Below are 57,671 nucleotides of genomic sequence, written 5' to 3' on the forward strand. Positions count from 1 at the left end.
AGTAGAGCTGGGAGCCGACAGGTTCCAGCTAGCATTCAGACCAGCGTACTCGTACGCCTGCTTTTGCTCTTTCAGGTCAACGTTGGTCTGCCACCACTGACGGAAGTTGGTCATCAGGTTTTCACCGAACGTACCGCTGTAGCCGGTGCCATAACGGCCTTTGCCGTCTACTTCCGAGAAGTTTACCGAAGCACTAGCCGTCAGGCGGCTCGTGAGGTTCAACGTACCAGCGAAGTTGACAGTGTTTTTGTTAACCTGGCTGTTTGGCAGTACACCTTTATCGCGTACGCTGTTGTAGCCGAGTTTGAAGGTACCTTTTTCGTTACCGCCGTCGATGGTGATGCTGTTGTTCAGCGTGCGAGCGGTTTCGAAGAAAGTCGACGGGTCGTTAGCAGCAGCTACCCAAGGCGTAGCCTTGCCGAAGCTCGAAGTACCCGGTAGGAAAGCATTCCACTGGTATACGTTCAGGTTCGGGTCGAAACGCGGGCCAGCTGATGCGTCAGCGTCCAGTTGGTTGTAAGTATCAGGGATACCATCGCCGTTCACGTCATCCGAGTTGAAAGTAGGGCCGTAACCAGCGCCGTACTCCTTCTGGTAAGTAACGAAAGTGCTTTTGTCGATGCGACCACCGGTGATACCAGCGTTGATGGTAACGCCCAGGCCCTGACGGCCTTTCTTAGTGGTGATGAGGATAACGCCGTTACTAGCACGCTCACCGTAGAGAGCGGTAGCAGCTGCACCTTTCAGAATCGTCATGGTGGCGATGTCATCCGGGTTGATGTCGGCGGCAGCGTTGCCGTAGTCATAACCACCACCACCGGTCTGCTGACCCGAGGTGTTGGTGTTGGCGTTGCTGATTGGCACACCATCTACTACGAACAACGGCTGGTTGTTACCAGTGATTGACTTGGTACCGCGAATCAGGATGTTGGTCGAGCCACCCAAGGTGTTGCTCTGACGGATTTGCACACCTGCTACTTTACCCGACAAGCCGTTGATGGCGTTGGGGTTACGAGCGGCCGTTACTTGGCTGCCTTCCACTTGCGTGGCAGCGAAGGGCAACGAGTTACGGGTACGCTCCTGACCGAGGGCGGTCACGACTACTTCACCAAGCTGTTTGGTATCGGCGGCCAGCGAAATGTTGAAAGTAGAATTGGAGCCGATAGGCTGCTCAATGCTGGCGAAACCAACGGAGCTGATGCTAAGGGCCGTGGCGCTTGCCGGCACACTCAGCGAGAAGGAACCATCTGCATTGGTTGATGCACCGATGGTGGTACCTTTTACCAGAACCGTTGCACCGGGCAAGCCTTGCCCGTTAGAACGGTCCGTCACGCGACCCGAGACAGTTCGGTCTTGTGCATTTACCTGCTGCAACAGGCAGGTCATCAGTAAGACGACCATGAAAAAGAAGTGTTTCATGTAGTAATGAAAATGGTGAGTGAATTGAAAAAAAGTGGTAGAAATGAAGAAAAAAGAACTTAATGAGACCAATCTAATGGCAAGGTATTACAAGTTTTTTTGTTACGCCAATATTTCGCGCCCCCCGGTATTCAATATCAATATTAAGTTGATTGAATACATAAACCAACTTTACTAAGATAAGCAAATCTCGCTAAACACTAGGTTTCGGATGCAAGTATTTTGTATTCTGATAGGTTAGGTCCTCAAAAGTTGTGGGCTCATTCCCGGACAGGCGCCCGAAAAGTACGCCCCAACATGAAGTTTAATTTCATCATCGATGCTTCGATATGTCGGACAACATCATAGCGGCATAGCTTGTCCAAGCGCTGTGGATGAAATTAACGAGCAAAATCAGGAGGATTTGATAGTAGTAGATGACATACTGCTTATATATTCAATGCATTAGCTATTAAAGTTAATGTCAATTTATTAACAAAATCATATACAAAACAACTATAACACAATTAAGAAACGGTGTTATCATTCAAATTATTGATTATCAACGATGTCTGATATAAGCAGACCTATAACAATACGCTTATACACTAAAAGTACAACTAAATAACATTATTATAATCACAACAGCCGTCCGCTTACGGATGAAGTGCGCTGGTATAGCCTAGAATGGCCCCTATCAAAAACGCCAACTTAGCCGCTAAAGGGCTGTCAAAGGCAAATATCACAACTCTACTGTGGGGACATTTTCGGTAAATGCCGTACTTTCATCTTTTAAACTGCCACACCCATACTGTTTTCCTCTTTTTTTCACACACCCACTTTTACAACTCAATGAAGAGAATCTTACTATTAAGCCTGCTCTTGCTGCTGACCCTTGCCGGGCGGAGCTGGGCGCAAACGCGGCAGATATCAGGCCGTGTGCTTGACAAAAGCAATAACGAGGGCTTGCCCGGGGTTAGCGTTATCGTGAAAGGCACTACCACGGGCACTGCCACCGACGCAGATGGCCGCTTTGAAATGAATGTGCCCGCCTCGGCTGCTACCCTGCAGTTTAAGTACTTGGGCTACATTACTACCGACCAAGCCATCGGCGCAAGCGGCCCGGTGAATGTCTCCATGGCAGTAGACAACAAGCAGCTGGATGAAGTAACCGTAACAGCTCTTGGCATTTCGCGTGAAAAGCGGGCGCTTGGCTTTGCCGTTTCGGAAGTAAAGGCTGAGCAGATTGTGCAAAAATCTGAGCCCGACCTGCTGCGCACCCTCACGGGCAAGGTTCCCGGGGTGAATATTCTGAGCTCGAGTGGCGTACCGGGTGCTTCTTCCCGCATTACCATTCGGGGCAACACGTCGTTTTTTGGTGACAACCAGCCACTATTTGTAGTGGATGGTGTGCCTTACGATAACACCCAGACGGAATCGGATAGCCCACTGGTAAACGGGGCTTCGTACTCGAGCCGGACCTCCGACGTGGACCCAAACAACATTGCTACCATCAACGTGCTGAAGGGTGCGGCGGCGGCGGCGCTGTATGGCTCACGTGCCGCAGGCGGCGTTATCGTGATTACGACCAAAACCGGCGGTGGCGGCCGTGGTGCCAAAGGCATTCAGATTGGCTACACCACCGGTTACGCCATTGAAAAGGTGGCGGCGCTGCCAAACTATCAGAACAAGTATGGCGCGGGTTCCAACTTCGTGAACTCCGATGCCAACGGCTCCTGGGGTCCCGAGTTTGGGAACACTATTCAGGGCGCTCCGGCTACAATTGCCCACCCGCAGGCCGGCAACCCGGACTTTCCGAACATTCCGGCAGGCACGCGCATTCCGTACCAGGCTTACCCCAACAACGTCAAAGACTTTTTCAACACGGGTCACCTGTACGAAAACTCGGTGTCGCTGAGCTCTACTTCGGATAATTCGACCTTTACGACCATTGTTTCGCGGGCCGACCAGCAGGGCACCATTCCCAACTCGTCGTTTGTGCGCAACAACATCAGCGCGGGCGGCTCTGGCCGGTTTAATAAACTGACTGTTAGCGGCAACGTTGCTTACACCAACACCAACCAGCAGGGTCCTATTGTGGGGGCTAACAACTCGGCTTCCGGCAGCGCTTCGGCTTTTTCCCGCACCCTGTTTCTGACCCGCAGCCTCAACCTGCAGGGCCTCCCCTACCAGGACCCCGTGACCAAAGGCCCCGTATTTGCCTGGTTGACCACCCAAGCCGATAACCCGCTGTGGTCGGTGGAGAATGCCATTTACAAATCGCGCGTAGACCGTGTGGTGGGCAGCCTGGGCCTGTCCTATGCTATCAAGGACTGGCTGACGCTGACTTACACCGGTGGTGTAAACACGTACACCGATATTCGGTCCAGCACCATCCGGCCCGGCTCCCTGGCCAACCGTGGCGTCAGCCAGATTATCGAAGACAACATTCAGAACACCGAATTCGAGCAAACCGCTCTGTTAAACTTCAACAAGAATATCACCGAAGACATCAGCCTGACCGCCAGCATTGGCCAAAACATCAATGCTCGCAAATACGAAGGCAAGTCTTACCTCGGTACCGGCATTATCACGTTTGGCATCGACAACATCGAGAACACCACGGAGAAAAGCACCTACGGCTATGCTTATGCCGAGCGGCACTTGATGGGCCTGCTGGGTAACGCCACGGTGGGCTACAAGAACTTCGCCTTCGTGACCGTAACGGGTCGCAACGACTTCTCGTCGACGCTCAACCGTGACGGTATTGTTGGCAATACGGGCCGCTCGTTTTTTTATCCGAGTGCCGCCGGTTCGCTGGTTCTGAACGAAGCGTTGAACCTGGACTACCGCTGGCTGGATTTGCTGAAAGTTCGGGCCGCCTATGGTAAGGTGGGCCGCGATGCGCCGGCCTACGCCTCGGGCCCCACGGGCTACGTCACCAACCCCAGCGGTTCGCTGCCCTTCAAGGGCGTGCCGGGCATTGGCATCAGCGGGGTGGTAAACAACGCCAAGCTGACCCCAGAATTCACGTCTGAACTGGAGCTGGGCACCGAACTCGCGCTGTTCCGCAACCGCATCTCGTTCAACGGTACTTACTACGACAAACGCTCGACCAACCTGATTGGGGTAATATCCTATCCATCGGCCACCGGCTACGGTGCAGCCCAGACGAACTTTGGCGAAATCACCAACAAGGGCTTCGAAGTAGCCTTTACGGCGGTGCCGGTTGAAGCCGCTGGCTTCCGCTGGAGCAGCACGTTCAACTTCAGCCGCAACCGCAATATCATTGCCAGCACCAACGCCAACGGCGACACACTTATCCTGGGCAATACGTTTGCCGGTCAGGTTCGCTCAGTGCACATTCCCGGCCAGCCTTACGGCGTGCTGCTGGGCACTGCCCCCCTGCGCGATGCCAACGGGGAGTTGTACATCAATCCCTTGGATGGTCGCTTGGTGCTGTCGCCGAAACTCAAGGTTATCGGCAACCCCAACCCCGACTTCCTGATGGGCTTTATCAACCAGTTTACCTACAAAGGCATTACGATGAACGTAGTGGTGGACTACCGCAAGGGCGGCTCGCTGTATTCGACCACGCTGCAAGAGGAACTGGGCCGCGGGGTAACGAAAGACACCGAAGACCGCAACCGGCTGGTGGTGCTCAACGGGGTTCGTTGGGACCCGGTTACCAAGAAAGCCGCTGTTGACGCAAGCGGCGCCGTTATTCGCAACACCACGGCCATTACGGTCAACGACCTGTACTTCTCCAGCGGTGGCGTGGGGGGTGGCGCGGCGTCGAACGGCTACAACGAGCAGTCCGTGTACGACGCCACCACGGTGCGTCTGCGGGAAGTTTCGCTGGGCTACGACCTGCCCAAAGGCTTCCTTGGCAAAACGCCCTTCAGCCTCTTCAACATTTCTGTTTCGGCCCGCAACATCTGGTGGTATTCGCCTAACCTGCCCAAGAACAGCAATTTCGACCCCGAAACCAGCACTTATGGTGCCAGCAACCAGCAGGGCTACGAGTTCACCAACGCACCAACCACCAAGCGCTTCGGCGTGAACGTGCGGGCGAACTTCTAAACATTTGAATTCGGCTTTTTGTCCTATGAAATTTTTGAAATTTTGCCTGGTACTGGCTTCGGCTGGTACGTTGGCCGTAGCCCCGGGCTGCAAAGACTTTTATAACGTCAACGTGAACCCCCTGACGCCAACGGCAGTGGGCTTGTATTCCCTGTTGCCTGTGACGCAGGTAAACATGGCAGAAGCCCTGGGTGATAACATCGGCGGCCTGAGCCAGTACACCATGGCCCTGATGCAGCAGCTGTACAATACCCGCAGCATCGGCAACTTCCAGCAAACCGGTGATTCCTTCAGCGGCGAATGGGCAGTGCTCTACCGCGGCGTACTCATCAACAATGAGCGCATTATCACGCAGGGCACTACCGAGCAGCGCTGGAACTATGTGGGCATTGCCCAGCTCCAGAAGGCCTACGTGTTCAGCCAGATGGTGGACGTGTGGGGCGACATCCCTTATTCGGAAGCCCTGAAGGGCGAAGTAAACCCTGCCCCGCGCTTTGATAAGGACGAGGACATTTACAACGGCACCGCCAGTATTCAGGGCCTGTTTTCGCTGATTGACGAAGGACTTGCCAACCTGGCCAAGACCGGTGCAGTACCAACTAAACCTACTTTGGGCGAAGTTGACCTGATTTATAAAGGCGACCTAGACAAGTGGGCGCGCTTTGGCCGCACTCTCAAGCTGAAGCTGTACAACCAGCTGCGCAAAACCACTGCCGCAGCTACGGTACGGAACCAGGTTGAGCCCCTGCTGAATGGCACCGCCGGACCGCTCATGGCCGAGGAAGTCGGCGACTTTCAGCTTGGCTACCTCAATACGGCCAACCCTGATAACCGCAACCCGGGCTACGTGACCGACTACAATGCAAACCCAGAAAACCGCATCGGTCGGTATTTCTACGAAGGCATGCTGACGCTGAATGACCCGCGCAAACCATATTACTTCTACAACCAGCTGGCCGTTGGTGCCTCGACGACTAACCAGGACTACATCAGCCCCCTGGACCCGCGTTTCGTAACAGTGCGCCCCGGTACATCGAGCCAGTATGCCAGCGTGGCCAGCACGGCGAGTGTTCAAACCGTACAGGGCCTGTACCCCGTAGGCGGCCGCTACGACGATGGCAAGGGTGGCAAAACCGGCACCACTTCGGGCAAGGCGGAAGCGCCCCAGCGCCTGCTCACGTACTACAGCCTCAAATACACCGAAGCTGAGCTGCGCCTGACCGTATATAATGATGTAGCCGCTGCGCGTGCCGCATTCAGCGATGCCCTGCAGGCCTCATTCAACAAAGTGAACGTCATTGCTACGGCTGATGGTAGCCCTGTTATTCCGGCCGCCAGCATCACGACCTACAAAAACAGTGCTTTGGCGCGGTTTGATAACGCGGCCACGGCCGAAGACAAGCTCGAGGTTATCATGTACGAGAAGTACGTGGCAAGTTTTGGCTACGGAGTAGATGTTTACACCGACTTCCGCCGCACGGGCCATCCCACCATTCGAGTATCGCAGGAAGCAGTATCGCTGAGCGCGCCCAACAGCGGCCTGTTGGTTGACGACGGCGCTACTCGGGCCAACGGACCGTTCCCCTTGCGCCTGTACTACCCTACCAACGACCTGACGCTGAACCCCAACTCACCCCGCTCCCAGCGCGACGTGACCGCGCCCATTTTCTGGGACAAATAGGAAGGTGTTCTCCTCTTTTTAACGTCTGACTTCATCTTTGTTGATTCATGAAAAATTATTTTGCCAGTTGCCTGCTGTTGCTCTCGGCAGTTGCTGGGCTGTCGTCTTGCCGCGAAAGCAGCAAGCTTCCCGAGCCTAAAAACGAAAGTGTTCCGCTGATTATCCCGGAAGTAAACGCCGACAAATCATTCTTCCCTTACAGAAGAAGCCAACTGTCCGAACAGATACGAATTGATAGCCTTTCTACGCGGCCAGCCTACTACACCCGGCCCGAGTTTCAGTTTGTCGTGAACCCTTCGCAAGGGTACGCCGAGCTGCAAACCGTTGAGGTGTATAAGAGCTTCCGGCGCGGCGGAGCGTTCGGCCCGCGGGTAAAAGTTGGGGATATCACCAGCTTTCCGGCGACTGTTACCCTCACCAGCCAGGAGGCTCTCAAAGACCTGTATCCTAGTGCTGTGCCCGGCACCCTCGCCGTTCTGGCAAACCCTGCGGTGCTCACATTGAACAACCGGATTATCCGGAACGACGCCATTGTATTCACATTTGAGTACGTGCTGAAAGACGGGCGACGCATCGTCCTCACCCCGGTTTCGGCCGACAATACTCTACTTGCCAGTTCGCTGATTAACGCTCCGTTGGCTGCAATTGCCATCTTCAAGTAGAAACCATCGGCCGGTCATCGCGCAGTGACTGCCCGATGAATCGTATGAGTACCGCAACGGTCATTGCCATTGTAAAAGGCATTGAATGATGCCCTTTACAACGGCAATGAAATTTTAATGAAAAAAGAGTGCCCGGAATCAACCGATTCCGGGCACTCTTTTTTCATTAAAAGCTGCTGTGTAAATGCCTGGATAACGGTGAAATACAGTTTACTACCTTATTGTCACCACACAATCAATTATAGACAATATAGAGACAAGTAATTATTAATCAACACATTTAGCAAATTCAGCAGTCTTTAGCAATATGCTTGCGAATGCAGCAATTTTTATCGCCTGCTGTTGGTCATATGCTAATGGTATGGGAACAATGGCCTATTTTTGATAATCTCAACAGTTCCCCCAATTTTTACCTTTTTTCAATTTTAACCCTTAGTCCATGAAAAAAATCTTACTCATGAGTCTGATGCTCATGTTTACCCTTCTTCACGGAGCGATGGCGCAAACGCGCACCGTTTCGGGGAAGGTAACAGACCAGGTATCAGGTAACGGCTTGCCGGGTGTTACGGTGCTTCTGAAAGGCACCACCAACGGCGTTTCCACCAATGCTGACGGGGCGTATAGCCTGTCGGTACCAGAAAATGGTGGCACTCTGGTATTCAGCTCTGTGGGCATGGTATCGCAGGAGCGTGCCATTGGCAGCAACTCTCAGATATCGCTGGCGCTGGCAACGGATACCAAGCAGCTCAACGAAATTGTGGTGACCGGCTACGGCACCCAGGAGCGCCGCGACCTGACCGGCTCCATCGCGACGGTGCAGGGCGAAGCCATTGCAGATTTGGCCACGCCTAGCTTCGCTCAGCAATTGGCGGGCCGGGCCGCAGGCGTGAACGTGCAGACGCCAACCGGCCTGCTCGGACAACAGCCCCGCATCCAGATTCGGGGCACCAACTCCATCTCGTCAGGCACTTACCCGCTGGTAGTGGTAGACGGACAGCCCATTTTCACGGGCAATACCAGCGCATTCGCCAATGGTTCGAGCGCGCTGGCGGACATCAACCCCAACGACATCGAGTCGTACGAAGTGCTGAAAGATGGCTCTGCAACCGCTATTTACGGCTCGCGGGCTGCCAACGGCGTTATCCTTATTACCACCAAGCGTGGGCGCAAAGGCAAAGCCAACGTTACCTACGACACCTACCTCGGCGTAGCCAAAACCCTGAAGCGCTACGAAGTGCTGGGCGCGGCTGACTTTATCACTATCAGCAACGAAAAGGAGCGCAATGCAGGCGGTCCGGGCACCATCGCGGCTCCTTACAACGACAGCAACGGCAACCCGGTAAGCACCAACTGGCAGGACGAAATCTTCCGCACGGGCTTCCAGCAGAACCATGTGGTATCCGTGTCGGGTGCAACCGACAAAACCAACTACTACTTCTCGGGCGGCTTCACCGACCAGACCGGCGTTATTAAAGCCAACTCGCTGCAGCGTTTCAGCTTCCGTTCCAACCTTGATTCGGAAGTGAAAAGCTGGCTGAAGGTGGGCATGACGCTCGGCCTGAGCCGCACGCAAACCCTGGGCCTGAACACGGCGGTAAATACCTTGTCGGGCAACGTGGCCAACGCGCTGGTGCTGCTGCCCAACGTGCCTGCCCGCAACCCCGATGGCACGCCGTACTCCAATGCCGCCGGGGCCCTGGGCCAGGGCAGCAACAAAGCAGGCATTTCCTTCGCTTATCCCAACATCATTTTCCCGCTCGAAAACAACATTTATCGTTCTTTGAGCTACCGCATTCTGGGCAGCGGCTACCTCGAAGTAGAGCCGGTGAAGCACCTGCGCCTGCGCTCGCAAATGGGTACCGACACCCAGCTGCAAGATGACTTCCAGTACCTGGACCCTCGCCAAGGCGACGGCAAAGGCCCGAATGGGTCGGTGTTCCAGTCGTTCAGCCCCAGCATTCGCTGGAACTTCATCAACACGGCTACCTATAACAACGTCATCGGCGAAAACCACAAAATCAACGTGGTAGTAGGTGCCGAATACCAGAAAACCACTACCTCCTACTACCAGGCGCAGGGTACCGGCCTTTCTGACCGCACCCTGGGCCAGAATGGCATCATCAGCTCCACGATTTCTACCCCTACTGTTTTCGGTGACTTCCTGGAAAACGGCCTGCAATCGTACTTCGGCCGCTTGAACTACTCGTTCAAAGACCGTTACCTGGTTAGCTTCACGCTGCGTTCGGATGAACTCTCGTCGCTGCCGGTGGCCACCCGCCGCCATGCCTATCCCGGTGGGTCGCTGGGCTGGCGCGTATCGGAAGAAGGTTTCTTCAAGAATTCGTCACTGGTTAACGTCTGGAATGACTTCAAAATCCGCGGTTCGTATGCTTCAGTTGGCAACACCAACATTGGCTACTTCCCCTACGTGGGCTACTATCAGCCCGCGCAATACGCTTCGCAGCCGGGCATCAGCTACGGTCAGTTCGGCAACGACCAGCTGAAGTGGGAAACCTCGAAAAAACAGGATTACGGCATTGACCTGGGCTTCTTCAAAGGCCGCCTCAACGTATCAGCCGACTACTACCGCAACGACGTGGATGGCCTGATTCTGGCAGTGCGCACGCCCCTCTCGGTCGGCATCCCCAACAACTCGTCGTACAACGCCAACGTGGGCGCCATGTACAACCAGGGCTTCGAGTTAACGATTGGTACGCAAAACGTTCGCAACGAGAACTTCACCTGGTCGTCCAGCTTCAACTTCTCGACGAACAAGAACCGCGTTACCGCGCTTAGCAACAACGAAGACCTGCTCTTCACTTACAACATCACGCGCGTAGGCGAGTCGGTGGGTTCGCTTTACGGCTACGACTACCGCGGGGTAAACCAGGCCAACGGCAGCCCCATCTACCGTCGTCTTGATGGCGTGCTGGTACAGGGCAGCACCGCGCCATCCGGCACCACGGCCAGCCGCTACTACGTCTACGACCCCGCCAACCCCGGCGCGGCCTTCGTCAACAGCGGCACGGGCGCTAACCTGAGCTCGCTGACGGCTGCCGATAAAATCGTATTGGGCCAGACCAACCCGAGCATCTTCGGTGGCCTCGGCAACAATTTCACCTACAAAGGCTTCGACCTGGATGTGTTTTTCCGCTATAGCCTCGGCAACAAGCTGATGAACATCACGCGCCAGCAAATGCTGCGCACCGACTTCCTCAACAACAGCACCGAAATCCTGACCCGCTGGCAGAACCCCGGCGACCAGACCGATGTGCCCCGCATCGCATCGGGCAACAGCGGCTTTGTGAACCAGGACGGTAGTGGCTCGTCGCGGTTTGTGGAAAGCGGCAATTTCCTGCGCATGCAGAACATCACCCTCGGCTACAATCTGCCCGCACGCATCCTCGGCCCCACTACGCTGAGCCGGGTACGGGTATTCGTACAGGCCCAGAACGTGTTCACCGTAACCAAATACAAGGGTGTTGACCCCGAAGTAAACAACTCCCCCACCTCGAACAACACGACGGGAGTTGACTACAACAGCAACCCGCAGCAGCGGGTGTTCACCGGCGGCGTCAACGTAGCCTTCTAATTTCTAAATCTTGCTATTTTCATGAAGAACATATTCAGCATAATTGCCGGCAGCCGCCAACGGGTCCTGGCAGCGGCATTTACCGCTACTCTAGGCCTGGGAGCTTGCCAGGTGACGGACCTGCAACCGAAAGACGTGCTTTCGGAGTCAGCCGTTTACAACGACCCGGCGCGCATTGCGCTGGCCGTAGCCGGTGTTTATAACTCGGCTCAATCGGGTTTTTACGACCCTTTGAACGGCACAGCCCTAGGGGTTCGCGGCTATCCTTTTGGCGCTGCTTCCATTGACCTGGGCGATGCCCGGGGCGAAGACGTGACCGATATGCTCGGCTTCTTCGGCATTGTGTTTTCGAACACCGTGACGACGGCCAGCCCGAACATCGTCAATATGTGGTCGAACTGCTACGCCCTAGCAAACCAGGCCAACGTTACCATCGAAGGCGTTCGGAAAGCGGCCGCGGCCGGGGTTATCACCGCTGCCGATGCCGCTGTTTACGAAGGCGAGTTGCGTTTTCTGCGGGCGCTGGCCCACCACGAACTGGTGCTGAACTATTCGCGGCCCTTTGCCGAAAATGGCGGCACCAGCCCTGGCGTGCCTTACCGCGATACGCCGGTGAATACCATCGCCGGTCTGGAGCTGTCTAAAACGCAAGGCCGCGGCACCGTGGCCGATGATTACACCAAAATCCTGGCCGACCTTGACTACGCCGAAGCCAACCTGCCGGTAACCCGTACCCTAGCCATTACGCCCGCTCCACCGGCTCCTTCGGTAACGCGGGCCACCAAAGGCGCGGCCATTGCGATGAAGCAAATCATCCGGCTGCATCAGGCCAACTGGACCGAGCTGATTAAGGAAGGCAACAAGCTCATCACGGGCACCACTACCTTCACCAGCCCGGCTCCATTTGGCGGCTCAACGGCACAGTACCAACTGATGGCCACGCAGCGCGCGGCTTTCCCCGGCGGACCAGTTGCCACGGCAGAGAGCATCTTTTCAATTGAAAACAGCACTGCTGACAACACGGGTGTAAACGGCGGCCTGTCGAGCGTGTTTGCCACCACTACCATCAACGGTCGCTCTTTGCTCGGGGTAAGCCCCATTCTCTACAATGCGCCCTTCTTCACCTGTGCGGACCTGCGCCGCACCGCGATGATGGTGGCTAACCCGGCCGCTCCGGCGTGCTACGTTATCAGAAAGTACACCGACCCGGCTAACAACTCTGATTTTGCCCCCATTATCCGGTACGCCGAGGTGATACTGAACCAAGCCGAAGCCCTGGCCCGCACCGGCAACAGCACCCTGGCCCTCAGCATGCTGAATGCCGTACGCAACCGCTCGGTAACCACCGCTGCTGACCAGTTTGCCGCCGGCTCGCTTACCGGCAACGCCTTGGTTCAGGCCATTCTGAACGAGCGCCGCATCGAGTTTGTGGGCGAAGGCAAACGCTGGGGCGACATTTCACGCCTTTCGTCGGAGCCTGCTTTTGCTCCCATTCCAGGGGGCGGCATCCCGGCCAAGTTCTATGGCAACCTGGGCAGCAGCCAAGTGTCGCTGGCACGCTATGCCTGCGGCAACACCGGCTTGCTCACCGGCCAGCTGGTTTCGGCTACGCCGGCCACGGCTACGCAGTTCCTGTGGCCTATCCCGGCCCTGGAGGTTGGCAGCAATCCCACGCTGGCCGCTCAGCAGAATCCTGGATACTAACCCACTGCCTTCGCTTGCTACACACAAAAAATCCCGGCCAATTGGCCGGGATTTTTTATTTATCTAAACAAGTGAGGCTACAAAATGTACTGGCTCAGGTCGCGGTTTTTCACCATATTGCTCAGCCGCTCATCAACCAGACCGGCGGTGATGAGGATGCGGGCATTGGCCCCAATCTTATCCGGCACGTCGTAGAGAATGTCGTTGAGCAGACGGCTCATGACGGTGTGCAAGCGGCGCGCCCCAATATTCTCCACCTCGGCGTTCACCTCGAAGGCAATTTCGGCCACCCGCTCCAGGGCAGCATCTTCGAAGGTCAGCTCCACTTCTTCGGCTTTCAGCAAGGCCTCGTACTGCTTGGTGAGCGCATTTTTGGGGTCTTTGAGAATGCGGACGAAATCTTGCTTGGAGAGGCTTTGCAGCTCGACGCGGATGGGGAAGCGGCCCTGTAGCTCGGGAATGAGGTCTGAGGGCTTGGAGACGTGGAAGGCGCCGGCAGCGATAAACAAGATGTGGTCGGTGTTGACAATGCCGTACTTGGTGTTCACGGCTGAGCCTTCCACGATGGGCAGCAGGTCGCGCTGCACACCCTGGCGGCTCACGTCGGGACCACCGCCGCCGCTTTTGCCGCCGCTGCTGGCCACCTTGTCAATCTCATCGATAAAGATGATGCCGGCGTTTTCGCACTGGCGCACGGCTTCGTCCTTCACTTCGTCCAGGTCGATGAGCTTGGCGGCTTCCTCGTCGAGTAGGAGCTTGCGGGCTTCGGCCACGGTCACCTTGCGCTTGCGGGTTTTCTTGGGCATCATGTTGCCCAGCATGTCCTGCAGGCCTGAGAGGGTGCCTTCATCCATGCCGGGAGGCGCGCCCATCACGCCGATGCTGGGGCCGGCCTGCGCTACCTGGATTTCAATTTTGCGGTCTTCGAGCTCACCGTTTTTGATTTTCTGGCGGAACCGCTCGCGGGTGCGCTCGTTGAGTTCGGCATCGGAATGGGGCATTTCGTCGCCTCCCCCACTGCCGAAACCGAGCCCGGTTTTGGTGCCCGCAGGCTGGGAGATGGCCGGAATCAGGGCATCGAGAATAAGTTCTTCCACGGCATCAGCGGCCTGCGCTTTTACGGCTTCCTGGCGGCGGGCCTTCACGCGGTTGAAGGATTGCTCGGCGAGGTCGCGTACCATGCTTTCCACGTCGCGGCCCACGTAGCCTACTTCGGTGAACTTGCTGGCCTCCACTTTCACAAAGGGCGCGTCGGCGAGGTGGGCCAGGCGGCGGGCAATTTCGGTTTTGCCCACGCCGGTGGCCCCAATCATGAGGATGTTGTTGGGCACTATTTCGGCCTGCATATCGGCCGGAGCGTGTAGGCGGCGCCAGCGGTTGCGCAGGGCAATGGCCACGTGACGCTTGGCCTCGTGCTGGCCGATGATGTACTTATCGAGTTCGGCCACAATCTGGGCCGGGGTCAGGAAATCTTGGTTGAGCATGGGCAGTGTACGGAGGCAGGGAGGGAGAGGATAAAAGAACTGTCATCCCGAGCGAAGCGAAGGGCCCTCTCACGTTTGCGCCGGTTTGATGGTGCAAATGTGAGAGGGCCCTTCGCTTCGCTCGGGATGACAGGCGTTGTTCGTTTCAATTAGACTGTTTACTCCTTCTTTTTAAACAGGGAATTCAAATTGCGCGAAATAGTGAAATACTCGCTGGAGCCAGCCGCCTGCAAGGTAGCGTGGGTGTAGTCAATCTGGAAGGTGCTAATCTTCAGCATCACGCCAAACGATAAGCCGGCGCTGCCGCTGGTGTTCTCAAGGCGCAACTCGCGGCGCTGCAGGTGGTTGTAAGCAGCCCGGAGCTGGAAGCCCTTGCCGAGGATGAGGGCGGCGCTGGCGGTGAAGTGACGAGCCAGGTTGTCGCCGAAGCTTTTGGTCGCCTTTTTCTCGTTGCCGCTAGCATCAAGCTGGCCACGGGCGTTGGGGTCAAGGTACTGAATGTCCCACTGCTGCAGGTGGTGGGCCGTGAGCGAGAAGCGCAGCGGCATGTGCTCGGGCTTCACGGTGGCCCCGATTTGTACGTCGAGCGGCAGCGGGCCGCGCTCGGTGCCGGGGTAGGGCGAGAACTGATAGCCGGCATTTTTCACGGCCAGGCCCGCCGTGAAATCGGCCGTGGGGTGCTTGTACACCACGCCGGCATCGGCCACACCGGCCAGCGAGCGGCTGCCCGCAATGCTGGACACGGCCAGCTTGGTGGTAGCCCCAAACGTGAATTTGCCCTTGGTATAAGAATCCGTCACGCCCACCGTGTACTCATTCACGCTAAATGTACCCAGGCTGTTGCCGGCCGGGTCATAGCTCTCGAAGCTGCCGTAGTTGAGGTAGGTGACACCCACGCCGAAGCGACCGGCTTTCTCGGTATTGAAGACGTAGGCGGCGGTGCTCTGCTTGATATCGGCCAGGTAGGCCACGTAGCTCAGGGCCAGGCGGCCGTCCATGTCGGCGTTGAGCAGGGCCGGGTTGCCGTAGAGCATGGTGGGGTCGTCGGTGCGGGCCGAGACGCTCATCCCTCCCAAGGCCGCCAAATGGGCGCTGGGCGGCAGGTCCAGAAACGGAAATACCGTGCGGCCGCCCAACTGCTGCGCCGCCGCTGGCCGCAGCCCCATCAACCCAATCAGAAGTAAAAAACCGGTAGCCCGGCGCGCGGAAAGCTGCTTCATATAGCTAAGGTACGGAGGAAGGAAAGCCTCCCTGGGGCGATAACGCAACGGCTGGCCTGGAAATTACTTTCGGGCTACTTTTTAGGACACCAAAACGTCATGCTGAGCGGAGCCGAAGCATCTCTACCGCGAGAGTAAATAATTACTTTGGCGGTAGAGATGCTTCGGCTCCGCTCAGCATGACGTTCGGAGAAATTTATTTAGCCCTATTACTGCACCTCCACGCTGGGGCCGGGGGCGGGCACGGGCTCGTCGCGCACGGGCAGCTTCTGGGGGTGCGGCACCAGCTCATCGAGCAGGGCCACGCGCAGCACGTCGTCCACGCGGTCGGCGTAGTGGATAGTGAGGCCTTTGAGGTAGTCCTCCTGAATTTCCTCGATGTCCTTGCGGTTTTTGGGGCAGAGGATAATGTCCTTCATGCCGGCGCGGCGGGCGGCCAGCAGCTTTTCCTTAATGCCGCCCACAGGCAGCACCTTGCCGCGCAGGGTTATTTCGCCGGTCATGGCCAGGTGCGCGCGCACCCGGCGCTGGGTGAATGCCGAGGCCATGCTGGTGAAAATGGCAATGCCTGCGCTGGGGCCGTCCTTCGGCACCGCGCCTTCGGGGAAGTGAATGTGCAGGTCGTACTGCTCAAACAAACGGTAGTCGATGCCAATCTCATCGGCCCGCGAACGCAGGTAGCTGAGGGCTGTAATGGCCGATTCCTTCATCACATCGCCCAACTGGCCGCTCAGCGTGAGCTTACCGCGCCCCCGGCTCAGCAGGCTTTCCACGAACAGGATGTCGCCGCCAACGCTGGTCCAGGCCAGGCCGGTTACCACGCCGGCAGTTTCGTTGTCCTGGTACTGGTCGCGGTCGAAAATGGCCGCGCCGAGGATTTTGCGGATTTCGGCGGGCTCCATGGTGGCGGGCAGGGGCTCCTTGCCGGCCTTGCGGCGGGCCAGGTTGCGCGTCACGGCGGCCAGCTTGCGCTCCAGGCCGCGCACCCCCGATTCCCGGGTGTAGTCGTCGGCCACGCGGTGCAGGGCGGCGTCGGTGATTTTCACTTCGGCCTCACCCAGGCCGTGCTCTTTGAGCTGCTTGGGCCAGAGGTGCTTGCGGGCAATCTGCACCTTCTCCTCCTGCGTGTAGCCGGTCAGGTCGATGATTTCCATGCGGTCGCGCAGGGCCGGCTGGATGGTATCGAGCGAGTTGGCGGTGGCGATGAACAGGACCTTGCTCAGGTCATACTCCACTTCCAGATAATTGTCGGTGAAGGTAGCGTTTTGCTCAGGGTCCAGCACTTCGAGCAGGGCCGAGCTGGGGTCTCCGCGGAAGTCGCTGCTCACTTTGTCAATCTCATCGAGAATAATAACCGGGTTCGAGGCCCCGGCCTTCTTAATCTGGGCGATGATGCGGCCGGGCATGGCGCCCACGTAGGTTTTGCGGTGGCCGCGGATTTCGGCTTCGTCGCGCACGCCGCCGAGGCTCATGCGCACGTATTTGCGGCCCAGGGCCGTGGCAATGCTGCGGCCCAAGCTGGTTTTACCCACGCCGGGAGGCCCGTAGAGGCACAGAATCGGCGCTTTCAAATCCTGCTTCAGCTTGAGCACGGCCAAGTATTCGAGGATGCGCTCCTTCACCTTTTCGAGGCCGAAGTGGTCGGCATCGAGGATTTTCTTGGTTTGCTTGAGGTTGAATTTGTCCTTGGTGTACTCGCCCCACGGCAGGTCGAGCAGAAACTCCACATAGTTCATGTTCACCGAGTAATCGGGAGCCATGGGGTTGGTGCGGGTCAGCTTCTCCATCTCCTTGCGGAAGTGAAGCGCCACAGCTTCGGGCCATTTCTTGGTTTCGGCGCGGGCCTTGAGGCGGTGTACGTCTTCTTCGGAGCCGTCCTGGCCCAGCTCATCCTGCAGGGTTTTGAGCTGCTGGCGCAGGAAGTACTCGCGCTGCTGGGCATCAATGCCAGTGTGCGTTTTGGAACGGATATCCTGCTTGATTTCGAGCAGTTCGGCCTGGCTGAGTAGGGCTTCGAGGAGCAGGCGGGCCTGCTCCTCAGGGTCGGCCAGCTCCAGCAGGCGCTGCTTGGCGGGCAGGTCGAGCTGCACGTTGCTCGACAGGAAGTGCGTGAGGAAAGCCGGCGACTGAATGCCGTCGAGCATGGCCCGGGCTTCCATCGGAATCTCGGGCGTGAGCTCCAGCACCTTGGTCGCGGCCTCGCGCATAGCCTGGAGCAGGCCAAATTCGCCGGGGATTTCGGGGTTCAGCGCCACTTCGGGGAAGTAGCTGACGCGGGCCACGAGCGGCGTGAAGCTCAGCTGCTCTTCTACCGTGAAGCGCACCTGCCCTTGCAGGATGATGGTAATCTGGCCGTCGGGCTGTTCCAGCAGCTTCAGAATGCGGGCCAGAGTGCCCACGGTATGCAGCTCCTCGGCGGTGGGCTCGTCGGCATCGGGGTTGAGCTGGGCCACCACGCCGAGAAGTTTATCGTCGGCGTAGGCTTTGCGCACCAGCTTCACGCTTTTTTTGCGCGTCACGGTCACGGGGAGCACCACGCCGGGAAACAGCACGGTGTTGCGCACCGGCAGGATGGGCAAGGTGGGCGGGGCGTCGTCGCCTTGTAGCAGGTGTTCGGGGTCGGCGGCCATAATGGCAATGGCTTCGGGTTGGGAATTAGCGTCGCTAAGCGTGCGAACCGGAGCCGCAGCGAAAGGATAAAGAGAGGCCAGATGCATGAAAGGAGATAAAGCAGAAGCAACGGCCGCAGGTGCCAGAATGGCAGTTTGGGGCCTTTTGATAGGGAAGATACAAGGTACGGGTTCCCGGCGCGTTTGGGCTTCAAGGGCCGTGCCAGCGGGCCGAAGCCGCCAAAGCGGCGCACCAGCAACGGCGGCGGGCACCAAATATGGCTAATTCCCTAAATTGTTGGCAACTTGCGCAATATTTTATGGTCAAAACTCTACCCATGTCGGCTTTATTACGTCGAAGCTGGTTGCTTTTGCTGCTGAGCGCAGCAGCGTGGCTGCTGGCTGCGCCCGCTGCGCAGGCCCAGCGCCGGCCCACCAAACGTATTCCCGCCGCCGCCTCTCCTTCTGCCGATACCACCAGCGGCGGGGCATCGGCCGCGCCCAAAAAAGCAGCTGCCCCCAAGCCGGCCGCTACGGCACCCAAGCCGTCCATCGCGCCTGGCACCTACCGCGTGCGCGGCCTCAACAGCCGTGTGAGCCGCAAGCTGCACCTGCGGCCGGATGGTACGCCCGACTTTATTTTCATTAACAAATACTCGTTTTTCGAGGACAAGAAGGCGCTGAAAGCCATTGCCAAGGCCGAAAAACGGCGGCAGTACCACCAGACGCGCCTGCTGCTGGAGGACTATGTGGCCAAGTTCGGGCCGGTCAATTTTGAGAAGAACACCAACATGCTCTGGCGACTGGGCCAGCTGCTGGAGCGCGACAGCCAGACCGTGAAGGCCAAGGCCTATTACCGCTTGGCCCTGAAGCACAGCCGCGCCGATACCAAGCGCGTACAGCTCTACTACGACTCGCTGGAACAGAAGAACACCGACCTGTACGTACCCCTGAAAACGTACTACGACCTGGTGGAGTACCGCAAGAACCTCAACACCTTCCACCCGCCCAAAGGCGTGTACACGACCATGGGCGACGCCATCAACAGCAAGGCGGCAGACTATGGCCCGGCGCTGGCGGGCAACGACTCGCTCCTGATTTTCAGCAGCAAGCGCAAGCGGCGCGGGCTGACCGGCGTGGTGGACGAGGACCTGTACCTCTCGCGCCGCGAGGGGGTGAGTTGGAGTGATGCCGAGCCGCTGCCCAAGCCCATCAACTCGCCCAACAACGAGGGCTCGGCCTGCCTGAGCAAGGATGGAAAGACCATTTACTTTGCCCGGTGCGAGTGCGCCACCTGCCACGGCAACTGCGACCTCTACACCGCCACGCGGGGAAAGGACGGCAAATGGAGCGCCCCCAAAAGCCTGGGGCCAATGGTGAACTCGCTGGGCTGGGACTCGCAGCCTACGCTGTCGCAAGGCGAGGACACGCTGTACTTTGCGTCGGACCGGCTGGGTGGGTTTGGATTGTCAGACATTTATTATACCCGCAAGCTGAAAAACGGGCAGTGGAGCCCGGCCGAGAACGTGGGGCCGGTGGTGAACACGCGGGAAAACGAGGTGAGCCCGTTTTACCACCCGCTCTACCACGTGCTGTATTTCAGCTCGCGGGGGCAATTGCTGAATTTTGGCGACTTCGACATCTACAAAACCTACCGCGTGGGCGGGCGCTGGCAGGAGCCCAAAAACATTGGCCCGCTGGTGAACGGCAAGGGCTCGGAGTATTATTTCACAATCGATAGGGAGAGCAAGAACCTGTACTACGCCCGCTCGGAGGCCACGGAAATTAATAATCTGGACCTCTACTCTTTCCCGCTGCCGATGGAGGCGCAGCCGCTGGCCACCACCCGGGTGGAAGGCACGCTGCTGGATTCGGTGAACAGCAAGCCGCTGAAGGGCATCGTGAGCATTATTGATACCGATAATGGCGTGGAGGTGGCCAGCAAGTTTATCCGGCCCGATGGCACGTTTGACTTTGAGCTGATTGAGGGCTCGCACTACGCGATGCTGATTCAGAGCAACGACTTTTTCTCGGTGGAAAAGCAGTTTGCGCTGAAAGGCGACACGGTGATGACGCTGCTCACCAACAGCATCGACTACAAGCTGCCGCTCATTTTCAAGAACCTGGAGTTTGAGGCGGGCAAGGCCAACGTGCTGCCCAGCATGCACACCACGCTGGACCGCATTGCGCTGTTTCTGGTAGACCATCCCACGTTCCGGCTCAGCATTTCGGGCCACACCGACACCAGCGGCGACCCCGACGTGAACGAGAAGCTCTCGCAGGACCGGGCCGAGGAAATCCGCAAGTACATCGAACGCAAGGGCAAGCTGGCCCCCAACCGCATCGAAAGTTTCGGCTACGGTTCCAGCCACCCGCTCAAGGACGAGGTGACCGAGGCCGACGCCAAGGTGAACCGCCGCGTGGAGTTCAAGCTCATCAAGCCCGAAAGCGGCGACAAACCCGCCGACGGCGGCGGGGCCTGGAAGTAGTATTTCCCCTACTCTACCGCTTCAATCCGAACCGTTTTGCCGTTGAAAACGGCCTCCTCCCCAGCTCGCAGACCCTTGAGGGCCACGGCCATGGGCGCGGCCACCGATACTGCGAATACATCCGTCCCCTCCAGCTTGCCAGCACTGATGCTAATGTAGAACCGGCCCAAGCTGGTGCTTACCAAGGCCCCAGGGCGCACGGTGTCGCAGGGGGCATCGGGGCTGATGCGGGCGAGCTCGGCTTGCAGCTGCTGGGCCTGCTGCATGTGGGCGGCGTTGCGGTCGCGCTCGGCGTTGGCCATTTCGCGGCCGGTTTCATACTTATCGCCGGCGCTGCTCTTGGTTTCGGAGGAGGAGGATTCCTGGGCGGCCTGCATGGCGGTGCGGGCGGCGCTGATGCGCTGCTCGATGAAGGCGTGGCAGGCGGCGTGGAGGGCGGGTTTGGTCATTTGGCGTGGATTACAATCCAGGAAATCTTGCCGGTTTTGATTGTAATCGGCACGTCTTCTCCATAATGATTGGGGCGTTGTGGGCCTAAATCTGGTTGGTTGAGAAACCCATATTCGATGGCAGCACCCTTTTTGGTGGCTATTTGAATATTATCGGAAGACATAGCATCGGGAGCGGTCCGGATGGTTGGAACTGCCTTTAGCAGTGCTTCGGAGGTGCTCCCTACATGGATGCCATTCTTCATAACGTAAGCCGGATGGAGCGCAATAAGCACTGCAACGTCTTTTCTGTAAACCATGCGGTTCGGGAATGTATCGTAGCTGGTATAGTAGAGGAAGAGCTTTGACTTGCCTTTACTCACAATTATTGCATCTGGCTTATCAGGAAACTCATCGTAGCCATACGAGCCGAAATAGGCGGGCGTGAATGTGTAGCCGCTATACAGCTTCCGCAATTCCGTGACCGGCATTCCAATCCGGGCTTTGCCCACCGAGGTTTCGGTAATGGTTGGCACATCAGGAAAAGCAGCAGGCGGCGCTTGGCTGATGCTGCCGGAGAGCAGCAGCCAGCAGCTGAAGAGGCTGAGAAACTTGCGCATGGGGCTAAGTTAAAACGAATCCAGCGCGGCCCGCACCTTCTCGGTCCACTGTCCATCATCCGGCGCTACTACCAGCACCCGAAAGCCGTGCCGCTCCCCTTCCAGCCGCACGCCTTCGGAGTCGTCAAGCAGCAGGTCGATGCCGAAGCTGGGCGGGTGCTTGGTGCAGCGGGCGCGGGCTTCGCGGTCGTGCCGCTGCTGGTTCACCACGCCATCGAGCCGGATGCCGTGCATCCAGAAGAGGCGGCGAATACGCCAAGCGCTGCGGTAAGATGTAGTGTATACCCATATTTCCCAGCCGCATTGGCGGCAATGGTCGGCGAGTTCTTTGATGCCGTGGCGCAAGCCCTCATTGCCCAGCACCCGGGCCAGCAGGCGGCGTTGAGGCTTTTCGAGCGGAAAATCGTGGCCGCAGCGGATGAGGGTATTGTCGAGGTCGAAGGCGAGGCGCATGACGGGTAATTATCTTACGTTCAACAATCCCTCAGCCACCTTCCTATCGTTCCCCAGGCGTGGCACCTTGTTCTGCCCGCCCAGCCGGCCCAGGCTTTTCATGTAGCGCTGGAAGGCCCCGGCGGGCAGCGGCGTGAGCTGTAGCGGCACGAGGATGTTGCCCCGGCGCAGGTCGTCGTAGTAGGTATTGCGGCGGCGCAGGGCGGTATCGAGGGCGGCGGCGAAGGCGGCGGGGTCGTGCGGGGCGCGGGCAAACTCCACCAGCCACTCGTGGCGCGAGGGCGTGGCGGGGTCGTCGCTCACGAGCGGGGCCACGGTAAATTCGGTGACTTCGACCTCGGGCGTCCGGGCCATGACTTCGCGCAGGGCCTGCTCCACCTCCTCCCCTATCACGTGCTCGCCGAAGGCCGACAGGAAGTGCTTGATGCGGCCCGTGACCACCACGCGGTGCGGCCGCAGGCTCACGAAGCGCACCGTGTCACCGATACTGTAGCCCCACAGGCCGGCGTTGGAGGTGAGGACGACGGCGTAGTTGCGGTCCAGTTCCACATCGGCAATGGTGAGGCGGGGGGCGTCGGGCTCGAAAAAACGCTCGGCGGGAATGAATTCGTAGAAGATGCCGCTGTTCAGCAACAGTAGCAACCCCGGGTTGCCGGGCTCGTCCTGGAAGGCCAGGAAGCCTTCGGAAGCCGGGAATAATTCGATGCTGTCCACCGGCCGGCCAATGCTTTCGAAGAGCTTGGCGCGGTAGGGCTCGAAGTTGACCCCGCCGTAGACGAACAGGTTGAAATCGGGGAAAATGTCCTTGATGGGCCGGCCGGTGCGGGCCGTGAGGCGGTCGAAATACATCTGCACCCAAGGCGGAATGCCGGAAATGAGCGTCATTTTCTCGCCCAGCGTCTCGTCCACGATGCGCTCCAGCTTGGTTTCCCAGTCTTCGATGATGTTGGTGGCGTAGCTGGGCAACTGATTGCGACGCAGGTAGGCGGGCACGTGGTGGTTGGCAATGCCCGAGAGCCGGCCGGTGCGGATGCCATGGTGCATTTCCAGCTCCGGCGAGCCGGACAGGAATATCAACTTGCCATCGAGAAACCGGCTGCGGCCGGTGCGGTAGATGTAGTACAGCAGCGCATCCCGCGCCCCGTCGATGTGGTTGGGAATGCTATCCTTCGTAATGGGGATGTACTTGGTACCGGAGGTGGTGCCGCTGGTTTTGGCCAGATACAGCGGCCGGCCGGGCCAGAGCACGTCGGCCTCGCCGGCCTGGGTGCGGTCGAAGTACGGCTTTAGCGCCTCATAGTCGCGCACGGGCACCTGCCGGGCTAGGTCGGCGGGCGTGCGGACGCCGCCCAGCTCGTGCGCCCGGCCGAAGGCGGTGCCGGCCGCCGTGGTCGTGAGTTTCGTCAGCAGTTCCCGCTGAGTGGTTTCGGGGCGGTGCTGCCAGCGGGCGTAGCGGCGGGCAATGTAGCGGGCCAGGGGTTGGCTCAGGGTGGCTTTCAATCCCATTTATTCCGAAAGTAAAAGGCCGTTGGAAGGGCTGCGAAGGTACGTTGGCCGAGGTCGGCCGGCGCGGCCGGGGCAACCTGCGTAGCTTGCCAGCGTTAAGCTTTGGGACCGGCCGTTCCGACGGTCAAGGCTCATCCACCAATTCACCAACCCATCAATCCACCTCATCATGGCAGACCATGCAGGCAAAGCCGTCTGGAACGGCGACATCAAAGGCAGCGGCACCCTCAGCACCGACAGCGGCCTTCTCAACGCGCCCTACTCGGTAGGCAGCCGCTTCGAAGGCAAGCCCGGCACCAACCCCGAAGAGCTCATCGGCGCGGCCCACGCCGGCTGCTACACCATGTACCTGACCAGTGTGCTCACCAAACACGGCCACACGGTAGAAAGCATCACCACCACCAGCACCGTGACGATGAACCCCAACAACGGCCACCCCATCATCGAGCACATCCACCTCCGCACCGAGGGCCACGTCACCGGCGGCAACATCAATGCCGACGACTTTCAGAAGCACGCCGAAGATGCCAAGGAAAACTGCCCGGTATCAAAAGTGCTGAGCGCCGTGCCCAAAATGACGCTGGAAGCGAAATTTGTGGGCTAGATTTCTTGGCCTGAACAGGCAGTATTGCGTGATGCAGAGCGCAGCGAAGCATCTTTACCGCAGTCAGTAACCAATTTTACTGACTGCGGTAAAGATGCTTCGCTGCGCTCTGCATCACGTTCGTGCTTTTGCTGACTCTCCGTTCTTTTCGGTCACTGGCAACCGACAACTAACAACTAGCAACTAAATTTGTCCCTATGCCCACTGGTACCACCCGCATCCGCCTCCGCCCCGCCAACAATTCCCGCGTCCCGTTCTGGGGCCAGCTCGCCATCGGCCTGTTTTGGCTGGCCTACGTGCTGTTTGGCATTCTGAGCAATACCGGTGCGACGGACTACCACTTCCTGCACTGGGTATTTCTGGTGTTCACGTTCGTGTATCTGGGCTACGTGCTGGTGAATAATGCCCCTATTTTTGGCACCCAGAGCTACCTCGAATTCACCCCCGGCTACATCGTACACAAAAACGGCCTGTTTCGCCCCAAACAGGTATTCGCCGCCGAAAACATTGCTGCGCTGGAGCTGAAGCCCGCCGCATTGCGCGTGCGCCAGAAAGACGGCGAAATCTACGCCCTCAACCTGCGCGAAGTGAAAGGCAAACGCCGCAAGTTGAGTTTCCGTGAGCAGGTCCGTGAGTTCGCCGCCAAGCACAGCCTGCCTTTGCAGGAAGTGAGTCCGACGGCGGCCGCTTAACCTATTTCTCTGAACGAAAAGAGGCTCCAGACGCAGTGTCTGGAGCCTCTTTTTTTGCGCTATTCAGAGTCGCAAGCCCTATTTCTTGGCAAATTTCTTCCGCAGCTCCTCCACCTGGTCGCGGAATTTCTTGTCCGAATCCACCAGGTCTGACACGGTTTGTACCGAATGCATCACCGTGGTATGGTCGCGGCCACCAAAATGGAAACCAATGGTTTTCAGCGTATGGGCTGTGTGGTGCTTGGCAAAGTACATGGCGACCTGCCGGGCCGTTACCACTTCTTTTTTGCGGGTTTTATCCTTCAGCAAATCGACTGAAATGCTGAAATACGCGGCTACGGTCTTCTGGATGAAGTCGAGGTTGACCTCGGCCTCCACTTCCTCGATGATGTGGCGCAGGGCCTGCTTAACCATTTCCAGGTCGATGTCGCGGCGGCTCAGGCTGCTCTGCGCCACCAGCGAGGCGATAACGCCTTCCAGCTCGCGCACGTTGGTGTGCACCGAATTAGCCAGATAATCAACCACATGGTCCGGCGGAATATCAATGCCGTCCTGCTCCATCTTGTTGCGGATGATGGCCACGCGCGTCTCGAAATCCGGGCTCTGCACGTCGGCCGTCAGGCCCCACTTGAAGCGGTTCAGCAACCGGTCCTCCAGGCCCAGCAGGTCCTTGGGCGGCCGGTCAGAGGTCATCACAATCTGCTTGCCCGACTGGTGCAAGTGGTTGAAGATGTGGAAGAACATCTCCTGCGTCTTGCCCTTATTAGCCAGAAACTGCACGTCGTCCAGAATCAGCGCATCGACCTGCAGGTAGAAGTTCGCAAAGTCCTGCACCTGCGCGCGCTGCACGCTGTCGATGAACTGGTTGGTGAACTTCTCGGCCGACACATACAGCACGAACCGCTCGGGCGCGGTGGCCTTGATGTGGTTGCCAATGGCCTGCACAAGGTGGGTTTTGCCCAGGCCCACGCCGCCGTACACCATCAGCGGGTTGAAGCTGGTGGTGCCGGGCTTGTTGGCCACGGCGAGGCCGGCCGAGCGGGCCAGGCGGTTGCAGTCGCCCTCGATGTAGTTGTCGAACGTGTACGAGCCGTTGAGCTGCGACGGCACCAGGTTGCCGTCCATCGGCCGGGCCTGGTCGAAGGGGTTGCGGGGCGGGGCCAGCGTGTCAGCCCCGGCAGCATTGGCGAAATTGCTGCCGCGCGGTGTGGTGCGCACGGCTCCCGAGTTGACGTAGCGGGCCGAGGCGGCGCGGGCACTGCCGGCCAGCGGATTGGCGGCCAAGTGGTTGCCAACGGACGTGCCGGGCATGGGCTGGGGCGCGTCGCGCGGGTCGGGGGCGGCCTGCTTGCGGGTGGGCGGCAGGTGCAGGGCACGAGGCGGCGTCTGGTCGTTGCCCTGGTCCACCACCACGCTGTATTCGAGGCGGCCTTCGGAGCCTAGCTGCTGGTAGAGGGCGCGGCGCAGCTCGTCCACGTAGTGCTCCTCCAGCCAGTCGTAGAAATAGGCACTCGGCACCTGAATGGTGAGCACGTTGCCCTTCAGCTCGACCGGCACAATGGGCTGGAACCAAGTTCTAAAGCTCTGCTCCCCGATTTCCGCCGAGATGCTGCGCAAGCAGCCAGCCCAAACCGTGCGAAAATCCTTGAGCATTTGAACGTTTGAAAGGAAACCGGCCACAAACCGGGAGCAAAAAGAAGACCGAAATCAAGCGCCCGTGGGAGGCGTTATTTTTTAGAGGGGGACAAAATTGTGGAAAACTTCGCAGTTAAAAAAGCCGAAATGGGCTTGTTTATGTCGTGCTTTTAGCAGGCCGCCTGAACTGGCAGCACAGCGGCGCTTGCTAACCCAGCACGCTTATTTTTTGTTGAAAATTCATAATCCAACCGGCCCAAATTGATGCCCGACCAGCCCACCTGATTAATGAGTGTGGAGTGGCCGTCGGGACTGGCGATGGGCTCGGGGGCATCCATGAACGTGTGGGTGTGCCCGCCCAGTATGAGGTCGATGCCGGAAACCTGCGCGGCCAGCTTGCGGTCGTCGAGTTTGGCCTCGGTGTACTTGTAGCCGAGGTGCGAAAGGCAGATAACCAGGTCGCATTTCTCGGGACCGCGCAGCTGGGCCACCATTTCCTTGGCTTTGGCCACGGGGTCGAGGTAAACGGTTTGGCCGAAGTTTTTGTCGGCGACCAAGCCGCTCAGCTCGATGCCAATGCCGAATACGCCCACGCGGATGCCCTGCTTGTCGAACACCTTGTAGGGCGCGAAGCGGCCCGCCAGCGGGGTTTTCGAGAAATCGTAGTTGGCAATAAGGAAGGGGAAGGTAGCGTGGGGCAGCTGGCGCTGGAGGCCATCAAGGCCGTTGTCGAAGTCGTGGTTGCCGAGGGTGCTGGCGTCGTAGCCCATCTGGCTCATGAGCTTGTATTCCAGCTCGCCGCCGAAGAAGTTGAAGTAGGGCGTGCCCTGGAAGATGTCGCCGGAGTCGAGCAGCAGCACATTGGGCTCCTTGGCCCGGATGTCCTTGATAAGCGCGGCGCGGCGGGCCATGCCGCCCAGCCCGGCCCACTGCCCGCCATTGTCGGGAAAAGGCTCGATGCGCGAGTGCATGTCGTTGGTGTGCAGGATGGTGAGCTTAAACGGCGCCTTGGCAGTAGCGGCAGCTTCGGCCGAATTGGCCAGGCCGCCCAGCACGGTGAGGCCGGCGGTGCCGAGGAGGGAGTTGCGGAGGAATTCGCGGCGTTGCATGATGGTTCGACAGTTAGCAGCTGGCAGTTAGTTGGCTTTAACCCGGCCTTCGACACGGGCCGTGATGGGCTGGCCGGCTTTGGTGAGGACGCGGATGTGGTCGGCAATGGCGGTGCGGAGCAGCACGTTGGTGTGGCGTGGCGTGAGGGCTTTAAAGAATGAGAGGTTGTCGCCGCCAGTGGCCAGATAGTCGGAAATGGCAATGGTATAAGTGCGGTTTTCGTTCACATCGAAAGGCTTGCCGCCGATGCGAATGTCCTTGGGCATGCCGTCGAAGGTGACGCTATAAGTAGCGCCGGATACCGCCATTTTGATGTGGGCGGCGTAGTCGAACAACTGCTGCACCACCGGGCCGGGGGCGTCGAGCACCACCAGCTCGTTTTCAAACGGCATCAATTCAAACACCGAGCCTAGCGTGACGGGGCCAGCCGCGAAGCCGGCGCGTAGGCCGCCGTTGGTCATCACGCCTAGGTCCATGGGCTGCTTGAGTTCGGCGCTGGCGCGCTCGCGCTGCAAGTCGGCCACGAAGTTGGATAGTGGGTTTTCGCCGGGCGCTTTGGTGAGAGGGGCCGGGGCGGTGCCCAGCACCTCGGTCATCTGGGCCGTCACTTTGTCGTGGTAGGGCGCAATGAGGGCAGCCACGGCAGGGTCCTCGGCCTGGGTTTTGCCCACGACCTGGCTCGTGGTGGGGGCGAAGTGCGCCGTGGGTGCGTAGGCGGCCCGCTGGCAGGCGCTGGTGGTCAGCAGGGCGGCCGCCAGCCAGGTGGTGGCCCGGCGCAGAGCAGGTTGCGTTGACAAATCAGGATGGAGAAAGCTCATGGATGATGGACGTGTAAGCCGGCGGTCAGGTATGTGGAAATCGAGTAGCCGCCCGTGTCTGCAGGGTGTTGCCCACGGATTGCAAAAATACTTTACTCAGATGAATGCAGGCTTTTACCCCTCAGGTAAGTACCCGCTGGGTTGGTGAACTAGCGGCCCAGATTGTAACCGAGCAGGAAATAAATTGTCTGGGCACCGGTCAACTGGTTAGCGGCCCGCGAACTACTATCGAGCTGGTTGTAACGGGCTTCCAGCTGAAGCGAACCCGGTCCGGCCGGTATGAGCACCCCCAAGGCACCCGTAGCCCCGAAGCCAAAATTCCGCGTTTCTATTTCGCGGGAAGTGGTGGTGGTGCCTACGCCGCCCAGCTTCTGGTTCGTTTCTACAATGAGGGCTTGATGCGAATCGAGCAGCGTTGAAACTTCAGCGCCTACCTGCACATAGGGGCGCACCATGCCGTTGGGCAGGGTGTAGCGGAGCATCAGGGGGACGCGTACCGTTTGCAGCGCGATTTGCGCATTGCGGCTGCTGCTAAGGTTGGTTACCACGCCATTGTTGCGCTGGTACTGGCCTTCGTAAAGCTGTTTCTGGTAGAGCAGTTCGATGCGCAGGGCCAGCCGCTCGTTGAAGCTAGCCGGATTAAGAAGCAGTCCTGCCCCGAAAACTGGCCGTGTACCCGATTTCAAATCCACTTTGCCCTCATCATCGAGCGTGGTAGTAGCGCTTTGCACGCCCGCTACCAGACCGAAGTGGACTTTGGTTTTCCGGGCCGTGGCCACCGTCGAGGCTTGGCCGGGAGCACAGGAATTGTAGCGGTTGAAGATGGCGACGAGCTGCGATTCCTTTAACTCGGCTTTAATCAGCATGGGTTGCACCACCGGGCAATCGATGAAAGCCTTGCTCAGCACTTGGCGAAACGGGTAGCTCTTTTGCTGCACCAATACATCGTTCACGGTCACGTTTTGGATGATTTGGACCACCTCGGCTACCGGCCCGTCGGTGGTTCGGAAGAAGTAGCGGCTATTTCCTCCTTCGTCAACATAGGAATAGAGCTTGGCTTTGCCCTGCACCAGTTGCTGCATAAACAACGTGGTGGGCGAGGACGACAGAGCCGCCCCGCCGGGAGCCGTAGTGAGGCCGCCCGGCAGTTGGCAGGCTTCGTAGCGGGCCCCGCCTTGCAGCCCGTAGGCCTTCAGTTCGGTAGGAGTGTATTGGGTAGTCGCTGCGCCGGCATTGGCCCGAAATACACAGAGCAGGCCCATTCGCTGCTGGCCCCGAACATCAACTTCACCTCGCAGGCTATCGCCGGCGGGCCGCACGATGTAGCCGGGGCGAAAGTTTCTCTGGGCCTGCGCTGGATGCGCTGCTACCACTGACAACAATAAAAAAGAGAACAGTGTGATGTACTGCTTGAACATAAACCCGAGGTTAAAAGGGGGTAGAAAAAATATCCGGAATGAAAACCAGGGTCAAAGCTACGCCCGTTACCAACCATTACACCCATGCAATGGCCTGATTCGGCCTGGCGCAGGTGTGCGGGCGGGAACTATCGTGAAACCAGAATTTATTAAACGGAGACCTGAGCGGCGAGCCTGCGGGCCTTCACTGTGGCAAAACAGGAAGCGGCAAGTAATGAGGCTAAGCCAAAACGGCAACAGGCCGCGGCATGAAAACGGGCATGAAACGCCCCGATTATTTGGTCAAACCGTAGCTCAGCAGTGCAAAATAACGCTGCTGCGAGCTTTTGATGCCCGACGCATTTATCAGGCCAGAGCTGCTTTCAGCCCGCAGCTCCAGGGCCAGGGTCCTGCCGGCGATGGCTGGCAGAAGTGCCCCCAGACTGCCCGCCAGCCCTATTTCGTAGCTCATCAGGCTGCCGGCCGCGTCCTCCAAGGGTTTAGCGGTGTCGTATTCGACGGTGCCGGCGCTGTTGGCGCGGCCCAGCTGCACTGCCGTATCGAAGCGCAGGCGTTGGGCATAGCTCACGCCGGCCTGCGCAAAGGGCCGCACCTTGCCCGTAGGGTAGGTGTAGCGTAGCAGCAGCGGCACCCGCAGATACGTCAGGTTGAGCCGGACCTGCTCGTAGGTGCTGGGGCCATAGTTGATTCCCCCGATGAATGCATCGCTGTAGCGTTGGTTCTCAACCAACATTTCTGCCCGCAAGCTCAGCTTCTCGCTAATTGAGGCGAATGGGACAGTCAAGCCGAGCCCGACGACGGGCCGGGTACTCACAAAATTCCCCTTCTCCAGGAAGCTGGCCCCGGTCACCGATAAACGGCTTGTTTCCATTCCGGCCACCACCCCCAGCCGCACCCGCTCGCCGGAGCGGGCCATTGAGCGCATGGGAGCAGGTGCGCCCGCCGGGGTCCGGCAGGCATTGTAGCGCTGCACAATGCCCGTGAGGGCGCTGGCAGTGAAAGGCACACTGGCTACTGCTATCTGCACGGCCGGACAGTCGGCCATGAGCCCCGTGAGCACGCCCCGGTACAGGCCGGCGCGGAGATAGGCGCGGGTTAGGTAATCGGAGCCGGGGTTGCGGCGCGGAATGAGTTCGGTAATTGGGCGGGAAGCATCCGGCGTTGCCGAAGCAACAAAAAACCGGTCGACGCCCGTGTGGCTGCGCATCTGGTACAGGTTGAGCGGCCCCGAAGCCAGCACCTCCATAAACACCAGTCGAGGCGGCGGGGTGGCCTGGTATTGCACGCTGTCGATGGCCGCCAGCAGCTGCGTGCGGTAGTGCCGCCCGCTCGCAAACCCATAGCCCCGCAGCTGAGCAGCGGTGTAGGACACCACCTCGGCGCCTGCCGTTGGCCGGAAGCGGCAGAGCTCGGCACTGCGCACTCCGCCGCGGTAGTCGGCCAGGCCGCGCACAGTATCGCCCTTGAGGGGCAGAATGTAGCCTGTCCGAAAATCAGACTGGGCCTGCACCACCGTGGTGCAGCCCAGCCAACAAATACTCAGCAGGAGGTAGAATAGCTTTGAAGGCATAAGGAGCGGGTTGGCAAGTAAAAAGGAATTAAAAAGAGCGCGACAAAGCTACTGCGCCGGCCCAGGTTGGCGGGCGGGCAGGACGGAGCCCGATGGCTTTGGGGGACATGCGGTATCTTTCGGCCTGTTTTGGCTAAGGCGCGTAGTGGCAGAACCCACCCCTTCTACCGACCCCAAAACCGCTTTCCTCTTATGTCCGATACCCTCACGGCCGCGCCCGTTTCCTTCGCCGAATTCCCGGCTGTCACCACCGCCGAATGGCAGGCCCGCCTCACCCGCGAGCTCAAAGGCCAGGACCCGGCCACGCTGCGCTGGCCCCTGCCCGACGGCTTCAGCCTGGAGCCCTTTTACCACCGCGAAGCCCTCGCGGCGCTGGGCGGACCGCCCGCACCCCTGCCCCACCCCCTCGCGCCCTGGCTCAACGTACCGGCCCTGACTGTGCCGACCGGCACCGACGGCCGCGCCCAGATTGACCAGGCGGCCAATGCCCTGGCCAACGGGGCCGACGGCATCCACTTCATTATTCATGACGTGCCGGCGCTGGCCGTGCACTACCTGGCCGAGCAGCTGCCCCTGGCCCGCACCTTCGTGGGCTACACCGTGCTGGCCGCGCCCGATGAACTCCTGAGCCAGCTGGTGGAGGCCGCGCCCGGCACCGCCCTGCGCGGCTTCCTGCGCTTTGCCCCCGGCCCCGTGCCCGAGGGTGCCGAGCTGGCCGACTACCGCGCCGCCCTGCGCCGCTGCGTGCGCCTGACCACGGGCATGCCCGATTTCCGTGCGCTGGCCGTGAATGGGGCCTTTTTCGGCAACCGGGGCGCTACCGCCACCCAGCAGATTGCCTTCAGCCTGAACACTGCCGCGGCCCTGCTGGCCGAGTTGCCCGACGCCGACACCACGGCCGCTGAAGTAGCCGCCGCCATGCACCTGCACATCGCCGTGATGCCCGGGTATTTTCTTGAAATTGCCAAGCTGCGCGCCCTGCGTCGGCTGTGGGCCACGCTGCTGCACGGCTTCGGCCTGCCGGCCGAGCTGAACGCGAACCTGCGCATCCACGCCATGACGGCCACCTGGACGCAAACCACCCTCGACGCCCACACCAACCTGCTGCGCCACACCACCGAGGCCATGAGCGCCGTGCTGGGCGGGGCCGATTCGCTGGCCGTGGCCCCGTTCGACTGCCTGTTTGCCGAGGCCAATGAGTTTTCGGCCCGGCTGGCGCGCAACCTCTCGGTGCTGCTGCGCGAAGAGGCCGGCCTGGGCCGCGTGCAGGACCCCGCCGCCGGCTCCTACTACCTCGAAACCCTCACCGACCAGCTGGCCCAGGAGGCCTGGACGCTGTTTCAGCGCACCGAAGCACAGGGCGGGCTGCCGGCCGTGCGCGGCCAACTCATCGAAGACATCAAGGCCGTGGCCACGGAAACCTTCCGGCGCATTGCCAGCGGCCAGCAGGTGATTGTGGGCACCAACCGCTTCCAGAACAAGAACGAGCAGTTCCATTTCCACCCCAAGAAGCTGCTGCGCTCCGCCGATTTCGACGTAACGCGCGCCGCCTACCCCACCGAGGTGCTGCGCCTGGCCACGGCCATGCACTTCGAGCGCCGCGACCGCAAGAGCAAGCGCGCCGCCGTGGTCCTGCTGGGGGCCAACACCAACCAGATTATCCTGGAAAACTTCCTCCAGACGCTGCAGGAGCACGAGCGGCCCGAGCTGGCGGCCAGCCACCCGGCCGGCACGCTGTCGCTGCTCTACTCCTCGGCCGAGGAAGCGACGCTGATGTACGCCACCCTGGACCAATTCCAGAAATTCGCCCGCTTCATCTACCAGATTCCGACCGAGAAGCAGCACTTCGTCCCGCCGGCTTTGCTCAGCTCCGACCTGGCCACCATGCACGAGGCCGTGCGCGTGTTCGGCTTCCAGGAAATGAAGGTGCAGGGCTATACCACCGAAGAAGTACTGGCCCGTTTGCAAGGGCGCCAGTAATCAAAGGCCGGTAATATCAACCGAACGTCATGCTTCGCTGCGCTCTGCATGACGTTTCTACATCTCAGAATTCCCCACCCATGAAGCCCGACTTCTCTTCGATTCCCTACAACGCTGCCCCGGCCCCCGCCGCCCCCGCTGCGCCCGAAACGGCGGCCACGCTCACGCCCGAGGGCATTGCCATCAAGCCCGTGTACGGCCCCGAGGATGTGGCCCACCTCGACCACCTGGGCTTTGGCGCGGGGCAGGCGCCTTACCTGCGCGGCCCCTACGCCAGCATGTACACCCAAAACCCGTGGACCATCCGGCAGTACGCCGGCTTCAGCACGGCCGAGGAATCGAACGCCTTTTATCGCCGCAACCTGGCCGGCGGGCAGAAAGGGCTGAGCGTGGCCTTCGACCTGGCCACCCACCGGGGCTATGACTCCGACCACCCCCGCGTGCAGGGCGACGTGGGCAAAGCCGGTGTGGCCATCGACTCGGTGGAGGACATGAAAATCCTCTTCGACCAGATTCCGCTCGGCGAAATGTCGGTGTCGATGACCATGAACGGGGCCGTGCTGCCCGTGCTGGCCTTCTACATTGTGGCGGCCGAGGAGCAGGGCGTGCCGCCCGAAAAGCTGCAAGGCACCATTCAGAACGACATTCTGAAGGAGTTCATGGTGCGCAACACCTACATCTACCCGCCCGCGCCGAGCATGCGCATCATCGCCGACATCTTCAGCTACACGGCGGCCAGGATGCCCAAGTTCAACTCCATTTCCATCTCGGGCTACCACATGCAGGAAGCCGGCGCGACCGCCGATTTGGAGCTGGCCTACACCCTGGCCGACGGCCTGGAATACGTGCGCGCCGGCCTCGCGGCGGGCATGAAGATTGACGAATTTGCCCCGCGCCTGAGCTTCTTCTGGGCCATCGGCATGAACCACTTCATGGAGATTGCCAAGCTGCGCGCCGGCCGCCTACTCTGGGCCAAGCTCATCAACCAGTTCAACCCCACCAACCCCAAAAGCCTGGCCCTGCGCACCCACTGCCAGACCTCGGGCTACTCCCTCACCGAGCAGGACCCCTACAACAACGTGGCCCGCACCGCCATCGAGGCCCTCGCGGCCGTGCTCGGCGGCACCCAGAGCCTGCACACCAACGCCCTCGACGAGGCCATTGCCCTGCCCACCGATTTCTCGGCCCGCATCGCCCGCAACACCCAGCTCTACCTCCAGCACGAAACCGACGTGACCAAAGTGGTAGACCCCTGGGGCGGCAGCTACTACGTCGAAACCCTCACCCACGAGCTGGCCGACCGCGCCTGGGCCCTCATCCAGGAAGTGGAAGGGCTGGGCGGCATGGCCAAGGCCATCGAAACCGGCCTGCCCAAGCTGCGCATCGAGGAAGCCGCCGCCCGCAAGCAGGCCCGCATCGACTCGGGCAAGGAAATCATCGTGGGCGTGAACAAGTACCAGACCACCGAGAAAACGGAGGTCGAAGTGCTCGACATCGACAACGACGCCGTGCGCGAAAGCCAGATTGCCCGCCTCAAAACCATCCGCGCCACCCGCGACAACGTGGCCGTGAAAGTGGCCCTCGCCGCCCTCACCGAAGCCGCCGGCGTGCGCCTCGCCGACCTGGCCGCCGATGCCGAAAAGGACGCCCACAACCTCCTCGCCCTGGCCGTGACCGCCGCCCGCGCCCGCGCCACCCTCGGCGAAATCTCCGATGCCCTCGAAGCGCAGTTTGGCCGCCACCAGGCCACCACGCGCACCGTGGCCGGCGTCTATTCGCAGGAGATGAGCCACAACGCCGCCTTCGAGCAAGCCCGCGCGGCGGCCGAGGACTTTGCCCGCCGCGAAGGCCGCCGCCCCCGCATGCTGGTGGCCAAAATGGGCCAGGACGGCCACGACCGCGGCGCCAAAATCATCGCCACCAGCTTCGCCGATGTCGGCTTCGACGTCGACATTGCCCCCCTCTTCCAAACCCCCGCCGAAGTAGCCCGCCAGGCCGCCGACAACGACGTGCACGTCGTGGGCGTGAGCAGCCTCGCCGCCGGCCACAAAACCCTGCTCCCCCAGCTGCTGGCGGAGCTGCGGCAGCTCGGCCGCGAAGACATCCTGGTCATCGCCGGCGGCGTCATCCCCGCCCAGGACTACCAGTTCCTCTACGATGCCGGCGTGGCCGGTGTGTACGGCCCCGGCACGGTCATCGCCACCGCCGCGCTGGAGATTCTGGCGAAGCTGGGGGAGTAAACTCGTTTACTTTTAACTCAATTTTTCTATTACAACCTCATCCAACATTAGACCTCAGAAATGAATTTGCTCGAAATAAAAGACATCTTAAAGAACAATCTTTCTGGCCTAGTATACCAATCGGATTATTTATCTAATAATACGGGAGCCTACTTATACCAAGTAAGAAACCTTCACCAATTAAGGAAAAGCTTACTAAACATATCGAGCATCCCTTACATAAGTAAAGAAATTGAAGCATTAAAAAATTCATGGCTGTTCAAGTCGAATGAAGACACATTGCAAGCTGAGTCTTCTGACAACAGTAAGGTTTCGACCCTGATTGATAAGATAAAAATTAAACTCGATGTGTTATCAAGCATAGTTGACGAAAATAATTTCAATAATAGAGAAGAAATTATATACATTAAACTCCCAGAAGTAACATCATTTGAGGATTTAGCTAAAGTTGCGACGGACTTAAAGAAAGGAATAGAAATGCCACTCCTTGAGTCGCGGGAGGGCAATGTGGATATACTTACAGCTGAAAGCGGTTCCATCTGGCTAGTAGTTTCTTTAGGAACTGCATCAGCAGTCAACATAATTGCCGGTATTTGCTGGGCTGCTGCTGTTATAAGGAAGAAACAAGCAGAAGCGAAAATATTCGAGCAACATGCAAAAACACTAGAGCTCAAGAATGAAGCTTTGGACGTTCTAGTAGAAGCTCAGAGAACCCAAATAGGTAATATCCTCACCAATGAAGCTGAGGCAATTGCTAACAAGCATTTCGACCATAAGGAACCTGAGACAATAGAAAGATTAAAGCTTTCCATTACCACAATCGCAGATTTAATTGATAGGGGGGCAAAAGTAATTCCTTCTTCATCTGAGCCAGAAACAACGAAGTTATTCCCAGACTATAACAGCTTAAGCCTAATTGAATCTAGTATTAAGCAATTGATGCAAAACGGAAGATAGAATTCACCTATTATGTCTTCTACCGTAGCAAGCAGTTAAGTTTCTCGATAGATACTGTTGAAAACCACGCAAAGGCCCGCCCCACCCGGCGGGCCTTCTTTTTGCCCGATGCCCCCTTCCGGGCCACCGATGAGGGTTTCCGGGGTCCCGATGCCGGTTTCCGAGCCGCTGATGATGCTTTCCGGGGCTCCGATACCGGTTTCCGGCCTTCCGATGGGAGTTTCCGCCGTTCCGATGATGATTTCCGGCATTCCGACAATGATTTCCGCCGGCGGAAACCGTTGTCGGAACGGCGGAAACCGTCATCGGAATGCCTACCTTGGTCGCTCACTTTTCCCCTTTCATTTTATACCATGCAAAGAGCTACCGCAGTGCTTCGGCACTACTCCCAACCCGATGCCATGATGCGCCAGGACATGCGCACCATGCACGAACACTACACCACCAATCAGGCGGCTTTCCTGGCCTTCAACCCTGAGTTTGACGCGGCTTTTGGTACCGATTGGCTGGCCGCCATCGACGCGGCCGATGCTGCCCCCGACCGCACCGTGCGCACCGGCGAGCTGATGGAGGACACCGCCGAAGTGGAGGACGTGATGGGCCGCGCCCAGGCCGCCGCCCAAACCCTGTTTTACTACGTGGGCCGCGCCTATCCGCACAACGCCGGCCGGCTGGCCACCTACGGCCGCAGCACCTACGAAGCCGCCCGCAAGCAGCACGATAAAATGCGCACGCTGCTGCAAACCGCCTTCACCTCGGCTACCCGCGACAAAGTGACCCTGGCCGCCAAAGGCTACACCGCCGCCCAACTGGCCACGCTGGGCTCCCTCGTTACAGAGCTGGCCGACACGAACACCACCCAGGAGGTGAAAAAAGGCACCAATACCGAAGGCCGCGACCACTACGTGACCACCCAAAACCTGGCCTACGGCTTCGGCCAGGAGGTGAGCGCGGCGGCCAAGGTGCTCTTCGCCGCCGATGCGGCCACCCTTAAGCTGTTTCGGCTGAGCGGCCCCGCCGCCCCGGTGCTGGAGCACCACGAAGTGACGCTGGCCCCCGGCGCACGGGACTACATCACCTTCGACACGCCCCTGCTGCCCACCTCCCGCCTGCACCTGCGCCTGGCCGTGCCCAAGCCCAACCAGGACGCCGTGGTGGGCCGCATGGTGGCCGGCAGCGCCGGCCCCACCCAAACCGTGACCCTGACCACCGACCAAAGCGAAATGGATGTGCTGGCCCCCGACCTCGGCCCCGCCGGCCAGGTCTTCCGCATCCAAAACGGCAGCGACGACACCCTACGCATCGAAATCGGGCTGCTGAAATAAGCCGCCCTTGTTCAACAAAAAAGGCCCGGATGCTATATCCGGGCCTTTTTTTGTGGGGGATTGAGCAGCGTCTCGGCATCGTTCGGCGACTCCGAACCCGCGCCTAGCGCACCAGCAGCGGGGCGGTGGCGGGCTGGCCGTTGCCCAGCGTAGCCCGCAGCTGGTAGAGCCCGGGAGCCAGCCCGGTTAGTGACACCGGGCAGTCGCCGGCCGTGGCGGGCAGCGCCTGCTGGCGCACGGGGCGGCCCACGGCATCGAGCACGGCCAGCTGGCCGCCGCCCACCGGCAGCCGCAGCGTGACGGTGCCGCTGGCCGGGTTGGGATAAGCCGCCAGCACCAGCCCCGCCGCCGCCGGGCGGGCCGCCGTGAGCACATCACCGGGAGAGAGCGTGGCCACAAAGGCATCGGCCCGGCCCGCGGCGGCCGTGGTGGACAGCGCCCCGAACGCGACGGTGCCCACTGCCGAACCCACGACGTGCATCCGGCCGCTGGCATCGGCCGCGATGCCAGCGGCGGTGGCGGTGTTGGTGCCGCTGCCCACGGTTTGGGTGGCCCACACCGGGTTGCCCTGGCCATCGTAGCGCACCACGAAGGCCTGCGGCCCCGCAGTAGCCGAGAGCCGGGTGGTGCCCACCATGGCAGTGCCCGTGCACTGGCCCGTGACGAAGCAGCCGCCGCGCCCGTCAAACGCCACGCCGCCGATGAAGCTGATGCCTGTCGCATACATGCCGGTGCCCGTGAAGAGCGGCCCAATGGACTGCGACCATACCGGCACGCCCTGGGCGCTGAGCTGGTCGACGAATAGCGTGCTGCCCTGGGGGCCGCCGGGGGTGTCCACGTACCCGCTGCTGCTGCCCACCACGGGATTGCCGGCGGCATCTACGGCCACGGCATTGGCCATCGCACCGTAGAGGCCGCCAACCCGCCGCACCCAGGCGGGGGTGCCGGTGGCATCGAGCTTGCAGAGAAAGGCAAAGTAAAACCCGTTGGTAGGGCCCAGGGTCAGCGTCCCGAAGGTGGCCGTGTTGGAAATTGCGCCCGCGACGTAGGCGTTGCCGGCCCCGTCCAGCGCCAGGGCTGTTTCGATGGGGAAACCCAATTGGGCCGTGGCTACCCGCCGGGCCTGCAGCATGGTGCCGGCCGGCGAGAACTTGTAGTAGCACATGCCGGAGCCCGCCAGGGGCGCCCCGCCAAAGGCAGCGGCGGTGTCCGAATAGCCGGCCACGGCCACGTTGCCGCTGGCATCGGTGGCGATGCTGGTGGCCAGGGTGCCGTTGCCGCCCTGGCGCACCCACTGCATGGTGCCTTGGGGGTCGAATTTCGCCAGGTACGAATCGGAGTTAGTCCCCGTCGGGGTGAGGGTGGTGCCGCTGAAGGTGACGGCGGAAGCAAACGTACCCGCCAGGTAAGCATTGCCGGCCGCATCGGTGGCCACATGGATGTTGTAGGCACTGCCGCCGCCATCGAGCTGGGTGGCCCACAGCACCGCTCCGGCCGCGCTGTACTTGGCCAGGAACTGGTGCGCGGAGCCGGCCCCCGGCGTGAGCGTGAACGTGCCCAACGTAAGCGGGCCCACAAATTCGCCGGTGATGTAGCGGCTGCCATCGGCGGCCAGCGCAATGCTGCGGCCCGCGCCGTAGCTGGTGGCGTTGGGCGAGGAAGTGCGCTGCACGGTGTCCCAGGTGGGGGCCGTTTGGGCCTGCGCCCCCTGTGTGCTTAGAACAATGGCCGCGAATAAGCCGACCCATCCCCGAAAAGCAGTAGAATTTTTCATGCTGTTGGATATAGTGGAAAAGAAGTAATGCCCGCAACTGCTGACTGCTATCACAGATGCTGCGTCCGGGCCTTTTTTGTTGAAACGAACCCGCGCCTAGCGCACCAGCAGCGGGGCCGTGGCGGGCTGGCCGTTGCCCAAGGTGGCGCGCAGCTGGTAGAGGCCGGGGGCCAGCCCGGTTAGCGGCACCGGACAGTCGCCGGCCGTGGCGGGCAGCGCCTGCTGGCGCACGGGGCGGCCCAGCGCATCGAGCACGGCCAGCTGGCCGCCGCCCACCGGCAGCCGCAGCGTGACGGTGCCGCTGGCCGGGTTGGGATAAGCCGCCAGCACCAGCCCCGCCGCCACCGGGCGGGCAGCGGTAAGCACGCTGCCGGCCGTGAGCTTGGCCAGCAGCACATCGGACGAGCCCGTGCTGGACGTCGTGACCAGGGCCCCGAACGCGACGGTGCCCCCCGCCGAGCCCGTGAGGTAGGCATTGCCGGCCGCATCGGTTCCGATGCCGTTGGCACTGGAACCATCGGTGCCGGGGGTGGCAGGAGTCCCCACGCCCTGGCTGGCCCACACGGCATTGCCCTGGCCGTCGTAGCGCACCACAAACAGCTCCGGGTTGAGGGCGTAGAGGGTGGTGGGCCCGAAGGTGGCCGTGCCGCGCAGGCGGCCGGCGAGGTAGCAGCCGCCGCGCCCGTCGTAGGCCACGCCGAAGGCCAGGCTGGGGCCGGAATTGGTGCCCGGGCCGTTGGCCGCGCCGCTGGGGTTGATGCGCCGCTCCCACAGCGGTGCGCCCTGGGGCGTGAAGCGGGCCAGGTACAGGGTGCTGCCGAAGGGGGGGCCAATTCCGCCGCCGGGCTCCGCATATTCGCTGCTGGCACACACCACGGCCGAGCCGCTGGCATCCACGGCCACGCCGCCGGCGGCGTCTTCGGCGGCCCCGCCCAGCGACGCGGCCCAGACGGGCGTGCCGGTGGCATCGAGCTTGCACAGGTAAACGTCTTGGGAGCCCAGCAGGCTGGTCACCGTGGCGGCCCCGAACTGCGCGGTGCCGCTGAACGCTCCCACGAGGTAGGCATTGCCGGCCGCATCCAGGGTCAGCTCCCGGGTGTTATCGAGCCAGGGGCCGGTACCGATGAAGCGGCTTTGCAGGATGCCGCCGGCCGGGGAGAACTTGTAGTAGAACACGCCCGTGCCCGCCAGGGCCGGCCCGCCAAACGCGACGGCCGTGAAGGCGTAGCCGACCACGACCACGTTGCCGCTGGCATCGGTGGCCAGGCTGCCGGCGGAGGTGCCGGCCCCGCCCTGACGCACCCACTGCGGCTGACCCTGGGCATCGAACTTGGCCAGGAAGGAATCGTTGGCCGCGCTGGTGAGGGTGGTGCCGCCCACCGTGACGCTGCTAATGAAAGGACCCGCGATAAAGGCATTGCCCGCCCCATCTACTGCCACGCGGCAGTTGAGGGAAGTGGCTACGCTGCCCTCCACCGAGCGCGCCCAGAGCACGGTGCCGGTGGCGCTGTACTTGGCCAGAAAAAAGTGCGCCGCCCCGGAGCCGGCCGTGAGCACGGTGGTGCCCAGCGTGAGGGTGCCGCTATAGCTGCCAGTGGCATAACAGCTGCCATCGGCCGCCACGGCCAGGCCAAGCGCGCCGCCAAAGCTGCCATTGGGCGAAGTGCTGCGCTGGACACTGGCCCAGGTGGGGTCGGTTTGGGCGCGGGCAGCGGGCGCGGCCAGCAGGCCGGCGGCCACCAGCATTCCCAGGCGGGCCCAACGGGCCCGAAAAACAGTAGCATTACGCATAAGTAATTGGGCAGATGGGGGAAATGTGAAAAGGACCCCACCTGCTTCCAAATGTAGGCAACCGGCGGCAATGCATCCGGCAACCGCTGTAGCTACATCAAAAATCAAATATATTATTTATATGATTCTATAAAATTCCTTTCTATGTTTAAGGTAGAATCGTGTCGCCCGGCCCTGGTGGTGCCGCCGGGCCGTTGGCTGTGCTGCTGAAGGAAACCCTAAGAGCAAGGCGGGGCGGTCTACCAATCATTCCCTCTCATTTTTCCACAATTCCCACAACCCCGCTACCCTATGAAACACTTCCTTCTCTCCGTTTTTCTATTTGTGAGCCTGGGGGCCTGGGCTCAGCCCACCGCCTGGACGTATGCCTTGCCCGCCCCCGCCGGCGTGGCCGCCGTAGCCGCCGCTGCCGACGGCACCACCTACGTCACGGGCAGCTTCGTGGGCGGCGCCACGCAGCTGGGCGGCACCACCATCAGCAGCAGCCTGCCCGGCCGCTGCCTCTACATTGCCAAGCTGAGCCCCCAGGGCCAGGTGCTGCGCGTGACCAAGCTGGAAGGGGCCGAAGAAGGCAGCAACACCACCGGCATTGCCGTGGATGACGACGGCAATACCTACGTCAGCGGCCGGCTGCACGGCACCATCACCTACACCGGGGGCCAGACGGTGGGGGCCATTGCCGAGAATTTTGGCTACACCGTGATGCTGGTGAAGTGCGGGGCCAACGGCCGCGTGCGCTGGGTGAAACAGGCCCACGGCAGCCAGGGCGGGGCCTACGGGGCCAGCCACGGCATGGGCGTGGCCGTGGACCGGGCCGGCAACAGCTACATCAGCGGCGATGTGACGGGCGGCTACGTGGTGGCCGACGCCCTCTACCTCGGGTCGCATCGGCGCGACGGCATTTTGGCGAGCTACGACCGCAACGGCCAGGTGCGCTGGGCCCGGGCGCTGACGAGCATTCGGGGGTCGTCGGGCTCCAGCTTTGCGCTGGGCGTGGCCGTGGATGATGCCGGGCATTGCTACCTCAGCGGCCACAGCGGCGGCGGCTGGCGGCTGGATGGCGTGACGGTAACCAACCCCGTAGAATCCGACTACCTGGCGCTGTTCGACTCGGGCACCGGGCAGGTGCAGTGGGGCCGGAACGTGCCCAGCAATACCTGGGGCGGGGCCCTGGCCATTGATAAACGGGGCGATGCCTGCATCGGCGGGGATTTCGTGGGCATGGCCGACTTCGGCAACGGCCTCACCCTCACCAGCACCGCTCCTACTGGCTACGTGGCCCGCTACGATGCGACCGGCGACGTAGACTGGGCCACGGCCGTGAATACCTCGGTAAAAGGGGTGGTGGTCGACCAGCAGTCGCGGAAGGTATTCGTGACGGGCAGCGCCGGGCCGCAGGCTTACCTGACCCGCCTCAATGCCAACGGCCGCGTGCAATGGCAGGAGCTGGTGGGCGGCCCCGGCACCAGCGGCGGCAGCGGCATTGCCATCGATGACGAGAACAATGTGTACACCACCGGCTCCTTCACGGGCAGCTGCCACTTCGGGGCGCTGGCCCGCAGCAACGCGGCCACGCAAGGCTACCTGGCCCGCTACGGCAGCCGCCAGCCCGGCCGTAGCGGAGGCCACGACGACAGCTTTCGCACCCCGGCCCTGAACCTCTTCCCCAACCCCGCCCAAAACCAGCTCACGCTGCGGCTCAACGGCCAGGCCGAGGCCGGCCAGGCCACGCTGTACGACCACCAAGGCACCCCGGTGGCCAGCCGCACCATTCAGCCCGCCGCTGCCGATATTCATTTCGACACCTCGGCCCTGCCCGATGGCCTGTACGTGCTGCGGGTAGCGGCCCAGGGCAAAACCACCACCCAGCAGGTGACGGTGCAGCATTAGCGCAACGCGGGCCTTACCTTGTGCGCCCCGGCCGGCTGATGCAGCGGGCCGGGGCGTCACTTTTTTCCGCGTTGCTATGCACCTGCTCAGCCAACTGCTCATCGGCCTGGTGGCCCTCATTCACGCCTACATTCTGTGGCTGGAAATGTTTGCCTGGACCACCCGGGGCCCCAAAACCTTCCGTTCGCTGCGCCCCGAGCTATTTGCGCCCACCAAAGTGCTGGCCGCCAACCAGGGCCTCTACAACGGCTTCCTGGCCGCCGGCCTCGTTTGGGCGCTGCTGATAACGGACCCGGCCTGGCACCGCAACGTGGGCGCGTTTTTTCTGGGCTGCGTGGCCGTGGCCGGCATCTACGGCGCATTCACAGCCGGGAAACAAATTCTGCTGGTGCAAACCGTGCCCGCGCTGCTGGCCCTCGCGGCCCTGCAAATGGCCTGATTGGGCCGCCCGCGTTAGTCGCGTGAGCGAAACAGGAACGGTACCGACATGGTGCGGGCCACGCGCACGGGCTTGCCGGCGACCAGGCCGGGCGTCCACCAGGGCATGAGGCGAATCACGCGCAGGGCTTCTTCGTCAAAGCCGTGGCCGCAGCCCTTGGCTACTTCCGCGTCCACGATACGGCCCTGCTGGTCTACCACAAAGCTCACGTACACCGTGCCCGAGAGGCCCTGCTTAAGGGCTTCTTCGGGGAAATGGGCCGTTTGGCGCACGAAGGCGTAGTAGGCCGACTCCCCGCCCGGGAAGGACGGCAGCACCTCCGAAAACTTGAGCACCGTGGCGGCGTTGGTGGCCTCTGGCTCGGGGGCCGGGGCCACGGGCACCGGGCCGGCCGGCGGGGCCACAGCTTTGGTGAGCGACTGCATCTTGACGGTCAGCGAATTGCCGGCGGCGACGGCCAGCGTCTGGTCGCGGTAGCCCTGGCACTTGAACAGCAGCACGGACTTGGTGCCGGTGAGGGCCAGCAGGAAGTCGCCGGCGGCGTTGGTGCTGGTGGCTTGGGGAGTGCCCTGCACCGCCACGAACACGCCCGGCAGCGGCACCCCTACTTCGTTGGTAACGCGGCCCGCCACGGCCGGAGCCGCCAAAGCGGTGGCCGGGCCGGAGTTGAATTTCGAAGCCGGCGACGAGCCGGCAGCCAGCAATTGCGTAACGACAAGCAGAGTAGAGAGCAGCATAAGCGGTGGGATTTTGGTGAAGCGAATGATTGTTTGCAAAGCAGGTGCGCGTGAAAATTTCTTGATAAGCTCAGCCGCAATCGTTTTCAGCCCAAAACGGCGAATGAACGGCTCAAACAGACTATAATCCGTTTATATCAATTGGTTTTTTCCGAGCGAAAGGTCAATAAATCACAGAAGACAAACGTTTGCTCATCTTACTTAATTTATAAATAAGACCAAACCGGCGAATAGCTGCCGTTTGCCAGCTGCATCAATTTAAAGGCAAATAAAAGACAAAACATATACAAATCAAACCAATAGCCTCGTCCGTACATTTCAGCAGTTCAAATAATATTCATAATCTCCGGTTAAATCCAGCCATATTTACAAATGCACTATTTCAAGTAGCAATTCCTACCGAGCCGGTTATACGAATTGCCGGGCGATGATTGCGACGCCCCTACGAAAAAACCCCGCCACCACGCCGGTGGGCATGGTTGGCGGGGCCGGAGCGGCTGGTGCCGCGTTGGGTACGGGAAATTCTGTTGGGACTACTGGGCCTCCTGCGCCTCGCCACCCAGCAGGGCCCAGGCTTGTGCGTTGCCCTGCTGGCCGGCCAGGTGCAGGGCGGTGAGGCCCCGTGCGTCGGCGATGGTGCGGTCGGCCCCGGCATCAAGGAGCAGTTGCACCAGCTCGTTGCGGCCAAACATGGTGGCAAACATGAGGGCCGTGCCGCCGTTGGCGTTTTGCAGGTTTAGGCCGGCCCCGTGGGCAATGAGCTGCCGGGCAATGCCGGGGTAGCCTTTGAAGCTGACGCCCATCAGGGCGGTGTTGCCGCTGACGTCCTGCGCGTTGGGGTTGGCGCCGGCATCGAGCAGGAAGGCGGTGGCATCGGGGTGGTTGTCGTAGGCCGCCAGAATGAGGGGCGTAAAGCCTTTGGGGTTGGCCGCATCAACGGCGAGGCCGGCGGCCAGCAGGTCGCGCAGGGCGGGCACATCGCCGCGCCGGGCGGCATCAAACAGCAGGTCTTGGGAAGGGGCAGCGGTAAAATCCATGAACGGCAGGAATCAATAAAGAATGGGATATGAAACGGGCAGCGGGGCCGGGCGGGCACCCCGGCTCTCGCTTACGGATTGCGGCGGCATTTGATATGAGGCACAGGACTGGCAGCGGGGCTTCGGCCTTAGAAACAGAGCAGCACCACAAGCGTCAGAATGGTCAGCAGCCCGCCCACGGCAGCGGTATTCACGTAGGTTTCGGGCGAATGGCCGGGCCAGGCCCCCACAGCTGCTACGCCCGCCAGCAGCAGTGGCAGCAGGAAAAAAACGCCGTAGATGGTGCCGCCGTAGGGCTGAAAAGGGGCCGGGCCGTCGGGCGATGCGGGCGCGCTGATGCGCTGCACAATGCCCAGGATGGGCGTTTGCCACACGGTAATGGCCTGGCCGGTGCGCACGCGGTGGCCGATGGCGCTGGGCAGCCGGAAGGTGGTGTGCGCCGTGTGCACGCGGTAGGCCACCTCAGGGGCCGACAGCGCCGAAGGCACCGACACCGGAAAGCGGCTCTGCACGGTTTCGTGGGCGTATTGGCGCAGCGGCAGGGCCCAGTCGAGGCCCAGCAGCAGGCAGCAGGCCAGCAGCGCCACGTTGAGGCTGCGGGCGATGCGGGCGTAGTGGTGCCAGCGCGCCTCGGCGGCGTAGTGTTGAGGCGGCAGCGCAGCTTCGGCAGGCTGCTGGGCCAGCAGCACATCGTAGGCCAGGCGGCGGCGCGGGTGGCCAATGATGCCGTAGCCGGCCTCTACCTCGGCAAGACGGACCTGCATGGCGGGGTCGGCGGCCAGGCGGCGCAGGCGGGTGCGCTGGGCAAGGTAGGCCTGCTCTATTTGCCCGGCCGTAGCCGTGAGGCTCACGCCCAAGACGCGGTAATAATTCTGCATAACCCAAAGCACGACAAGGCTCTAAAGTACGTGGCCGGCCGCAATTGCGGAAACGCGGCGGGCCGGACGCTATTGCCCGGTGCGCGCCAGGGCCGTACTTCGCGGCATCATGAACGCCCCCCCTGCTGCCTCTGCTCTCTCCCACTGCCCGGTTGCCACGGCCGGCAGCGGGCCTCTGCCGGCGGCCTGGAGTATGCTGGAAGTGGCTCAGGTGCGCGGCAAGTCGCGGCTCATCGCCTGCAAAAACATTCAGCCGCTAAAAATTCTGCAGCCGGCGTCGCCCAGCAGCGCCAGCCACGTGGTGCTGAGCAGCTACGGCGGCGGCCTCGTGGCGGGCGACGTTATCCGGCTGCGCATCACGGGGCGGGCCAACTCGCGGCTTATCATCACCACGCAGGCCAGCACCCGGGTTTTTCGCTCGATTGACGGGGCTGTGGCCGAGCAGCATACTTTGGGCGAGCTGGCCGAAAACGCCCTCGCCGTCGTTTTCCCCGACCCAGTGGTATTGCAGGCCGAAAGCCGCTACCGGCAGGTGCAGGAGTGGCAGCTGCAGCCCACTTCCCTGCTGCTGTTGGTCGATTGGTTTCACTCCGGCCGCATGGACCAGGGCGAGCGGTTTGCCTTCACCTCCCTGCATTCGGAATTGCGCGTGCGGGTGGCCGGCCGGCTGGTGGTGTTGGACCGGTTTGGGTTTGAGCCGGCCGAAAATATTGCCACCTCACCGGCCAATTTTGCGGGGTATCAGACCTTCTTCTCGGTGTTTCTGGTGGGCAGCCCCGATGATGCGCGCTACCAGCATCTGGCCGCGATGCTGGCGCGGCAGAAGATGCCCGGCAGCACGGGGCCACACTTCAATATCAACAACCAGGAATGTATGATTTCAGTGACGCGGGCGCGGGACAATGTGTGGATGCTACGGGCCGCCGCACACAGCCGCATGGCCCTGCAGCCGCTGTGCGAGCAGCTTCTGGCGGCGCTGGCAGATGAGGCACTGCTGGGGTACAATCCGCTGGCGCGAAAGTATTAGCGCCGGTCCTCACGCACGGCGGCCAGCGCCCGTGCTTTCGCCGCTTTGATGTGGGCAATGATGTCGTCCAGCCCGTGTCCGTCGATGGCGCGGGCGAATAGGAACGGGCCTTCGCCACGCATCTTCTTCGAGTCGCGCTCCATCACCCCAAGGTCGGCTTTAATGAGGTCTTTGAGGTCGATTTTATTGATGATGAGCAGGTCCGACTGCGTGATGCCGGGGCCGCCCTTGCGGGGAATTTTGTCGCCGCCCGACACATCGATTACGTAGATGGAATAGTCGACCAGCTCGCGGCTGAAGTGGGCGGCCAGGTTGTCGCCGCCGCTCTCCACGAAGAGGTAGTCGAGGCCGTAATCGAAGCGCTGCATGAGGCCTTCGAGGGCATCCATGTTCAGCGAAATATCCTCCCGAATAGCGGCGTGGGGGCAGCCGCCGGTTTCCACGCCCACGATGCGGTCTTCGCTCAGGGCACTGTTGCGAATGAGAAATTCGGCGTCCTCGCGGGTGAAAATGTCATTCGTCACCACGCCCAATTCGAACTCGTGGCGCAGGCGCTCGCAGAGGGCTTTCAGCAAGGCCGTTTTGCCCGTGCCCACCGGCCCACCAATGCCCACTGTAAAGGCCCGTTTGCGGAAATTGCGGTAGCTGGGCAAGCGGCGGGTTTCGCGCTCGTTGAAGTCGCCGGGGGATTCGTACGCTTCGTGCTGGTGGCCGTGGAGGAGCAGGGCGAGTTTTTCGACAAAAGCCATGAGTAGTAGCGCGGACTTTGTAGTCCGCGAATGAGTGGTATGATATGGACTCGCGGACTACAAAGTCCGCGCTACTTAGTTCTGGAAAAGTTTGGAGTAAATGTCTTCGTGCAACACCTGTGCAGTATCTAACAAAAACGCCGAACGTGTGGCCTCGCCATACTCCTTCCTCGCCTGCACCGCGAGAATATGCTCAAACACTGCATAGAAATCGTGCTGTAACTGGTGCCCCTCCAGCGGCCCCAGAAACCCGAGGCGAATGGCGGCGCTAAGCTGGTCGCGCAGCAGCATGTGCAGGTACATAGCCTGTAATTCCTTTAGCTCGAAGCCCACCCGCTGCAAGGCCAGCGTGAAAACCAGCGTGAAATGCGGCGGAATATTTTGGCTTGTGAACCACTGGGTGATGGTTTCCAACTCGGCTTCCGGGTAGAACGTGGCTAGCAATTTCAGCCAATTGCGGCCCTGCACGGCGCTGGCTTTGTGGAGGCTGGGGACAAGTAGCTGTGCATCATATTCTTCAGCTACGGTTTGGAATTCGGGGCTTTTTTCGGTGAGGTAGAAGGTGGAATTGATGAAGGGTAATTCCGCGCTGCCCGCCTGCTGCAAATAGGAATACAGATAATTGCGCAGCGCAAATGGCGTGTTGACCAGCCCGAAGGTGATGCTGCTTTCCAAGCCGTAGGAGTACGCGAAAGAGCCGGTGGGAATGGCCGAATCGACGAGATGCAGGAGGCGGGCGAATTGCATGGCATGTAGCGCAGACTTTGTAGTCCGCGAGTGGGATTGGTTGACTCGCGGACTACAAAGTCCGCGCTACGTCCTAGAACAGATTATACAACTGCGCCAGCGGCAGCACCTCGGCCGGCTCGCAAGTCAGGTGCACGCCATCCACCATCACCCGGTACGTCTCGGGGTCCACCGAAATGTTGGGCAGGTAGTCATTCAAAGCCATGTCTTTCTTCCCAATATTCCGGCAGTTTTTCACCGCCACCACCTGCTTCGTTAAGCCATAATTGGCCCGTACTCTTTCAACAGAAGCACCCGACACAAATACCATCGACGACTTCCCAATAGCTCCGCCCAGCGCGCCGAACATGGGGCGCGAGAACGAGGGCTGCGGCGTGGGAATGGAGGCGTTGGCGTCGCCCATCTGGGACTGGGCGATGATACCGCCTTTGAGTATCATTTCGGGGCGGGCGCCGAAAAAGGCGGGTTTCCAGAGCACCAAGTCGGCCAGCTTGCCGATTTCGACGGAGCCGACTTCGTGCGAAATGCCGTGGGCGCGGGCCGGGTTGATGGTGTACTTGGCCACGTAGCGGCGCACGCGGAAGTTGTCGGCGGCGCTGGCGGCGTCTTCGGGCAGGGGGCCGCGCTGCTGCTTCATTTTGTGGGCCGTTTGCCAGGTGCGGGTGATGACCTCGCCCACCCGGCCCATGGCCTGCGAATCGGAGCTGATGATGCTGAGCGCGCCCAGGTCGTGCAGGATGTCTTCGGCGGCAATGGTTTCGCCCCGGATGCGGCTTTCGGCGAAGGCCACGTCTTCGGGAATGTTGCGGTCGAGGTGGTGGCAGACCATGAGCATGTCGAGGTGCTCGTCGATGGTGTTCACCGTGAAGGGCCGCGTGGGGTTAGTGCTCGACGGGATGACGTTCGGCTCGCCGCAGATTTTGATGATGTCGGGCGCGTGGCCGCCACCGGCGCCTTCGGTGTGGTAGGAATGGATGGTGCGGCCCTTAAACGCGGCCGTGCTGGTTTCCACGAAGCCGCTCTCGTTCAGCGTATCGGTGTGGATGCAGACCTGCACGTCGTATTCCTCGGCAATGCTCAGGCACATGTCGATGGCTGCCGGGGTGGTGCCCCAGTCCTCGTGCAGCTTGAAGCCCAGCGCCCCGGCCTCGGCCTGCTCGCGCAGCCCCTCGGGCTTGGAGGCGTTGCCTTTGCCCAGAAACCCGAAGTTGAGCGGGTAGGCCTCGGTGGCCTTCAGCATGGTTTCGAGGTAAAAGGCGCCGGGCGTGCAGGTGGTGGCGTTGGTGCCCGCCGCCGGCCCGGTGCCGCCCCCAATCATGGTCGTCACGCCGGAGGCCAGCGCCTCGGGAATCTGCTGGGGGCTGATGAAATGGATGTGGCAGTCGATGCCGCCGGCGGTGAGCAGCTGGCCTTCGCCGGCAATGACTTCGGTGGTGACGCCCACCACCATGCCGGGCGTGACGCCGGGCATGAGGTGCGGGTTGCCGGCCTTGCCGATGCCTACGATGCGGCCGCCCTTGATGCCGATGTCGGCCTTGAAAATGCCGGTGTAGTCGACCACCAGCGCATTGGTAATCACGAGGTCCAGCGCGTCGGCCGGGCCGATGCCGGCGGCTTGGCCCATGCCGTCGCGCAGCACCTTGCCGCCGCCGAACTTGCATTCCTCGCCGTACACGCAGTAGTCGCGCTCGACTTCAATCAGCAGGCCGGTATCGCCGAGGCGCACCCGGTCGCCGGTGGTGGGGCCGTACATGTCGGCATACGCGCGACGGGAGATGGGGAGGGACATAGTAATTATCTAGTTTTCTAATTTCCAACTTAGCAACTTAGAATAAATCACACATTTAGTTCGCGCCAAGTAACTCTGCCGTTTTCAACTGCATCCCTAATTAGCTTTTGGCGCTTACTTAAAGTTGATTTACCTGTCTTTATTTCTAGTATATGAATATTGACAACATCTTCGTTTTCAATTCCCTCAAACACAATCATATCAATTGGACTTCCAATAAATCTAGCTTCCTTAGGATTAAATGGAAAGTTTTGATGAAAAGGAATCAAATGTTCAGTGACTTTCCCTAGAATCACGGATTGGCTTCGATTGATTGCATCCTGCCGATAAAACATCTCATACTTCATTTTCCATGACTCTAAATCAGCAAGAGCAGTCTTAGAAGCTATTTCACCTAAAACAACTCGCAGACCTTCAATTTCCATCTTTTTAAATTCATCAAATTGCTGGCTTGCTAGCAATGGTATAGTGCTGTAAGATTCATTGAGTTTAACTTGTGCAAGTTCCACTTCTTTCTTGAGCAAATCCTCCTTTAATCGGAAGGAGTTTAGCAGAACTTCCTCTATTGCCTTTACTTCTTTACCAAAAGATTCCTCTTTCAATTGCATCGAAAGCAGTAATGATTTTATTTCACCATTAAAGTATTCTTCTTTGGCCTGCATAGATTTTAGCAATGCATCTTCCCTAAGCTTTGTATTGGCTAATTCTTTACCTCTGAAATAATAAAGCAGAAAAAGCACAGTAATTGCTAATGCAATTACAAATTGCAACAAGACACCTGTTTCCATAATGATAAGTAGATAGTTCTACTGTTTCTCAAAGCTACTCAGCGCCTGCTGCTTCTTGCCAGCCTCATCCAGCTTCCCATCAATGAGCCCATTGCCGCCGTACACGATGCGCTCGCCGGCCAGGGCCACCAGGCGCACGCGCTTGCGCTCGCCGGGCTCGAAGCGCACCGCCGTGCCGGCCGGGATGTTGAGGCGGAAACCGTAGGCGGCGGCGCGGTCGAAGTGCAGCGCCGCGTTGGTTTCGAAGAAGGGATAGTGCGAGCCGACCTGCACGGGCCGGTCGCCCATGTTCACGACGTCCACGTCTACCGTGGCGCGGCTTTCGTTGAGGATGATTTCGGCCGGGTGCAGCTGGTATTCGCCGGGCTGGGGGTGGCTGGCGTTGGCGGGCGCGGCGGCGGGGGCCGGGGCTTTGCTGAGGCCGGAGCCGTAGAGGGCCAGGGCGGCATCGCCGGTTTCGCGGCAGATGGGGTGGTGCACGGTCACGAGCTTGGTGCCGTCGGGAAAGGTGCCTTCGATTTGGACTTCGTGGAGCATGTCGGCCACGCCGGGCAGCACGTCGGCCAGGCCCAGCAGCTGCTTGCCCTTGTCCATGAGCACGGCCACCCGCTCACCGTCGCGGATGAACTCGAGCAGCTGCGTGGCGATGAGGGCCAGGGCCTCGGGGTAGTTCAGGAGCAGGCCGCGGGCGTAGCGTTTCTGGGCCACGAAACCGGCTTGGTGGAGAACGAGCTTGTCGAGGTCTTTGGGGGAGAGGTGCATCTGTTGGATTGTTGAATGGGTGGATTGTTGAATGGTTGAATTGGGTGGTTTTGCGAGGTTATGAATTGAATAGCCTGGCTTTAGTGACAATTCAACTGTCCAACCATTCAACAATCCCCACATTCACCCATCCATCAGTCACTTCTTCAATTTTTCATTGGTGTAGCTTATCAGCCAGTTAATCAATTTTGGGAGGCGCTGAAATTCAGTAAAGAGCTGCTGATACTCTTCAGGTATGAGTAACCCGCGAACTTTTGCCTTTTCGTTCCAGTCGAGGCATTCAAACAGAGAGCCGTAGGCAATTCGATAGAACCTGATTTTATCTTTTTTGCTGTAGCGTCCGAAGCCTTCTGCAATGTTCGCCGAAATGCTATCAACGGCCCGAACGAACTGCTCGCCTAAGGTCCGCTGCGCCATCGGTGGCCACTTCCCCACCATCAGCCAGATTTGGTTGCTGAGCGCAAAGCTGACGCGGTAGCATTCGATGTCGCCGAGCCGCAGGTATTTCTTCGGTGGCTCTGCAGCTGAATCCAAAACGGTTTCTTCCATAGCTCAAGATTCAACATTTTAACCACTTGCCAACCCACCCAATTCAACCATCCACCAATCTACCCATTCGACAATCCAACCATTCACCCATTCAGCACTCCAACTATCATCCAGCCACCGTAGCCAATGCACAGCAGCGAGGACAAAGTAACTGTGCTCAGTTTCAGCACCCGACTGATTTTCATGCGCTTGGTGAAGGGCACGCTGCACAAACCGGCCACGATGAACATGCCCAGAATGGAGCCGATACCGAACACCGCGAAGTAGAGCACACTCAGCCACGGGTCGCGGATTTCGCTCATCACCAGCAACACCAGCGCGCCGCTGCCGGCCAGACCGTGGAGCAGGCCCACGGCGTAGGCGGCGTGGGAAGGCGAGGCGCCGGGCCGCACCTTGGCGGGCGGGCGGCGCTGCTCCAGCAGTCGGCTGATGCCCATGATGATGAGCATAAGGCCCACTGCGGCCTCGAAGTAGCCGGAGGTGAGGAAGGTGACGCGGCCCAGCAGGATGATAGCGCCGACGATAACCAACGTGGTGGTGTGGCCCAGGCCCCAGTAGATGCCGTCGCGCAGGGCTTCGGCCAGGGTGTCGCGGCGCGAAATGAGGTTGCCCACGGCCAGCAGGTGGTCAGGTTCGAATGCGTGACCCATTCCGGCTACAGAAGCGAATAAAATGGGCAGTAGACCTTGCATTTAGTGGGGAGTTCGAGGAGAAATAGTCGTTGAAAACGTTTGGAGCACCAAAATTCCAGGGCAGGTCGGATTTTTTCGAAAAAGTAACCCAAACTTCTTGGATTAGCTGCTGAATCTGGAAAAAGCGCCCGTAACTTGGAATCCTGTGCTGCCTGGTGAAGCGCTTTCAACAGCTATGGGTCGTGTTGGTAGCCGATTTTGATATTGTACAAACCATATACACAATCCACTAACCATCAATAATTTATTTCCCGATACCACGAAGTGGAAATAGTAAAGCTGCTGCTATAACCATTTTGCCAGCCAGCGGCGGGACGTTTCTTGTAAACGACTGCCTGCTGCTGGCTGATTTTACGCCGGCCCTTGCTAATGCTCCCGCTCAACGGCGGCCCCTCCCCTATGACTTTCAACGCCCCTACGCCATCCCCCGACGCTCCGCAGGGCCTGTACCGCCCCGAATTTGAGCACGATGCCTGCGGGACCGGTTTCATCACCTACCTCAACGGCCGCAAAACGCACCAGACTATCGGCGACGCGCTGACTATGCTGGAAAACATGGAACACCGTGGCGCCTGCGGCTGCGATTCCGACTCCGGCGACGGAGCCGGGCTGCTCATTCAGATTCCGCACTGGTTTCTGCTGGAAGAGTGCGTGACGCTGAATATCCGCCTGCCCGAGCCCGGCAGCTACGGCGTGGGTTTCGCCTATTTGCCCAAGGATACTCAACTACGCGAAGCGTGCCGCGAGGTGATAAATGGCGCGGCGGCGCGGCTGGGGTTTCCGCTGCTGGGCTACCGGCCCGTGCCGGTGAACCCGACCGGCATCGGCCCCACGGCGCTGGCCGCCGAGCCGGTGATGGAGCAGGTATTCTTTGGCCGCCCGGCCGGCATTACGAATTCCGATGATTTTGAGCGCAAGCTCTACGTGCTGCGTCGCCTGATTTTCAAGACGGTGCGCGAGACGGTGACGGCCGCGATGGACGTGTTCTACTTCGCCTCGCTCTCGTGCAAAACCATCGTGTACAAGGGCCAGCTGACCACCTACCAGGTGCGCGGTTACTTCCCCGACCTCAGCGACGAGCGGGTGATGTCGGCGTTCGGGCTGGTGCACTCGCGGTTTTCGACCAACACGTTTCCGAGCTGGAAGCTGGCCCAGCCGTTTCGGTTTTTGGCGCATAATGGGGAGATTAATACGCTGCGGGGCAACCTGAACTGGTTTTATGCGGGGTTGCGCAGCTACGTGTCGCCGTACTTTTCGGCCGAGGAAATGGACATGCTGCTGCCGGTGGTCGATGCCGGTCAGTCGGACTCGGCCTGCTTGGATAACGTGGTGGAAATCCTGCTGCACTCGGGCCGCCCGCTGCCGCACGTGATGATGATGCTCGTGCCCGAAGCCTGGGACGGCAACACCCAGATGGACCCGCTCAAAAAGGACTTCTACGAGTTCCACGCCACGTTTATGGAGCCCTGGGACGGCCCCGCGGCCCTGCTGTTCACCGACGGCAAGCTCATCGGCGCCATGCTGGACCGCAACGGCCTGCGCCCCCTGCGCTACCTCGAAACCACCGACGGCCGCGTGCTGGTGGCCTCCGAGGCCGGCGTGCTGGGCATCGACCCTGCCACGGTGGTGCAGAAAGGCCGCCTCCAGCCCGGCAAAATGCTGCTGGTGGACACCGTGGCCGGCCGCATCATCACCGACGAGGAGCTGAAGGCCCAGGCCGCCGGCCGCCAGCCCTACGGCGCGTGGCTGAACGAGTACCAGATTCGGCTGGAAGAATTGCCCGAGCCGCGCCAGGTGTTCACGGAACTGGCCGCCGATTCGGTGTTCAAGTACCATCAGGTGTTCGGCTACACCCGCGAGGATATCGATGTGCTCATCACGCCAATGGCCCTAGACGCGAAGGAACCCATCGGCTCGATGGGCGTGGACGTGCCGCTGGCGGTGCTTTCCGACCAGCCGCAGCACCTGAGCAGCTACTTCAAGCAGTTTTTCGCGCAGGTCACCAACCCGCCCATCGACCCCATTCGGGAGCGGCTGGTGATGAGTTTGGCCACGTTTCTAGGCAATAATGGCAACATTCTGGACGAGGACAAGCACCACTGTCACTGCGTGGCGCTGCGGCAGCCCATTCTCTCGAACCTGGAACTGGAAAAGCTGCGCAGCATAGATACGGGCCTGTTCAATGCCAAGACCTTGCTGACTTACTTCAAGGCCGACGAGCAGCCCGGGGCGCTGGAACGCGGCCTCGCCCGCCTCTGCCGCTACGCCGAGGATGCGGTGAACGACGGCTACGAAGTCCTGATTTTGTCGGACCGCGGCGTGGATTCGCTGCACGCGCCCATCCCGTCGCTGCTGGCCGTTTCGGCGGTGCATCACCACCTTATCAAGCTCGGCTGTCGGGGCACGGTGGGCCTGGTAGTGGAGGCCGGCGACGTGTGGGAAGTGCACCATTTCGCCTGTTTGCTGTCGTTTGGGGCCACGGCCATCAACCCGTATTTAGCGCTGGCCACCATCCGGACCATGCACGAGGCGGACCAGTTCAACACCAATCTGGACCATGAGCAGTTGAATTACAACTACATCAAAGCCGTGTGCGACGGACTGCTGAAGATTTTCTCGAAGATGGGAATTTCGACCCTGCAGAGCTACCACGGCGCGCAGGTGTTCGAAATTCTGGGGCTGAACCAGGCCGTGGTGGATGCCTATTTCTGCGGCGCGGTCACGCGCATCGGCGGGCTGGGGCTGGATGAAATAGCCCGCGAAACGCTCTACAAGCACTTCCAGGGCTTCAAATCGACCACTCCCGAGGAGCAGACGCTGCTGCCCGACGGCGGCCTCTACCACTGGCGGCGGCGCGGCGAAGCGCATATGTTCAACCCCGAAACCGTGCACCTGCTGCAACTGGCGACGCGGACGAATAACTACGCCACCTATCAGCGCTACGCGAAGCTGATTAATGAGCAGCCGGAGCGCATGTTCACCCTGCGCGGCCTGCTGGATTTCGCCCACCACCGCGACCCGATTTCGCTGGACGAAGTGGAGCCGGCCGAGGGCATCATGCGGCGGTTTGCGACGGGTGCTATGTCGTTTGGCTCGATTTCGCACGAGGCGCACAGCACCCTGGCCATTGCCATGAACCGCATCGGGGGCAAAAGCAACACCGGCGAGGGTGGCGAAGACCCCATGCGCTACGAAGTCATGGAAAACGGTGATTCCATGCGCTCGGCCATCAAGCAGGTGGCGTCAGCGCGTTTCGGCGTCACGGCCCACTACCTCACCAACGCCGACGAGCTGCAAATCAAGATGGCCCAGGGCGCCAAGCCCGGCGAGGGCGGCCAGCTCCCCGGCCACAAGGTGGACGAGTGGATTGCCAAAGTGCGCCACGCCACGCCCGGCGTCGGCCTGATTTCGCCCCCGCCCCACCACGACATCTACTCCATCGAAGACCTGGCCCAGCTGATTTTCGACCTGAAGAATGCCAACCGCGCCGCCCGCATCAACGTGAAGCTGGTGAGCAAGGCGGGCGTGGGCACCATCGCGGCCGGCGTGGCCAAGGCCCACGCCGACGTGATTCTGATTGCCGGCTACGACGGCGGCACGGGTGCCTCGCCCATCAGCTCCATCAAGCACGCCGGCCTGCCCTGGGAGCTGGGCCTGGCCGAAGCGCACCAAACCCTGGTGCAAAACCAACTCCGCAGCCGCGTGGTACTACAAGCCGACGGCCAGCTGAAAACCGGCCGCGAC

42 protein-coding genes (2 of these 42 running past the window's edge) are annotated in these 57,671 nt (G+C 60.5%); 16 read left to right on the forward strand and 26 right to left on the reverse strand.

The features are described from left to right. Positions 1–1,419 carry the 5' portion of a SusC/RagA family TonB-linked outer membrane protein gene (locus tag ACYVM5_RS01890; protein ID WP_460616485.1) on the reverse strand. The gene continues 1,800 nt to the left of window position 1, outside the view, so the window shows 1,419 of its 3,219 coding nt (coding positions 1–1,419); its start codon is at positions 1,417–1,419; its stop codon lies beyond the left edge, outside the window. An 831-nt stretch (positions 1,420–2,250) separates the two neighbouring features. On the opposite strand from ACYVM5_RS01890, the gene ACYVM5_RS01895 reads away from it, so the two are divergent. The 5 genes from ACYVM5_RS01895 to ACYVM5_RS01915 all read left to right on the forward strand — a co-directional run bounded on the left by ACYVM5_RS01895 (position 2,251) and on the right by ACYVM5_RS01915 (position 13,120). Next, positions 2,251–5,481: a SusC/RagA family TonB-linked outer membrane protein gene (locus ACYVM5_RS01895; protein WP_460616486.1), complete on the forward strand. Its 3,231-nt coding sequence runs from the start codon at positions 2,251–2,253 to the stop codon at positions 5,479–5,481. Positions 5,482–5,506: 25 nt separating this feature from the next. Then, positions 5,507–7,162, forward strand: coding sequence for a RagB/SusD family nutrient uptake outer membrane protein (locus tag ACYVM5_RS01900; protein WP_460616487.1), 1,656 nt, complete (start codon positions 5,507–5,509; stop codon positions 7,160–7,162). Between the two features lie 47 nt (positions 7,163–7,209). Further along, on the forward strand, positions 7,210–7,824 hold the full coding sequence (locus ACYVM5_RS01905; RefSeq protein WP_460616488.1) for a hypothetical protein: 615 nt from the start codon (positions 7,210–7,212) through the stop codon (positions 7,822–7,824). Positions 7,825–8,263: 439 nt separating this feature from the next. Continuing rightward, positions 8,264–11,416: a SusC/RagA family TonB-linked outer membrane protein gene (locus tag ACYVM5_RS01910; RefSeq protein WP_460616489.1), complete on the forward strand. Its 3,153-nt coding sequence runs from the start codon at positions 8,264–8,266 to the stop codon at positions 11,414–11,416. A gap of 21 nt (positions 11,417–11,437) precedes the next feature. Next, on the forward strand, positions 11,438–13,120 hold the full coding sequence (locus ACYVM5_RS01915) for a RagB/SusD family nutrient uptake outer membrane protein (protein WP_460616490.1): 1,683 nt from the start codon (positions 11,438–11,440) through the stop codon (positions 13,118–13,120). Positions 13,121–13,197: 77 nt separating this feature from the next. On the opposite strand, the gene hslU is transcribed toward ACYVM5_RS01915, so the two are convergent. The 3 genes from hslU to lon form a co-directional block, all read right to left on the reverse strand. Beyond that, a complete protein-coding gene (hslU, locus tag ACYVM5_RS01920) occupies positions 13,198–14,604 on the reverse strand; it encodes an ATP-dependent protease ATPase subunit HslU (RefSeq protein WP_460616491.1) in 1,407 nt (468 codons plus the stop codon). A gap of 158 nt (positions 14,605–14,762) precedes the next feature. After that, positions 14,763–15,824: a type IX secretion system protein PorQ gene (gene porQ / locus ACYVM5_RS01925; RefSeq protein ID WP_460616492.1), complete on the reverse strand. Its 1,062-nt coding sequence runs from the start codon at positions 15,822–15,824 to the stop codon at positions 14,763–14,765. 209 nt (positions 15,825–16,033) lie between these two features. Next, a complete protein-coding gene (lon, locus tag ACYVM5_RS01930) occupies positions 16,034–18,541 on the reverse strand; it encodes an endopeptidase La (protein WP_460616493.1) in 2,508 nt (835 codons plus the stop codon). Between the two features lie 230 nt (positions 18,542–18,771). Between lon and ACYVM5_RS01935 the strand changes: the two genes are divergently transcribed. After that, entirely contained in the window at positions 18,772–20,922 is a 2,151-nt protein-coding gene (locus tag ACYVM5_RS01935) for an OmpA family protein (RefSeq protein ID WP_460616494.1), read from the forward strand. An 8-nt stretch (positions 20,923–20,930) separates the two neighbouring features. On the opposite strand, the gene ACYVM5_RS01940 is transcribed toward ACYVM5_RS01935, so the two are convergent. Genes ACYVM5_RS01940 through ACYVM5_RS01955 form a run of 4 tightly spaced genes read right to left on the reverse strand, consistent with a single transcriptional unit; the run spans position 20,931 to position 23,929 of the window. Further along, a complete protein-coding gene (locus tag ACYVM5_RS01940; protein WP_460616495.1) occupies positions 20,931–21,371 on the reverse strand; it encodes a 3-oxoacyl-ACP synthase in 441 nt (146 codons plus the stop codon). After that, positions 21,368–21,970 (reverse strand): hypothetical protein, encoded by a 603-nt coding sequence (locus ACYVM5_RS01945; RefSeq protein ID WP_460616496.1) that lies wholly within the window; start codon positions 21,968–21,970, stop codon positions 21,368–21,370. The genes ACYVM5_RS01940 and ACYVM5_RS01945 overlap by 4 nt, the downstream gene beginning before the upstream one ends. 9 nt (positions 21,971–21,979) lie before the next feature. After that, entirely contained in the window at positions 21,980–22,423 is a 444-nt protein-coding gene (locus tag ACYVM5_RS01950) for an HAD family hydrolase (protein ID WP_460616497.1), read from the reverse strand. A gap of 9 nt (positions 22,424–22,432) precedes the next feature. Further along, a complete protein-coding gene (locus tag ACYVM5_RS01955) occupies positions 22,433–23,929 on the reverse strand; it encodes a GH3 domain-containing protein (protein ID WP_460616498.1) in 1,497 nt (498 codons plus the stop codon). Positions 23,930–24,098: 169 nt separating this feature from the next. Between ACYVM5_RS01955 and ACYVM5_RS01960 the strand changes: the two genes are divergently transcribed. Continuing rightward, a complete protein-coding gene (locus ACYVM5_RS01960; protein WP_460616499.1) occupies positions 24,099–24,533 on the forward strand; it encodes an OsmC family protein in 435 nt (144 codons plus the stop codon). A 197-nt stretch (positions 24,534–24,730) separates the two neighbouring features. Continuing rightward, positions 24,731–25,225: a hypothetical protein gene (locus ACYVM5_RS01965; protein ID WP_460616500.1), complete on the forward strand. Its 495-nt coding sequence runs from the start codon at positions 24,731–24,733 to the stop codon at positions 25,223–25,225. A gap of 78 nt (positions 25,226–25,303) precedes the next feature. Here ACYVM5_RS01965 and dnaA read toward each other — a convergent pair whose 3' ends face one another. From dnaA to ACYVM5_RS01990, 5 genes are all read right to left on the reverse strand, one after another. Continuing rightward, entirely contained in the window at positions 25,304–26,878 is a 1,575-nt protein-coding gene (gene dnaA / locus ACYVM5_RS01970; protein ID WP_460616501.1) for a chromosomal replication initiator protein DnaA, read from the reverse strand. Positions 26,879–27,030: 152 nt separating this feature from the next. Further along, positions 27,031–27,969: a bifunctional metallophosphatase/5'-nucleotidase gene (locus tag ACYVM5_RS01975; protein ID WP_460616502.1), complete on the reverse strand. Its 939-nt coding sequence runs from the start codon at positions 27,967–27,969 to the stop codon at positions 27,031–27,033. Positions 27,970–27,996: 27 nt separating this feature from the next. Continuing rightward, positions 27,997–28,788, reverse strand: a complete 792-nt coding sequence (locus ACYVM5_RS01980; protein WP_460616503.1) for a bifunctional UDP-sugar hydrolase/5'-nucleotidase — start codon at positions 28,786–28,788, stop codon at positions 27,997–27,999. Positions 28,789–28,937: 149 nt separating this feature from the next. After that, complete coding sequence (locus ACYVM5_RS01985; protein WP_460616504.1) at positions 28,938–30,206, reverse strand: outer membrane beta-barrel protein; 1,269 nt, start codon at positions 30,204–30,206, stop codon at positions 28,938–28,940. 274 nt (positions 30,207–30,480) lie between these two features. Continuing rightward, positions 30,481–31,776 (reverse strand): porin family protein, encoded by a 1,296-nt coding sequence (locus tag ACYVM5_RS01990; protein ID WP_460616505.1) that lies wholly within the window; start codon positions 31,774–31,776, stop codon positions 30,481–30,483. A gap of 192 nt (positions 31,777–31,968) precedes the next feature. On the opposite strand from ACYVM5_RS01990, the gene ACYVM5_RS01995 reads away from it, so the two are divergent. From ACYVM5_RS01995 to ACYVM5_RS02005, 3 genes are all read left to right on the forward strand, one after another. Next, positions 31,969–33,756, forward strand: a complete 1,788-nt coding sequence (locus tag ACYVM5_RS01995) for a methylmalonyl-CoA mutase family protein (protein ID WP_460616506.1) — start codon at positions 31,969–31,971, stop codon at positions 33,754–33,756. Positions 33,757–33,836: 80 nt separating this feature from the next. Next, positions 33,837–35,996: a methylmalonyl-CoA mutase gene (scpA, locus tag ACYVM5_RS02000; RefSeq protein ID WP_460616507.1), complete on the forward strand. Its 2,160-nt coding sequence runs from the start codon at positions 33,837–33,839 to the stop codon at positions 35,994–35,996. A 60-nt stretch (positions 35,997–36,056) separates the two neighbouring features. Beyond that, positions 36,057–36,953 (forward strand): hypothetical protein, encoded by an 897-nt coding sequence (locus ACYVM5_RS02005; protein ID WP_460616508.1) that lies wholly within the window; start codon positions 36,057–36,059, stop codon positions 36,951–36,953. Positions 36,954–36,988: 35 nt separating this feature from the next. Here ACYVM5_RS02005 and ACYVM5_RS02010 read toward each other — a convergent pair whose 3' ends face one another. Then, positions 36,989–37,204 (reverse strand): hypothetical protein, encoded by a 216-nt coding sequence (locus ACYVM5_RS02010; protein ID WP_460616509.1) that lies wholly within the window; start codon positions 37,202–37,204, stop codon positions 36,989–36,991. Between the two features lie 102 nt (positions 37,205–37,306). Here ACYVM5_RS02010 and ACYVM5_RS02015 point away from each other — a divergent pair, with 102 nt between their 5' ends. Then, positions 37,307–38,278 carry a hypothetical protein gene (locus tag ACYVM5_RS02015; RefSeq protein ID WP_460616510.1) on the forward strand — a complete coding sequence of 324 codons (972 nt, stop codon included), beginning with the start codon at positions 37,307–37,309 and terminating at the stop codon, positions 38,276–38,278. Positions 38,279–38,381: 103 nt separating this feature from the next. Here ACYVM5_RS02015 and ACYVM5_RS02020 read toward each other — a convergent pair whose 3' ends face one another. Together ACYVM5_RS02020 and ACYVM5_RS02025 are read right to left on the reverse strand one after the other, a co-directional pair. Continuing rightward, positions 38,382–40,052: a hypothetical protein gene (locus ACYVM5_RS02020; RefSeq protein WP_460616511.1), complete on the reverse strand. Its 1,671-nt coding sequence runs from the start codon at positions 40,050–40,052 to the stop codon at positions 38,382–38,384. 96 nt (positions 40,053–40,148) lie between these two features. Next, the gene (locus ACYVM5_RS02025; protein WP_460616512.1) at positions 40,149–41,843 is read right to left on the reverse strand and encodes a hypothetical protein; all 1,695 of its coding nucleotides are present in this window, start codon (positions 41,841–41,843) and stop codon (positions 40,149–40,151) included. 291 nt (positions 41,844–42,134) lie between these two features. On the opposite strand from ACYVM5_RS02025, the gene ACYVM5_RS02030 reads away from it, so the two are divergent. Both ACYVM5_RS02030 and ACYVM5_RS02035 read left to right on the forward strand, forming a co-directional pair. Continuing rightward, the gene (locus ACYVM5_RS02030; RefSeq protein ID WP_460616513.1) at positions 42,135–43,733 is read left to right on the forward strand and encodes a T9SS type A sorting domain-containing protein; all 1,599 of its coding nucleotides are present in this window, start codon (positions 42,135–42,137) and stop codon (positions 43,731–43,733) included. 76 nt (positions 43,734–43,809) lie between these two features. Next, positions 43,810–44,172, forward strand: a complete 363-nt coding sequence (locus ACYVM5_RS02035; protein WP_460616514.1) for a DUF1304 domain-containing protein — start codon at positions 43,810–43,812, stop codon at positions 44,170–44,172. Between the two features lie 14 nt (positions 44,173–44,186). On the opposite strand, the gene ACYVM5_RS02040 is transcribed toward ACYVM5_RS02035, so the two are convergent. The 3 genes from ACYVM5_RS02040 to ACYVM5_RS02050 all read right to left on the reverse strand — a co-directional run bounded on the left by ACYVM5_RS02040 (position 44,187) and on the right by ACYVM5_RS02050 (position 46,824). Then, on the reverse strand, positions 44,187–44,909 hold the full coding sequence (locus ACYVM5_RS02040; protein WP_460616515.1) for a TonB family protein: 723 nt from the start codon (positions 44,907–44,909) through the stop codon (positions 44,187–44,189). A 533-nt stretch (positions 44,910–45,442) separates the two neighbouring features. Beyond that, positions 45,443–45,946 carry an ankyrin repeat domain-containing protein gene (locus ACYVM5_RS02045; RefSeq protein WP_460616516.1) on the reverse strand — a complete coding sequence of 168 codons (504 nt, stop codon included), beginning with the start codon at positions 45,944–45,946 and terminating at the stop codon, positions 45,443–45,445. A gap of 128 nt (positions 45,947–46,074) precedes the next feature. Further along, entirely contained in the window at positions 46,075–46,824 is a 750-nt protein-coding gene (locus tag ACYVM5_RS02050) for a J domain-containing protein (protein WP_460616517.1), read from the reverse strand. A gap of 109 nt (positions 46,825–46,933) precedes the next feature. Between ACYVM5_RS02050 and ACYVM5_RS02055 the strand changes: the two genes are divergently transcribed. Beyond that, a complete protein-coding gene (locus ACYVM5_RS02055) occupies positions 46,934–47,851 on the forward strand; it encodes an urease accessory protein UreD (protein ID WP_460616518.1) in 918 nt (305 codons plus the stop codon). Here the strand turns inward: ACYVM5_RS02055 and ureG are convergent. The 7 genes from ureG to ACYVM5_RS02090 all read right to left on the reverse strand — a co-directional run bounded on the left by ureG (position 47,848) and on the right by ACYVM5_RS02090 (position 53,885). After that, on the reverse strand, positions 47,848–48,600 hold the full coding sequence (ureG, locus tag ACYVM5_RS02060) for an urease accessory protein UreG (protein WP_460616519.1): 753 nt from the start codon (positions 48,598–48,600) through the stop codon (positions 47,848–47,850). The two genes, ACYVM5_RS02055 and ureG, sit on opposite strands and share 4 nt — an antisense overlap. A 75-nt stretch (positions 48,601–48,675) precedes the next feature. Next, on the reverse strand, positions 48,676–49,347 hold the full coding sequence (locus tag ACYVM5_RS02065; RefSeq protein WP_460616520.1) for an urease accessory protein UreF: 672 nt from the start codon (positions 49,345–49,347) through the stop codon (positions 48,676–48,678). Between the two features lie 73 nt (positions 49,348–49,420). Beyond that, positions 49,421–51,136, reverse strand: a complete 1,716-nt coding sequence (ureC, locus tag ACYVM5_RS02070; RefSeq protein ID WP_460616521.1) for an urease subunit alpha — start codon at positions 51,134–51,136, stop codon at positions 49,421–49,423. A gap of 47 nt (positions 51,137–51,183) precedes the next feature. Further along, positions 51,184–51,924 carry a Holliday junction resolvase-like protein gene (locus ACYVM5_RS02075; RefSeq protein ID WP_460616522.1) on the reverse strand — a complete coding sequence of 247 codons (741 nt, stop codon included), beginning with the start codon at positions 51,922–51,924 and terminating at the stop codon, positions 51,184–51,186. A gap of 18 nt (positions 51,925–51,942) precedes the next feature. Next, complete coding sequence (locus tag ACYVM5_RS02080) at positions 51,943–52,686, reverse strand: urease subunit gamma/beta (protein WP_460616523.1); 744 nt, start codon at positions 52,684–52,686, stop codon at positions 51,943–51,945. 138 nt (positions 52,687–52,824) lie between these two features. Next, positions 52,825–53,235 carry a four helix bundle protein gene (locus ACYVM5_RS02085; RefSeq protein WP_460616524.1) on the reverse strand — a complete coding sequence of 137 codons (411 nt, stop codon included), beginning with the start codon at positions 53,233–53,235 and terminating at the stop codon, positions 52,825–52,827. An 83-nt stretch (positions 53,236–53,318) separates the two neighbouring features. After that, positions 53,319–53,885 (reverse strand): urease accessory protein, encoded by a 567-nt coding sequence (locus ACYVM5_RS02090; protein ID WP_460616525.1) that lies wholly within the window; start codon positions 53,883–53,885, stop codon positions 53,319–53,321. A gap of 441 nt (positions 53,886–54,326) precedes the next feature. Here ACYVM5_RS02090 and gltB point away from each other — a divergent pair, with 441 nt between their 5' ends. Then, a protein-coding gene (gene gltB / locus ACYVM5_RS02095) for a glutamate synthase large subunit (RefSeq protein WP_460616526.1) crosses the window boundary here: on the forward strand, positions 54,327–57,671 show its 5' portion. The gene runs 1,197 nt beyond the window's last position; 3,345 of the gene's 4,542 nt are visible here — the first part of the coding sequence; the start codon lies at positions 54,327–54,329; its stop codon lies beyond the right edge, outside the window.

The sequence above is a fragment of the Hymenobacter ruber genome (assembly GCF_054783255.1).

Coding starts and splice junctions, on each gene's coding strand:
- ACYVM5_RS01905 (WP_460616488.1), top strand. CDS start 7,210: ATGAAAAATTATTTTGCCAGTTGCCTGCTGTTGCTCTCGGCAGTTGCT.
- ACYVM5_RS01915 (WP_460616490.1), top strand. CDS start 11,438: ATGAAGAACATATTCAGCATAATTGCCGGCAGCCGCCAACGGGTCCTG.
- ACYVM5_RS01950 (WP_460616497.1), bottom strand. CDS start 22,423: ATGCGCCTCGCCTTCGACCTCGACAATACCCTCATCCGCTGCGGCCAC.
- ACYVM5_RS02085 (WP_460616524.1), bottom strand. CDS start 53,235: ATGGAAGAAACCGTTTTGGATTCAGCTGCAGAGCCACCGAAGAAATAC.
- ACYVM5_RS02050 (WP_460616517.1), bottom strand. CDS start 46,824: ATGCAGAATTATTACCGCGTCTTGGGCGTGAGCCTCACGGCTACGGCC.
- ACYVM5_RS02075 (WP_460616522.1), bottom strand. CDS start 51,924: ATGGAAACAGGTGTCTTGTTGCAATTTGTAATTGCATTAGCAATTACT.
- ACYVM5_RS01980 (WP_460616503.1), bottom strand. CDS start 28,788: ATGAGCTTTCTCCATCCTGATTTGTCAACGCAACCTGCTCTGCGCCGG.
- ureC (WP_460616521.1), bottom strand. CDS start 51,136: ATGTCCCTCCCCATCTCCCGTCGCGCGTATGCCGACATGTACGGCCCC.
- ACYVM5_RS01965 (WP_460616500.1), top strand. CDS start 24,731: ATGCCCACTGGTACCACCCGCATCCGCCTCCGCCCCGCCAACAATTCC.
- ACYVM5_RS02010 (WP_460616509.1), bottom strand. CDS start 37,204: ATGCCGGAAATCATCATCGGAACGGCGGAAACTCCCATCGGAAGGCCG.
- ACYVM5_RS01945 (WP_460616496.1), bottom strand. CDS start 21,970: ATGCGCAAGTTTCTCAGCCTCTTCAGCTGCTGGCTGCTGCTCTCCGGC.
- ACYVM5_RS01895 (WP_460616486.1), top strand. CDS start 2,251: ATGAAGAGAATCTTACTATTAAGCCTGCTCTTGCTGCTGACCCTTGCC.
- hslU (WP_460616491.1), bottom strand. CDS start 14,604: ATGCTCAACCAAGATTTCCTGACCCCGGCCCAGATTGTGGCCGAACTC.
- ACYVM5_RS01990 (WP_460616505.1), bottom strand. CDS start 31,776: ATGCCTTCAAAGCTATTCTACCTCCTGCTGAGTATTTGTTGGCTGGGC.
- ACYVM5_RS02035 (WP_460616514.1), top strand. CDS start 43,810: ATGCACCTGCTCAGCCAACTGCTCATCGGCCTGGTGGCCCTCATTCAC.
- ACYVM5_RS01960 (WP_460616499.1), top strand. CDS start 24,099: ATGGCAGACCATGCAGGCAAAGCCGTCTGGAACGGCGACATCAAAGGC.
- ACYVM5_RS01935 (WP_460616494.1), top strand. CDS start 18,772: ATGTCGGCTTTATTACGTCGAAGCTGGTTGCTTTTGCTGCTGAGCGCA.
- ACYVM5_RS02030 (WP_460616513.1), top strand. CDS start 42,135: ATGAAACACTTCCTTCTCTCCGTTTTTCTATTTGTGAGCCTGGGGGCC.
- ureG (WP_460616519.1), bottom strand. CDS start 48,600: ATGGCTTTTGTCGAAAAACTCGCCCTGCTCCTCCACGGCCACCAGCAC.
- ACYVM5_RS02065 (WP_460616520.1), bottom strand. CDS start 49,347: ATGCAATTCGCCCGCCTCCTGCATCTCGTCGATTCGGCCATTCCCACC.
- ACYVM5_RS02080 (WP_460616523.1), bottom strand. CDS start 52,686: ATGCACCTCTCCCCCAAAGACCTCGACAAGCTCGTTCTCCACCAAGCC.
- ACYVM5_RS01975 (WP_460616502.1), bottom strand. CDS start 27,969: ATGCAACGCCGCGAATTCCTCCGCAACTCCCTCCTCGGCACCGCCGGC.
- ACYVM5_RS01955 (WP_460616498.1), bottom strand. CDS start 23,929: ATGGGATTGAAAGCCACCCTGAGCCAACCCCTGGCCCGCTACATTGCC.
- ACYVM5_RS02015 (WP_460616510.1), top strand. CDS start 37,307: ATGCAAAGAGCTACCGCAGTGCTTCGGCACTACTCCCAACCCGATGCC.
- ACYVM5_RS01910 (WP_460616489.1), top strand. CDS start 8,264: ATGAAAAAAATCTTACTCATGAGTCTGATGCTCATGTTTACCCTTCTT.
- ACYVM5_RS02025 (WP_460616512.1), bottom strand. CDS start 41,843: ATGCGTAATGCTACTGTTTTTCGGGCCCGTTGGGCCCGCCTGGGAATG.
- porQ (WP_460616492.1), bottom strand. CDS start 15,824: ATGAAGCAGCTTTCCGCGCGCCGGGCTACCGGTTTTTTACTTCTGATT.
- ACYVM5_RS01995 (WP_460616506.1), top strand. CDS start 31,969: ATGTCCGATACCCTCACGGCCGCGCCCGTTTCCTTCGCCGAATTCCCG.
- ACYVM5_RS02040 (WP_460616515.1), bottom strand. CDS start 44,909: ATGCTGCTCTCTACTCTGCTTGTCGTTACGCAATTGCTGGCTGCCGGC.
- ACYVM5_RS02005 (WP_460616508.1), top strand. CDS start 36,057: ATGAATTTGCTCGAAATAAAAGACATCTTAAAGAACAATCTTTCTGGC.
- ACYVM5_RS01940 (WP_460616495.1), bottom strand. CDS start 21,371: ATGACCAAACCCGCCCTCCACGCCGCCTGCCACGCCTTCATCGAGCAG.
- scpA (WP_460616507.1), top strand. CDS start 33,837: ATGAAGCCCGACTTCTCTTCGATTCCCTACAACGCTGCCCCGGCCCCC.
- lon (WP_460616493.1), bottom strand. CDS start 18,541: ATGCATCTGGCCTCTCTTTATCCTTTCGCTGCGGCTCCGGTTCGCACG.
- ACYVM5_RS01900 (WP_460616487.1), top strand. CDS start 5,507: ATGAAATTTTTGAAATTTTGCCTGGTACTGGCTTCGGCTGGTACGTTG.
- ACYVM5_RS02090 (WP_460616525.1), bottom strand. CDS start 53,885: ATGGGTCACGCATTCGAACCTGACCACCTGCTGGCCGTGGGCAACCTC.
- ACYVM5_RS02020 (WP_460616511.1), bottom strand. CDS start 40,052: ATGAAAAATTCTACTGCTTTTCGGGGATGGGTCGGCTTATTCGCGGCC.
- ACYVM5_RS02045 (WP_460616516.1), bottom strand. CDS start 45,946: ATGGATTTTACCGCTGCCCCTTCCCAAGACCTGCTGTTTGATGCCGCC.
- ACYVM5_RS02055 (WP_460616518.1), top strand. CDS start 46,934: ATGAACGCCCCCCCTGCTGCCTCTGCTCTCTCCCACTGCCCGGTTGCC.
- dnaA (WP_460616501.1), bottom strand. CDS start 26,878: ATGCTCAAGGATTTTCGCACGGTTTGGGCTGGCTGCTTGCGCAGCATC.
- ACYVM5_RS01985 (WP_460616504.1), bottom strand. CDS start 30,206: ATGTTCAAGCAGTACATCACACTGTTCTCTTTTTTATTGTTGTCAGTG.